Annotated in this window: 53 protein-coding genes (2 of these 53 cut by a window edge); 39 read left to right on the plus strand and 14 right to left on the minus strand. The window is 71.4% G+C overall.

What is annotated here, in order from left to right:
* A protein-coding gene (gene phoU / locus Van01_RS03820; protein ID WP_203999930.1) for a phosphate signaling complex protein PhoU crosses the window boundary here: on the minus strand, positions 1 to 88 show its beginning. It extends 563 nt beyond the left edge of the window; 88 of the gene's 651 nt are visible here — the first part of the coding sequence; its start codon is at positions 86 to 88; its stop codon lies beyond the left edge, outside the window.
* Positions 89 to 288: 200 nt separating this feature from the next.
* On the opposite strand from phoU, the gene Van01_RS03825 reads away from it, so the two are divergent.
* Together Van01_RS03825 and Van01_RS03830 are read left to right on the plus strand one after the other, a co-directional pair.
* Entirely contained in the window at positions 289 to 1518 is a 1230-nt protein-coding gene (locus Van01_RS03825; RefSeq protein ID WP_203999946.1) for an ATP-binding protein, read from the plus strand.
* A gap of 58 nt (positions 1519 to 1576) precedes the next feature.
* The gene (locus tag Van01_RS03830; RefSeq protein ID WP_099852850.1) at positions 1577 to 2260 is read left to right on the plus strand and encodes a response regulator; all 684 of its coding nucleotides are present in this window, start codon (positions 1577 to 1579) and stop codon (positions 2258 to 2260) included.
* 325 nt (positions 2261 to 2585) lie between these two features.
* Here the strand turns inward: Van01_RS03830 and Van01_RS03835 are convergent, their stop codons facing one another.
* A complete protein-coding gene (locus Van01_RS03835) occupies positions 2586 to 3395 on the minus strand; it encodes a DUF3109 family protein (RefSeq protein WP_203999950.1) in 810 nt (269 codons plus the stop codon).
* Between the two features lie 72 nt (positions 3396 to 3467).
* Here Van01_RS03835 and Van01_RS03840 point away from each other — a divergent pair, with 72 nt between their 5' ends.
* Both Van01_RS03840 and Van01_RS03845 read left to right on the plus strand, forming a co-directional pair.
* Entirely contained in the window at positions 3468 to 4412 is a 945-nt protein-coding gene (locus tag Van01_RS03840) for a Ppx/GppA phosphatase family protein (protein ID WP_203999953.1), read from the plus strand.
* A 75-nt stretch (positions 4413 to 4487) separates the two neighbouring features.
* Positions 4488 to 5294 carry a sugar phosphate isomerase/epimerase family protein gene (locus Van01_RS03845; RefSeq protein WP_203999956.1) on the plus strand — a complete coding sequence of 269 codons (807 nt, stop codon included), beginning with the start codon at positions 4488 to 4490 and terminating at the stop codon, positions 5292 to 5294.
* Positions 5295 to 5324: 30 nt separating this feature from the next.
* On the opposite strand, the gene Van01_RS03850 is transcribed toward Van01_RS03845, so the two are convergent.
* Genes Van01_RS03850 through Van01_RS03860 form a run of 3 tightly spaced genes read right to left on the minus strand, consistent with a single transcriptional unit; the run spans position 5325 to position 7378 of the window.
* Positions 5325 to 5882, minus strand: a complete 558-nt coding sequence (locus Van01_RS03850; RefSeq protein WP_099849377.1) for a CGNR zinc finger domain-containing protein — start codon at positions 5880 to 5882, stop codon at positions 5325 to 5327.
* Between the two features lie 18 nt (positions 5883 to 5900).
* Entirely contained in the window at positions 5901 to 7067 is a 1167-nt protein-coding gene (locus Van01_RS03855; protein ID WP_203999959.1) for a glutathionylspermidine synthase family protein, read from the minus strand.
* 2 nt (positions 7068 to 7069) lie between these two features.
* Positions 7070 to 7378, minus strand: coding sequence for a hypothetical protein (locus Van01_RS03860; protein ID WP_239098834.1), 309 nt, complete (start codon positions 7376 to 7378; stop codon positions 7070 to 7072).
* A gap of 68 nt (positions 7379 to 7446) precedes the next feature.
* On the opposite strand from Van01_RS03860, the gene Van01_RS03865 reads away from it, so the two are divergent.
* From Van01_RS03865 to Van01_RS03920, 12 genes are all read left to right on the plus strand, one after another.
* Positions 7447 to 8367: a proline dehydrogenase family protein gene (locus tag Van01_RS03865; RefSeq protein ID WP_203999962.1), complete on the plus strand. Its 921-nt coding sequence runs from the start codon at positions 7447 to 7449 to the stop codon at positions 8365 to 8367.
* Between the two features lie 86 nt (positions 8368 to 8453).
* On the plus strand, positions 8454 to 9254 hold the full coding sequence (locus Van01_RS03870) for an alpha/beta fold hydrolase (protein WP_203999965.1): 801 nt from the start codon (positions 8454 to 8456) through the stop codon (positions 9252 to 9254).
* Positions 9247 to 9834 carry a TetR/AcrR family transcriptional regulator gene (locus tag Van01_RS03875; RefSeq protein WP_203999968.1) on the plus strand — a complete coding sequence of 196 codons (588 nt, stop codon included), beginning with the start codon at positions 9247 to 9249 and terminating at the stop codon, positions 9832 to 9834. Before Van01_RS03870 ends, Van01_RS03875 begins: the two co-directional genes overlap by 8 nt.
* A 71-nt stretch (positions 9835 to 9905) precedes the next feature.
* Complete coding sequence (locus Van01_RS03880) at positions 9906 to 11315, plus strand: gluzincin family metallopeptidase (RefSeq protein ID WP_239098835.1); 1410 nt, start codon at positions 9906 to 9908, stop codon at positions 11313 to 11315.
* A gap of 5 nt (positions 11316 to 11320) precedes the next feature.
* Entirely contained in the window at positions 11321 to 12658 is a 1338-nt protein-coding gene (locus Van01_RS03885) for a hypothetical protein (RefSeq protein WP_203999971.1), read from the plus strand.
* Between the two features lie 42 nt (positions 12659 to 12700).
* Complete coding sequence (locus Van01_RS03890; protein ID WP_203999974.1) at positions 12701 to 14089, plus strand: efflux RND transporter periplasmic adaptor subunit; 1389 nt, start codon at positions 12701 to 12703, stop codon at positions 14087 to 14089.
* Complete coding sequence (locus Van01_RS03895) at positions 14086 to 14862, plus strand: ABC transporter ATP-binding protein (protein ID WP_308442354.1); 777 nt, start codon at positions 14086 to 14088, stop codon at positions 14860 to 14862. Before Van01_RS03890 ends, Van01_RS03895 begins: the two co-directional genes overlap by 4 nt.
* Positions 14859 to 16043, plus strand: coding sequence for an ABC transporter permease (locus Van01_RS03900; RefSeq protein WP_203999977.1), 1185 nt, complete (start codon positions 14859 to 14861; stop codon positions 16041 to 16043). Before Van01_RS03895 ends, Van01_RS03900 begins: the two co-directional genes overlap by 4 nt.
* A 226-nt stretch (positions 16044 to 16269) precedes the next feature.
* The gene (locus tag Van01_RS03905; RefSeq protein WP_007465625.1) at positions 16270 to 16479 is read left to right on the plus strand and encodes a helix-turn-helix domain-containing protein; all 210 of its coding nucleotides are present in this window, start codon (positions 16270 to 16272) and stop codon (positions 16477 to 16479) included.
* A 221-nt stretch (positions 16480 to 16700) separates the two neighbouring features.
* Positions 16701 to 16802 carry a 30S ribosomal protein bS22 gene (locus tag Van01_RS03910; RefSeq protein WP_007465623.1) on the plus strand — a complete coding sequence of 34 codons (102 nt, stop codon included), beginning with the start codon at positions 16701 to 16703 and terminating at the stop codon, positions 16800 to 16802.
* A gap of 117 nt (positions 16803 to 16919) precedes the next feature.
* On the plus strand, positions 16920 to 17993 hold the full coding sequence (locus Van01_RS03915) for an NAD-dependent epimerase/dehydratase family protein (protein WP_203999980.1): 1074 nt from the start codon (positions 16920 to 16922) through the stop codon (positions 17991 to 17993).
* A gap of 62 nt (positions 17994 to 18055) precedes the next feature.
* On the plus strand, positions 18056 to 18961 hold the full coding sequence (locus tag Van01_RS03920) for a lysophospholipid acyltransferase family protein (protein ID WP_204000589.1): 906 nt from the start codon (positions 18056 to 18058) through the stop codon (positions 18959 to 18961).
* Here Van01_RS03920 and Van01_RS03925 read toward each other — a convergent pair.
* A complete protein-coding gene (locus Van01_RS03925) occupies positions 18903 to 19628 on the minus strand; it encodes a flagellar basal body-associated FliL family protein (RefSeq protein ID WP_203999983.1) in 726 nt (241 codons plus the stop codon). The genes Van01_RS03920 and Van01_RS03925 overlap by 59 nt on opposite strands.
* Before the next feature lie 205 nt (positions 19629 to 19833).
* Between Van01_RS03925 and Van01_RS03930 the strand changes: the two genes are divergently transcribed.
* Both Van01_RS03930 and Van01_RS03935 read left to right on the plus strand, forming a co-directional pair.
* A complete protein-coding gene (locus Van01_RS03930) occupies positions 19834 to 20265 on the plus strand; it encodes a hypothetical protein (RefSeq protein ID WP_203999986.1) in 432 nt (143 codons plus the stop codon).
* Between the two features lie 52 nt (positions 20266 to 20317).
* Positions 20318 to 23266, plus strand: coding sequence for a hypothetical protein (locus Van01_RS03935; protein WP_239098836.1), 2949 nt, complete (start codon positions 20318 to 20320; stop codon positions 23264 to 23266).
* 143 nt (positions 23267 to 23409) lie between these two features.
* On the opposite strand, the gene Van01_RS03940 is transcribed toward Van01_RS03935, so the two are convergent.
* Positions 23410 to 24270 carry a DUF5667 domain-containing protein gene (locus Van01_RS03940; RefSeq protein ID WP_203999989.1) on the minus strand — a complete coding sequence of 287 codons (861 nt, stop codon included), beginning with the start codon at positions 24268 to 24270 and terminating at the stop codon, positions 23410 to 23412.
* Between the two features lie 279 nt (positions 24271 to 24549).
* Positions 24550 to 25494: an ECF subfamily RNA polymerase sigma factor, BldN family gene (locus Van01_RS03945; RefSeq protein WP_203999992.1), complete on the minus strand. Its 945-nt coding sequence runs from the start codon at positions 25492 to 25494 to the stop codon at positions 24550 to 24552.
* A gap of 554 nt (positions 25495 to 26048) precedes the next feature.
* Between Van01_RS03945 and Van01_RS03950 the strand changes: the two genes are divergently transcribed.
* From Van01_RS03950 to Van01_RS03990, 9 genes are all read left to right on the plus strand, one after another.
* Positions 26049 to 27674, plus strand: coding sequence for an AMP-binding protein (locus Van01_RS03950; RefSeq protein ID WP_203999996.1), 1626 nt, complete (start codon positions 26049 to 26051; stop codon positions 27672 to 27674).
* On the plus strand, positions 27667 to 27918 hold the full coding sequence (locus Van01_RS03955) for a glutaredoxin family protein (protein ID WP_203999998.1): 252 nt from the start codon (positions 27667 to 27669) through the stop codon (positions 27916 to 27918). The genes Van01_RS03950 and Van01_RS03955 overlap by 8 nt, the downstream gene beginning before the upstream one ends.
* 38 nt (positions 27919 to 27956) lie before the next feature.
* Positions 27957 to 28625 carry an HAD family hydrolase gene (locus tag Van01_RS03960; RefSeq protein WP_204000001.1) on the plus strand — a complete coding sequence of 223 codons (669 nt, stop codon included), beginning with the start codon at positions 27957 to 27959 and terminating at the stop codon, positions 28623 to 28625.
* A gap of 336 nt (positions 28626 to 28961) precedes the next feature.
* Positions 28962 to 29732 carry a redox-sensing transcriptional repressor Rex gene (locus tag Van01_RS03965; RefSeq protein ID WP_204000003.1) on the plus strand — a complete coding sequence of 257 codons (771 nt, stop codon included), beginning with the start codon at positions 28962 to 28964 and terminating at the stop codon, positions 29730 to 29732.
* Positions 29729 to 31057 (plus strand): glutamyl-tRNA reductase, encoded by a 1329-nt coding sequence (locus Van01_RS03970; RefSeq protein WP_204000006.1) that lies wholly within the window; start codon positions 29729 to 29731, stop codon positions 31055 to 31057. Before Van01_RS03965 ends, Van01_RS03970 begins: the two co-directional genes overlap by 4 nt.
* Positions 31054 to 32025: a hydroxymethylbilane synthase gene (gene hemC, locus Van01_RS03975; RefSeq protein ID WP_204000021.1), complete on the plus strand. Its 972-nt coding sequence runs from the start codon at positions 31054 to 31056 to the stop codon at positions 32023 to 32025. The genes Van01_RS03970 and hemC overlap by 4 nt, the downstream gene beginning before the upstream one ends.
* Entirely contained in the window at positions 32022 to 33602 is a 1581-nt protein-coding gene (locus Van01_RS03980; protein ID WP_204000038.1) for a bifunctional uroporphyrinogen-III C-methyltransferase/uroporphyrinogen-III synthase, read from the plus strand. Before hemC ends, Van01_RS03980 begins: the two co-directional genes overlap by 4 nt.
* 35 nt (positions 33603 to 33637) lie before the next feature.
* A complete protein-coding gene (gene hemB / locus Van01_RS03985; RefSeq protein ID WP_204000042.1) occupies positions 33638 to 34621 on the plus strand; it encodes a porphobilinogen synthase in 984 nt (327 codons plus the stop codon).
* Between the two features lie 584 nt (positions 34622 to 35205).
* Positions 35206 to 35703 carry a helix-turn-helix domain-containing protein gene (locus Van01_RS03990; RefSeq protein ID WP_204000045.1) on the plus strand — a complete coding sequence of 166 codons (498 nt, stop codon included), beginning with the start codon at positions 35206 to 35208 and terminating at the stop codon, positions 35701 to 35703.
* Positions 35704 to 35757: 54 nt separating this feature from the next.
* On the opposite strand, the gene Van01_RS03995 is transcribed toward Van01_RS03990, so the two are convergent.
* Positions 35758 to 36774, minus strand: a complete 1017-nt coding sequence (locus Van01_RS03995; protein WP_204000595.1) for a GNAT family N-acetyltransferase — start codon at positions 36772 to 36774, stop codon at positions 35758 to 35760.
* Positions 36775 to 36846: 72 nt separating this feature from the next.
* Positions 36847 to 38112: a lytic transglycosylase domain-containing protein gene (locus tag Van01_RS04000; RefSeq protein ID WP_204000048.1), complete on the minus strand. Its 1266-nt coding sequence runs from the start codon at positions 38110 to 38112 to the stop codon at positions 36847 to 36849.
* A 56-nt stretch (positions 38113 to 38168) separates the two neighbouring features.
* Between Van01_RS04000 and Van01_RS04005 the strand changes: the two genes are divergently transcribed.
* Both Van01_RS04005 and Van01_RS04010 read left to right on the plus strand, forming a co-directional pair.
* Complete coding sequence (locus Van01_RS04005; RefSeq protein ID WP_204000051.1) at positions 38169 to 38387, plus strand: FmdB family zinc ribbon protein; 219 nt, start codon at positions 38169 to 38171, stop codon at positions 38385 to 38387.
* A gap of 164 nt (positions 38388 to 38551) precedes the next feature.
* Positions 38552 to 41374 (plus strand): ATP-binding protein, encoded by a 2823-nt coding sequence (locus tag Van01_RS04010; RefSeq protein WP_204000054.1) that lies wholly within the window; start codon positions 38552 to 38554, stop codon positions 41372 to 41374.
* A 62-nt stretch (positions 41375 to 41436) separates the two neighbouring features.
* On the opposite strand, the gene Van01_RS04015 is transcribed toward Van01_RS04010, so the two are convergent.
* From Van01_RS04015 to Van01_RS04025, 3 genes are all read right to left on the minus strand, one after another.
* Positions 41437 to 41973 carry a phospholipase gene (locus Van01_RS04015; protein WP_204000057.1) on the minus strand — a complete coding sequence of 179 codons (537 nt, stop codon included), beginning with the start codon at positions 41971 to 41973 and terminating at the stop codon, positions 41437 to 41439.
* Positions 41974 to 42152: 179 nt separating this feature from the next.
* Positions 42153 to 42878, minus strand: a complete 726-nt coding sequence (locus Van01_RS04020; protein WP_204000060.1) for a methyltransferase domain-containing protein — start codon at positions 42876 to 42878, stop codon at positions 42153 to 42155.
* Positions 42879 to 42975: 97 nt separating this feature from the next.
* Positions 42976 to 44613, minus strand: a complete 1638-nt coding sequence (locus Van01_RS04025) for an ABC-F family ATP-binding cassette domain-containing protein (protein ID WP_204000063.1) — start codon at positions 44611 to 44613, stop codon at positions 42976 to 42978.
* Between the two features lie 60 nt (positions 44614 to 44673).
* Here Van01_RS04025 and Van01_RS04030 point away from each other — a divergent pair, with 60 nt between their 5' ends.
* The 3 genes from Van01_RS04030 (at position 44674) to Van01_RS04040 (ending at position 46264) form a co-directional block, all read left to right on the plus strand.
* Complete coding sequence (locus tag Van01_RS04030; protein ID WP_204000068.1) at positions 44674 to 45426, plus strand: ROK family protein; 753 nt, start codon at positions 44674 to 44676, stop codon at positions 45424 to 45426.
* Positions 45427 to 45525: 99 nt separating this feature from the next.
* Positions 45526 to 45894, plus strand: coding sequence for a tetratricopeptide repeat protein (locus Van01_RS04035; RefSeq protein ID WP_099849435.1), 369 nt, complete (start codon positions 45526 to 45528; stop codon positions 45892 to 45894).
* A gap of 115 nt (positions 45895 to 46009) precedes the next feature.
* Positions 46010 to 46264, plus strand: a complete 255-nt coding sequence (locus Van01_RS04040; protein WP_013736060.1) for a Smr/MutS family protein — start codon at positions 46010 to 46012, stop codon at positions 46262 to 46264.
* A gap of 5 nt (positions 46265 to 46269) precedes the next feature.
* Here the strand turns inward: Van01_RS04040 and Van01_RS04045 are convergent, their stop codons facing one another.
* Entirely contained in the window at positions 46270 to 48648 is a 2379-nt protein-coding gene (locus tag Van01_RS04045) for a M28 family peptidase (protein WP_204000069.1), read from the minus strand.
* Between the two features lie 158 nt (positions 48649 to 48806).
* Between Van01_RS04045 and Van01_RS04050 the strand changes: the two genes are divergently transcribed.
* From Van01_RS04050 to Van01_RS04080, 7 genes are all read left to right on the plus strand, one after another.
* On the plus strand, positions 48807 to 50057 hold the full coding sequence (locus tag Van01_RS04050) for a PP2C family protein-serine/threonine phosphatase (RefSeq protein ID WP_204000070.1): 1251 nt from the start codon (positions 48807 to 48809) through the stop codon (positions 50055 to 50057).
* The gene (locus tag Van01_RS04055) at positions 50054 to 51817 is read left to right on the plus strand and encodes a sensor histidine kinase (protein WP_204000071.1); all 1764 of its coding nucleotides are present in this window, start codon (positions 50054 to 50056) and stop codon (positions 51815 to 51817) included. The genes Van01_RS04050 and Van01_RS04055 overlap by 4 nt, the downstream gene beginning before the upstream one ends.
* On the plus strand, positions 51814 to 52266 hold the full coding sequence (locus Van01_RS04060) for a response regulator (protein WP_204000075.1): 453 nt from the start codon (positions 51814 to 51816) through the stop codon (positions 52264 to 52266). Before Van01_RS04055 ends, Van01_RS04060 begins: the two co-directional genes overlap by 4 nt.
* The gene (locus tag Van01_RS04065; RefSeq protein WP_204000078.1) at positions 52259 to 53068 is read left to right on the plus strand and encodes an inositol monophosphatase family protein; all 810 of its coding nucleotides are present in this window, start codon (positions 52259 to 52261) and stop codon (positions 53066 to 53068) included. The genes Van01_RS04060 and Van01_RS04065 overlap by 8 nt, the downstream gene beginning before the upstream one ends.
* 298 nt (positions 53069 to 53366) lie before the next feature.
* The gene (locus Van01_RS04070) at positions 53367 to 54371 is read left to right on the plus strand and encodes a coiled-coil domain-containing protein (protein ID WP_204000598.1); all 1005 of its coding nucleotides are present in this window, start codon (positions 53367 to 53369) and stop codon (positions 54369 to 54371) included.
* Between the two features lie 36 nt (positions 54372 to 54407).
* Positions 54408 to 55961: a fused MFS/spermidine synthase gene (locus Van01_RS04075; RefSeq protein ID WP_204000083.1), complete on the plus strand. Its 1554-nt coding sequence runs from the start codon at positions 54408 to 54410 to the stop codon at positions 55959 to 55961.
* Between the two features lie 71 nt (positions 55962 to 56032).
* A protein-coding gene (locus Van01_RS04080) for a serine/threonine-protein kinase (RefSeq protein ID WP_204000091.1) crosses the window boundary here: on the plus strand, positions 56033 to 57048 show its 5' portion. 646 nt of this gene lie beyond the right edge of the window; only the first 1016 of its 1662 coding nucleotides appear in the window; the start codon lies at positions 56033 to 56035; its stop codon lies beyond the right edge, outside the window.

The raw sequence follows: 57048 nt of genomic DNA on the forward strand, positions 1-57048 counted from the left end.
CCTGCCGCAACGCCGCCCGAACTCCCTCGGCCATCTCGACAAGCAGTTGGCTGACGGCCTGAAGTTCAGCTCGGAACTCGTCGCGCATTCTCACGTCCTGTCCGTCGGTGCCGGCGATCTCGCCGGCAGGGCTTTGCGCAGGTACGCCGCCAAACTAGGGCTCCCGGGCGGACCGGAGGTGAACGCTGATGAACTACGCCGGACGCGCGGGTGAACTTTCCCGGAAGCGAGAGTGCTTCGTCCTGTTCTGGGCGATAGCCGGGTTAACAATGACCCTACGATCGCCGAGTGACGTGGGCGGTGACGGTGGGTGTGGCTGCGGCCCTGGTGGTCGGGGTGGCCGCCGGCCTGTGGTTGTCCCGGTTCGGTAAGGGGAGGCTCGCGATCGTCGACGAAGTGCAGGTCGGGCTCGGCCGCCGCGCGATCGACTCGCTGCGCGCGGGGGTCGTGGTGCTCGACGCAGAAGATGTGCCGGTACTTGTCAATCCGGCGGCGCGGGCGATGGGGCTGTTGCGGACCGGTGGTCGGCCCGGTTCGATCATGGCGCATCCGTTGATCCGTACCCTGGCGGGTCAGGTGCGGCGTACCGGCGTGCGGCGCGAGATCGAGCTGGACCTGCCCCGAGGCCGCGACAACGCCGGAGAGAACCCGCTCGGTGTGCACCTACGGGCGATGGGCCTGGGCAACGGCTACATCGCTGTGGAAGCGGCCGACGTGACCGAGTCGCACCGGCTGGCCCGGGTCCGGCGTGACTTCGTGGCGAACGTCAGCCATGAGCTGAAGACCCCGATAGGCGCGTTGCAGTTGCTCGCCGAGGCACTGGTGGACGCCACCGAGCCGGCCGACGAGGGGCGCCCGGATCTCTCCGAGGACCTGGTCGCCGCCCGGCGGTTCGCCGAGCGCATCCAGCACGAGTCGACCCGGTTGGGGCGGCTGGTGCAGGAGTTGCTGGAGCTGACCCGGCTCCAGGGCGCTGAACCGCAGCCGGCACCCGAACCGGTCGCGGTGGACTGGGTGATCTCCGAGGTGATCGATCGCACGCGGACCGCCGCCGCCGCCCGTCGGATCGAGGTGGCGGTCGAGGCCGAGCGGGGACTGACCGTGTACGGCAGCGACAACCAGATCGCGACCGCGGTGGCGAATCTGGTGGAGAACGCACTCAACTACTCCGGCGAGGACACGACGGTACGCATCGCCGCCCGGGCCACCGAGGAGCAGGTGGAGATCGCTGTCACCGACCAGGGCATCGGCATCGCGCCCACCGACGTCGACCGCATCTTCGAACGGTTCTACCGGGCCGACCAGGCGCGCTCCCGCGCGACCGGCGGCACCGGCCTGGGGCTGGCGATCGTCAAGCACATCGCGAGCAACCATGGCGGCCGGGTGGATGTTGCGAGCACTCTTGGTGGTGGGTCGACGTTCACCCTCCGGCTGCCCGCCCGCCCGCCGGACGACCTGCTGGCGACACTGCCGCCTGCTGGGATCGAGGCCGGCGCGGCTGAGCTCCGGCAGGTCTGACCGCACGTGGATCAGGCCGGGCTCCGACCCGGTCCGACCGATGGAAAGGAAACGCCCGTTGAGTCGAGTTCTGGTGGTCGAGGACGAGGAGTCGTTCTCAGACGCCCTGTCGTACATGCTCCGTAAGGAGGGGTTCGAGGTTTCCGTGGCCGCCACGGGGACGTCGGCTCTCACCGAGTTCGACCGGACCGGCGCCGACATCGTCCTGCTCGACCTGATGCTGCCGGAGATGTCCGGTACCGAGGTCTGCCGGCAGCTGCGCCAGCGCTCGCCCGTGCCGATCATCATGGTCACCGCACGGGACAGTGAGATCGACAAGGTGGTCGGCCTGGAGATCGGCGCCGACGACTACGTGACCAAGCCGTACTCTCCCCGCGAACTGGTCGCCCGGATTCGCGCGGTGCTGCGCCGGCAGAGCCCGGAGGCACCCGAGTCGGGCGTGCCGACCCTTGCCGCCGGGCCGGTCCGGATGGACATCGAGCGGCATGTGGTGACAGTTGACGGGGGCACCGTGCAGTTGCCGCTCAAGGAGTTCGAGCTGCTTGAGCTGCTGCTGCGCAACGCGGGTCGGGTGCTCACCCGGGGCCAGTTGATCGACCGGGTCTGGGGCGCCGACTACGTGGGCGACACGAAGACGCTTGACGTGCACGTCAAGCGGCTGCGTTCCAAGATCGAGCCGGAGCCCTCCACTCCGCGCCACATCGTCACGGTGCGCGGTCTCGGCTACAAGTTCGAGCCCTGAGCCGACCCGGACCACACCGTCGCCTGACCGGTCGCCGGTCACGTTCTGTTGCTGCTCGACGTGGTTGCGTTGGGTAACGCCGCACTCGGCCGGCAATTGTTCTACTCGGCTCCTTTGCTCTGCTTACACATACGCACAACTCGCCCACCAGGAGATACGCAGCCGCTCTCGCGCCTGAAGGCCGTTTCGCCGACCACAGAGAGCTACCTGTGCGTATAGGTAAGCAGAGCAAAGGCACGCGAGGGGTGAGTTGGTCGGGCGGCGGATGGTCACCCGGTGTCAGGGCTTGCGCGGCGCTGCCGGGTTGACCGGGGAGGGCTGGGCGTCAGACGCCGTCGGCGGGGTGGGGGGCGACGAGGCCCTGCCGGGTCCGCGCCGCGCACAGCTCGGCCAGTTTGGCGTACGCGGCCTCGCCGATCAGCGCGGTCAGCTCCGGGGCGTACGACAGGTACATCGGGTCCGCCCCGACGTGCGCGTCGGTCGAGGAGGTGCACCACCAGTCGAGGTCGTGTCCACCGGCACCCCAGCCGCGTCTGTCGAACTCGGCGAGCGTGGACACCAGCACCTTCGTGTTGTCCGGCCGCTTCACCCACTCCTGGTCTCGGCGGACCGGCAGTTGCCAGCACACGTCCGGCTTGTACTCAAGCGGATGCGCCCCGTCGCGCAACGCCTGGGCGTGCAGCGCGCAGCCGCCGCCGCCCGGGAAGTCCGCGTCGTTGAGAAAGACACAGGGGCCGTCAGCGCCCTGGGTGGCGGTGCGCCGGGCCGGTGTCTTGCCGTCGACTGTGTCGTTCTCGGTCCAGTTCTTGAACCCGCGCCGGTAGTGCTGCCAGGTCTGCGGCGTCAGCCGCTTCACCGCGGCACGGACCCGCGACTCGTCGTCCGAGTCGGTGAAGAACGCGCCGTGCGAGCAGCAGCCGTCGGCCGACCGGCCGGCGATGATGCCGTGGCAGCCCCGGCCGAAGATGCAGGTCCAGCGGGACAGCAACCAGGTGAGGTCGGCCCGGATCTGGTGCCGTTCGTCCGCCGGGTCGACAAACTCGATCCACTCCCGGGGGAAGTCCAGCGGCACCTCCCGGCTGCGCGGGTCGGCCGGGTCGTCCACCAGCACACGGAGTTCGATAGACCCTGTCACCCGGCCAGCGTACGCGTGGTGCGACGGGCAGGTCGCCGAGTGGCGAGAACCGGGTGGGCCTAGGGTTCTCCCATGCGACTGGGTGTCCTCGACGTCGGTTCGAACACTGTGCACCTACTGGTGGTCGACGCCCACCGTGGCGCACACCCGTGGCCGGCCCACTCGGAGAAGGCGGTGCTGCGCCTCGCCGAGCAGATCGGCCCGGACGGTGCGCTCCGCGAGGTCGGCGCGGACGCCCTGGTCACGGCGGTGGACGCGGCGCGTGTGGCGGCCACCGAACTGGAGGTGGACGAGCTGATTGCGTTCGCCACCTCCGCGGTGCGCGACGCCACGAACGCGGCCGACGTGCTCGCCCGGGTGCGGGACTCCACAGGCGTACGGCTGGAGGTGCTCTCCGGCGCCGACGAGGCGCGGATGACGTTCCTGGCCGTCCGACGGTGGTTCGGATGGTCCGCCGGGCGGCTGTTGGTGCTGGACATCGGGGGCGGCTCGCTGGAGATCGCGGCGGGTATCGACGAGGATCCGGACATCGCGGTGTCGCTGCCGCTGGGAGCCGGCCGGCTGACCCGGGACCGGCTCGGCGTCGATCCGGAGAGCACCGCACCGCCCACCCCGGAGACGGTGGAGGAGCTGCGGCAGTACGTCGACGCCCACCTTGATCCGGTGGTGGAGCGGATGACCGAGGTGGGTTGGGAACGGCCGGTGGCGACCTCGAAGACCTTCCGTACGCTGGCCCGGCTCGCCGGCGCGGCACCCAGCGGGGCCGGGCTCTGGGCCCGACGCCGACTCACCCGTTCCGGGCTGCGGCAGGTGCTCGGCTTCATCCGGCACATCCCGCCCGCACAGCTTGTCGAGTTGGAGGGGGTAAGTGCGGGACGCGCCCATCAACTGCTGGCCGGTGCCGTGGTCGCCGAGTCGGTGATGCGTCGACTCGGGGTCGACTCCCTCGATGTCTGTCCGTGGGCCCTGCGGGAGGGCGTGATCCTCAGCCGGCTGGATCGACTGGCACCTGTGTGATCCCCGTCGTCCTCGCTGTCCGGTTTACCTGCTCTCGTCATGGTGTCGCGACGCACGGCGGCTACCCTCGGTGGTGTGACTTCCCGCGTGCCGGTGCTCCTGTCCAGTTCCTCGGTCTTCCCTGAGCGGACCGCGGCGGCGTTTCAGCTGGCCGCGACGCACGGCTACGACGGCCTTGAGGTGATGGTGTGGACCGATGCGGTCAGCCAGGACGGGGGCGCGCTGCGGGGCCTGTCCGACCATTACGGAGTGCCGGTACTCTCCGTGCACGCTCCCTGTCTGCTGGTGACGCAGCGGGTGTGGAGCCCTGATCCGTGGGAGCGGCTGCGCCGGGCGGCGGCGCTGGCCGAGACCCTGGAAGCGCCGACGGTCGTGGTGCACCCGCCGTTCACCTGGCAGCGGGAGTACGCGCGAGGCTTCGCCGAAGGGCTCGACCGGGTGGCCGGTGAGTTCGGGGGCCTGCGGTTCGCGGTGGAGAACATGTATCCGGTGCGGATGGCCGGCCGTCAGTTCGTTCCGTACGTCCCCGGCTGGGATCCCACCGAGGCCGGTTACGCCTCGTACACGCTCGACCTGTCGCACTGCGCGGCCTCGCACACCGACGCCCTGGCGATGGCCGACCGGATGGGCGAGGGCCTGGCGCACGTGCATCTCGGCGACGGCACCGGTGAGGGACGCGACGAGCACCTGGTGCCCGGCCGCGGCAACCAGCCCTGCGCCGAGTTGCTGCGCTCGCTGGCCGGGCGGGGTTTCACCGGCTCGGTAGCGGTCGAGGTGACCACCCGGGGCGCGACGAGCCGACAGGTTCGCGAGGCGGATCTACGCGAGGCGCTGGCCTTCGCCCGTCAGCACCTGAACACGCCGTCCCCGGTCGACGCCTGACCGTCGCCGCTCCACCCCGATCGGAGCGGGTCAGGAAACCGGTGTCAGCGGGTCCGGCTGGCTGGGCACGGCGGCCCGCTTGCGGGCCCGATGGGCGGCCACGTGCGAGCGGGTGGCGCAGCGCTCCGAGCAGAACCGCCGGCAGCAGTTGGACGAGGTGTCCAGGTACACGTTGCCGCAGCGGTCGTCGGCGCAGACACCGAACCGGGCGCTGCCGTACTCGCACAGCCAGACCGACAGGCCCCACACCGCGCCGGCGAGGTACTCCGAGCTGACCGAGGCGCCCCGGCTCGTCACGTGCATGTGCCAGTCGCTGGAGTCGTGCCCCGAGATGCGCGGCTGCACCGGGAACGTCTCCAGCAGCGAGTTCAGCTCGCTCACGGCCTGGGCGTCCCGCCCCGAGGTGCCGTACGCGAAGACGTCACGCAGCCGCTTCTGGGCGCGCCGGAAGGTTGGCAGATCCCGCTCCGCGACCTCCTCGCGCATCCACTCCTGGTCGTCGCAGAAGAGGGCGCGCAGATCGTCGAGGTCGTCCAGTCGCGCGTTGACGAGGTCAACCCCGGTCCGGGCGTACGCGTCGAAGTCCACGCCCCAACCGTAGACGACTCATCCCGGGCGTGGCGCGTCGATGTAGTGCGGCAGGAACCGGGCGTAGCCGTCGGTGATCAGACTGGCGCTCTCCCGCAGCCCGGCACCCGCCGACTCGCCGTCGACGATCCAGCTGCCGAGCACCATGCGGTTACCGGCGAACTCGGGCAACGCCCGGAACTCCTGGTAGCAGAAGCCCTCGTCACCGTAGTCGCCCGGATTGCTGACCTCCCCGCCCGGGGTGACGATCCGCACCGCGGCACCCTCCCGACCGAGCAGCGGCTTGGCGACATACTCGGACATCCCGCGCGGTGTGTCCAGGTACGCCGGTAGCAGCAGCTCGTGCCCCGGGTACAGCTCCCACAGGACGGCCAGCAGCGCCTTGTTGGACAGCAGCAGCTTCCAGGCCGGCTCGATCCAGGTGGTCGGGGTGCCCGGGCGCACCGCCAACGGACCGTACGGCTCGGCGAGCATCCACTCCCACGGGTAGAGCTTGAAGCAGGTGGTGACCGGGCGGTCGGCGGCGTCGACGAAGCGCCGGCCGTCCCAGCCGAGCTCCTGGATCGGCAGCAGGTCGACATCCAGCCCCGCCTGGCGGGCGGTTTCGGCCAGGTAGCCGGCGGTCATGTGGTCCTCGCCGGTCTCCTCCTCGTTCGACCAGACCACGTGCACCCGCCGGTGGTGCAGCCCGGCGCCGATCTTCGCCCAGGCGCCGACGAGTCGCTCGTGCAGGCTGTTCCACTGGTCCAGCTCCGGCCGGGTGTGCTCCAACCAGTACCACTGGATGATGCTCGCCTCGACGAGTGCGGTAGGTGTGTCGGCGTTGTACTCCAGCATCTTCGGTGGCCAGCTGCCGTCGTACCAGAGATCGAAGCGGCCGTAGAGGGTTGGTGGCGCCTCCCGCAACGAACGGGCGACCGCCTCGGCGGCCCAGTCCGGGATGCCGAACTCGGCGTACCTGTTGCGCTTCACCACGTGCTCGGCCGCGGCCAGCGACATCCGGTGCAGTTCCTCGGTCGCCTCCTCCAGGCGCAGCACCTCGTCCAGCTCGAAGGCGTACGTCGCGGTCTCGTCCCAGTACGACATCACCCCACCGTCGGGCAGGTCCGTGTCGACGTAGACCAGGCCCTGTTCGCGGATGGTGGCGTCCCAGTCGGGGCGCGGTGTGGTCGACTCGCGGCGCACGATCAGCCGCCGCAGGAGGCGAGGTGGGTGCCGAAGCCGCCGCGTTCGGGCACGGCCGCGCCGGCCGGGTCAGGCGCGACCCGGCCGCCGCTGCTCTCGGCCGCGGGTGCCGGCACCCGCATGGCCATGGCCACCGTCTCACCGCCACCGGTGGGGCCGAGGGCGCAGTCGTCATCGTCGTCGTCGGAGGTCATGTTGCAGCCGGAGAGGGCGAGCGCCAGCGCGGTGAGCGCGCCTAGCTGCACGGAGGCCGACCGGAGTCGGCGGCGGGGGCGTTGTTCCACGACATGGTTGTAACCGATGAACGCCATCCCGTCCGCCCCGGGCCCGGGACGACGGGGAACGTACCTGGCGGTCGGGTGGGCGTTACGCTCGGCTCATGCTCCGTTCCGTCATCCTCGCCGCCTCCCGGTCAACCCGGGTCGAGCGGCTCGTCGCGACGGCCCCGTTCTCCCGGGACGTCGTCCGCCGGTTCGTCGCCGGCGCCAAGACCGACGACGCGTTGCGCGCGACCCGCGAACTCGTCGACGACGGTCTCGCGGTCACCCTCGACAATCTCGGTGAGGACACCGTCACCGGTGAACAGGCCAACGCCACCCGGGACGAGTACCTCACCCTGCTGCGGATGCTCGCCGACGCGAAGCTGACCCCCGCCGCCGAGGTGAGTGTGAAGCTCTCCGCGCTCGGCCAGGCGTTCGACGAACAACTCGCCTACGACAACGCCAGGGCGATCTGCGCCGCCGCCGAGGCGGCGGGCACCACAGTCACCCTGGACATGGAGGACCACACCACCACCGACTCGACCCTGGACATCCTGGCCAAGCTCCGCAAGGACCACCCGTCGACAGGCGCGGTGCTCCAGGCGTACCTGCGGCGTACCGAGTCCGACTGCCGCGAGCTGGCGTCGGCCGGGTCCCGGGTTCGGCTGTGCAAGGGCGCGTACCGGGAGCCGGAGTCGGTGGCCTACCAGTCGCCCCGCGAGGTCGACAAGTCGTACGTCCGGTGCCTCAACATCCTGATGTCCGGCGACGGCTATCCGATGCTCGCCACCCACGACCCGCGCCTGATCGCGATCGGCGAGGACCGGGCGCGCTGGTTCGACCGTGACCCCGACCGCTTCGAGTTCCAGATGCTCTACGGCATCCGGCCGGAGGAGCAGGCCCGACTGGTCGGCGAGGGCTACACGGTGCGCACCTACGTGCCCTACGGCGACGACTGGTACGGCTATCTGATGCGCCGTCTCGCCGAGCGTCCCGCCAACCTGGCCTTCTTCGCCCGCGCGCTCGCCTCCAGGAAGTAGCTCAGTCCGTACCCGTACCGCCGACCCGGTCGGCGGTACGCGGCATCCCCTTGACCGAGCTGGCTAATGTCATTAGCCTATTGGCTATGACAACTAGCTTCGTGGAGCGCGCCGGTGGCCGGATCGCGTACGAGGTGCACGGGCAGGGGCCGCTCGTGGTGCTCTCGCACGGCATGGGGGAGAACCGCCACTCGTACCGGCACCTGATTCCGCTCCTGGTGACGGCGGGCTACCGGGTGGCTTCGATCGACGTACGCGGGCACGGCGATTCCAGCACCGGCTGGCCGTCGTACGCCCCGGTGGAGGTGGGTGCCGACCTGCTCGCGGTGGTTCGCGACCTCGGCGGCGGTCCGGCGGTCCTGGTGGGTAACTCGTCAAGTGGCGCGGCAGTGGTCTTCGCCGCCACCGACGCGCCGGACCTGGTCAACGGCATCGTGCTGGTCGGCGCGTTCGTAGGTCAGCCGAAGCTCAACCCCTTCATGCGGCTGGCCCAGCACCTGGTGCTGCGCAGTCCACGGCTGTTCGGCCTGTTCCACCGCACGCTCTTCCCCGTGCACCGGCCGGCCGACGACGCGGAGTTCCGCAGGCAACTGGTGGCGGCGCTGCGCCGCCCGGGCCGGATGGCGCCCCTGCGCGGCGTGATCCACCAGGTGCAGCCGCACTGGAGCGCCCGCGCCCCGCAGGTGCGCCAGCCGGTGCTGGTGCTGATGGGCACGAAGGACCCCGACTTCCCCGACCCGGGCGCTGAGGCCCGGGCTGCCCGGCGGCTCTTTCCGGTCGCCGAGGCGAGGATGATCACCGAGGCCGGTCACTACCCGCACGCCGACCGTCCCGAGGCGACGGCGAGCGAGCTGGTCAACTTCCTGGCGGCGGCCAAGAGTGCCTAGAGCCGGGCTCAACGCGCAGATCGTGGTACGCGAGGCGGCCCGGCTCGTCGACGAGGTCGGGTATGACCGGCTCACCCTCGCCGCACTGGCGAACCGGCTCGGCGTGGCCCTGCCCAGCCTCTACAAGCACGTCAAGGGTGCCGACGCGCTCGCGCAGCAGTTGTCCGCCCTGGCCACCGCCGAGATCGCCGACGAGATGACCACGGCCGCCGCCGGCCGCAGCGGCGAGGAGGCGCTCCGGGCCGTCGCCAACGCCTACCGCTCGTACGCCCGTCGGCATCCCGGCCGCTACCCGGCCACCCAGCGGGTGCCGGATCCGGCGGACCCGGCCCACCTCGCCGCCGGGGAACGCGCGGTAGGCGTCGTCTACGCCATCCTGCGGGGGTACGGCATCGACGGCGACGCCGCGGTGGACGGCGTCCGGATGTTCCGGGCGGCGGTGCACGGCTTCGTCTCGCTGGAGGCGACAGGTGACTTCGGGCTGCCCCGCGAGGTCGACAGTTCCTTCGACCGCATGATCGCGGCGCTGGGCGTGGCGTTCTCGTCCTGGCCCGCATCGAGGAAGCCCGGCCCGGCCTGAACGTACGGACCGGGACAGCGGCCGGTTGATCACCCTTTCGTCGGCACCACCGCAGGCCGTACCCTTCGCCGATGAATCACGGGGGCCCTGCGGGCGACGACCAGCCGGCGCCGACCGGTGCGGCACCGAACGAGCCGACGGCGGAGACGGCACGTTCTCCGGAGGTGGAGACGCCAGCCGCCGGTACGGTTCCTCAGCGCCGGCGTCGTAGGTGGCCACTGTGGGCCGCGGTGGTCGCGGTGGTGCTGACGCTGAGCGCCGGCGTTCCGGTGGCGCTGCTCACCGGCCGAGTGTCCGATGTCGAGGTCGGCGAGCCGGCGACCGCCGCCTCGCCGACGGAGAACCCGACCACCGTCGCCGCCCGGCAGGTCGCCGAGCGGATCACCGCGCAGCTCGACAAGCAGGCCGCCGCGCTGCTCGGCGGCGACCGGTCAGGATTCGCCGCGATCGCGTCCCCGACCGTACGTCCTGATCTGCGTCGCCGGTTCGACGCGCTCAAGGCCCTGCGGGTCACGCACTGGCAGGGGCGCCCGAGTGGCCTGCCCACCTCGGCCGGGCGGGCGGGGGAATGGCGGGTGCCTATCGAGTTCCAGTACTGCTTCGTCGTACCGGCCTGCCAACCGAGCCCGATGGTGGTCGAGACCCGGTGGCGCGACGGCGCGGAACCCCGACTGCTCACCTTGCCGAAGTCGAAGTCGTCGGCGTATGTGAACGGCCGCTTCAACGGCCAGCCCGGCGTCCTGCCCTGGGAGGTCAGCAAGCTGGCGGTCCTGGTCGGCAAGCGGGTCATGGTGGCCAGCACCCCGGCGCACCGCAACCGGTTGCCGGGGCTGTTGAAGCGGGCCGAGGCGGCGGCGAAGGTGGCTGACACCTACGCCGTGACAGGTACGCCACCCGACCTGTACCGCGTTTTCTACGCCGGACCGAAAGAGTGGGACCGGTGGTACGGCGGTGACCAACCGGAATGGGGTGCCGGGTACGCGGTGAACGTCGGTGGCGGTCACCACGAGGTGGTGCTGGCACCCGAGACGCTGGGCTACGGTCCCGTGCTTGACGAGTTGCTCCGCCACGAACTGGCCCACGCCGCCTCGTTGCCCGACAAGAACTACTGGGACGACTCGGCCTGGTGGCTTATCGAAGGGCTTGCCGAGTACGCGGGGGCCGACGGTCAGCCGGTCGCCCGGTACGAGGGACTGGTGCCCACCCGACGGCTGGTGAAGGGCGACTGGGACGGCAAGCTGGACAAGCTGCTGCCCGCCGGCGACGCACCGGACGAGCAGGTGGCAGGCCACTACGGGATCGCGTACCTCGCCTTCCGGCATCTGGTCGACCGCTTCGGTGAGGAGCGGGCGTTCGCCTTCTTCAAAGCGGTGGTGTACGACCTGCGGCTACCGGCGCAGACCACCGAGGAGATCTTCGGGGAGTCCTGGGCGAGCCTGCGCAAGGAGTGCGTCGCGTACATCCGCAAGGCCGTGCGGTGACCGGCATGACAGGTTCAGATGTGCCTGCTGAGCCGCCGGTTCCGGCACCCGGGCGACCTCGGCGGCGTTGGGGACTGTGGGCCGCGCTGCTTGTGGTCGTGCTGCTTGTGGCGTGCAGCCTGCCGGCGGTGACGGTACTGGTGATCGGGTCCGGTCGCGAGGGCGCCGACGGAGCGTCGAGCGAGTCGGCCAACCCGACCGAGAACCCGACCACTGCGGCAGCCCGGCAGCTCGCCGAGCGGATCGGCGCGCAGCTGAACCGTCAGGCGGCCGCCCTGCTCGACGGGGACCGGGCCGGGTTTTTGGCGATCGCCGAAACCGCAGCCGCGCGCACCGAGCTGCGCCGCCGGTACGACTCGCTCAGAGCGCTGCGGGTGGCCCGTTGGGTGGCCAGCCCGAGCGGCCTGCCCACAAGCGCGGGCGAGGCGGGCGAGTGGCGAATGCGCGTCTCGATCAACTACTGCTTCGTGACCGCCTCGTGTCAGCTGAGCCCGATGGTCGTCGACACCAGGTGGAGCGACGGTCCGGAGCCGCGGCTGCTGGAGATCGAGAGGTCGAAGCCCTTCCCGGACGTGCTCGGCCAGGCCAGCGGTCAGCCCGGCAACGTGCCCTGGGAGATCAGCGAGTTGACAGTGGTGGTGGGCAAACGAACACTCGTGGCGACCGTACGGGAGCATCGCGAGCTGCTGCCGATCCTGCTGCTGCAGGCCGAGGCGGCAGCCAGGGTGGCCGATCGGTACGCGGTGGACGACACGCCGCCGGACAGGTACCGGGTCTTCTATGCCGGCAAGAAGGAATGGCAGAGCTGGTACGGCGGCGAACAGCCCGAATGGGGGATCGGTACGGCGATAAGCATCGGCGGCGGTCACCACGAGGTGGTACTCGGGCCGGACAGCCTGTACTACGGCCCCTACCTCGACCAGGTGCTCCGGCACGAGTTCACCCACGCGGCGACGATGCACGACGGCTACTGGGAGGATTCGGCCTGGTGGCTGGTTGACGGGTTGGCCGAGTACGCGGCGGCGAACGGGCAACCTATCGCCCAGTACCCGGCGCTCGCCGAAACCCGGCGGCTGGTGCGTGGCGACTGGGACGGCAGGTTCGACGACCTCTACCCCACCGAGGAGTTCTCGGACGAGGAGGTGAACGGAACCTACGGCATCGCGTATCTCGCGGTGGGGTACTTCATGGAGCGGTTCGGTACTGAGCGGCTGCTCCCCTTCTTCAAAGCCGTGGTGCACCAAGGCCGTCGACCAGCGCAGACCTCCGAGGAACTCCTGGGCGTGCCCTGGTCCGAGCTGCACGAGGAGTGCGTCGCGCACATCCGCGCGGCCGTGGGTTGACCTGGTGCCCTGGTCGGGGCGACATCGACAAGGGCTCGTAGCATGTGTCCCGTGCGCCGCTCCGACTCGCCGCGGCTGCCAGCCACGCGGCTCCGCCTGCTCACCGTCCTGCTCGCCGTCACCGTACTGACCCTCACCACCGCCGCCTCCTGCGGTGGCGACGAACCGTCGATCACGCTCGCCGCAGCGGCCCGAGCCGCCGTGGCCGAGGAGATCGATGCCCCCGCCACAGTCGTCGCCCGGGCGGCGGCGACCCTCACCGCACCGGCCGACGGCACGCTGGCCCGCCTCCGGGTGGAGCCGGGTCAGCGGGTCAAGCGCGGCCAGGTGCTCGCGGTGATCAGCTCGCCGTCGGCCCGGGAACGGCTCCGCCAGGCGCGTACCGCGCTGAACGCCGCGAAGCGCGCCGGTGGTGGCGGTGGCGGCGGCGACCTCGCCGGTTCGCTGCGCGGCACCGACCGCGCGGCCGAGCAGACGCACGCCGCCGCCCGCGCCGCAGCCGCGAAGATCAGTGACCCGGAGTTGCGGAAGGCGCTGCTCACCCAGGTCGAGGCGGCACAGCGACGGTACGACTCGGCGGCCCGGGCCGCCGACCGGGCGGTACGGGAGGTGCAACGCGGTGTCCGGAACCTGAACTCCGCCGTCAGCGCGCTCGCCACCGCCCAGCGACTTCAGGCCCAGCAGGCGTACGACCTGGCCAAGGCGAATGTCGACGCGTTGACTCTGCGTGCCCCGATCGCCGGGGTGGTGCAACCGGGTGGCGTCAGCACCGGCGCTGGTTCGGCGGGGGCGCTCGCCGGGCTGCTCGAATCGGGCGGTATGCCGTCGGGGATCGGTGCGGAGAGCCTCGGCGCGCCCGCTGGCCCGCCGCCGGGCGTGGACAGTGCGGTCCCGGTGGGTGGCCGGGTCACCGCTGGCACACCGGTGCTGACCGTGGTGGACAACCGCGAGCTGGGTCTGCTCGCCGAGGTCGACGAGACGGACGTGCTGCTGGTCCGGCCCGGGCTGACCGGCACCGTCGAACTGGACGCCGTCACCGGTGCCAGCTACGTGGCCACGGTCCGTTCGATCGACGTGCTGCCCAGCACGTCGGCCCGGGGTGGGGTGAGTTACCGGGTACGACTCTCCCTCGGCGCCGGCAGCTTCGGTGAGGCCGAGCCCGCGCCCACCCCGCGCCCCGGGATGAACGCGGTGCTGCGACTGCGGGTCCGGGAGGAGGCGGACGCGGTGACCGTGCCGGCGTCGGCGCTCATCTCGGTCGACGGGCGGGACACCGTGTGGCTGGTCCGTGACGGTCGGGCCGACCGGGCGGTGGTCACCGTCGGCGTGCAGGGCCAGGACCTGGTGCAGATCGTCGACGGGGTACAGGCCGGCGACCGGATCGTCATCCGGGGCACCGACCAGGTCCGCGAGGGCCAGGAGATCGGGTGAGCCGGGGTCCGGCCATCGAGGCGTTCGACGTGTCCCGGACGTACGAGTTGGACGGCGTCTCCGTGCCCGCCCTGCGGGGCGTGTCGCTGACCGTCGGAGCAGGGGACTACGTGGCGCTGATCGGGCCCTCCGGGTCCGGCAAATCCACGCTGATGCACCTGCTCGGCGGCCTGGACCGGCCCAGTGGTGGCCGTCTGGTGATCGGTGGCCGGGAGGTGGGCACCCTCTCCGCCCCGGAGCTGGCCCGGCTGCGCAACGAGACCATCGGCTTCGTGTTCCAGGCGTTTCACCTGCTGCCGCGTACCTCGGCGGTGGACAACGTGGCGTTGCCGCTTGTGTACCGGGGCGTCGGCGCCCGCCAGCGGCGGGAGCGCGCCGCCGCGATGCTCGGCCGGGTCGGCCTGGGGCATCGGCTGCACCACCGGCCCAACCAGCTCTCCGGCGGCGAGCAGCAGCGGGTGGCGATCGCCCGGGCCCTGGTCACCGACCCGACAGTGCTGCTGGCCGACGAGCCGACCGGCAACCTGGACAGCACCACCGGTGCGGCCGTGCTGGAACTGCTGGAACGACTGAACGTCGAGTCCGGGGTGGCGCTGGTGATGGTCACCCACGACGCGGAGGTGGCGGCCCGGGCCCGCCGACGCATCGCGATGCGGGACGGCGTGGTCGTCGCCGACACTGCGGCCAGCCCCGCTGGCGGTACGGCGGTGTCGGGGCGCGGCGGCGACGCCGCGGACGGGACACGCCCGGCGGACGGCGGGGCCGACGCGTGAGGGTGGCCGAGGCGTGGCGGGTGGCGTGGGACGCCCTGCGCGCGAACCGGATGCGCAGCGCGCTGACCATGCTCGGGGTGGTCATCGGGGTGGCCTCGGTGGTGTTGCTGGTGGCCATCGGTACCGGCACCAAGCAGCGGGTGGAACAGCAGGTGGAGGGTCTGGGCTCCAACCTGCTGCTGGTCGTGCCGGGGCGACTTGACGTGGGCAGTGCGCCGGCGCTCTCCCCGCTCACCCTCCAGGACGTGGACGCCGTAGGCCGGGTGGTGGGTGATCCGAACCGGGTGGCCGTGACTGTCGCCTCGGGTGCGACCGTGCGGGCCGGCAACCGGGAGGACTTCACCACCGTCCAGGGGGTGCTGGAGACGACCCCGACGGTCTTCGCCCGGGAGTTGGGGCGGGGCCGGTACCTGACCGGTTCCGACGTGGACACCGGCCGGCGCGTCGCGGTGCTCGGTGACTCGGTAGCCCGTTCCCTGTTTCCTGACCGCGAAGCGGTCGGCCAGCAGATCAACGTGGCAGGCGTCCGCTTCCGGGTGATCGGCGTCTTCGTGCCGCTCGGGCAGAGCCTCGGCGTGGACCGGGACGACGAGGTGCACATACCGGTGACGGCGGCGCAGCGGCTCTACGGCACCCAGCGGGTCGACGCCATCGCGGTGAAGGCCCCGGACCGGGAACGGATCGACGAGCTGGGTGACCGGATCGTGGCCGAACTCAACGGCCGGCATCCGGGCACCGAGTTCAGCGCCGTCACCCAGGAGCAGATCCTCGGTGTGCTCGGCGACATCCTCGGCATCCTGACCGGCGTCCTGGCCGCCATCGCCGGCATCTCGCTGCTGGTCGGTGGGGTCGGCGTCTCCAACATCATGCTGGTCTCGGTCCGGGAGCGGACCCGGGAGATCGGGCTGCGCAAGGCGGTGGGTGCCCGTCCCCGGGACATCGGCGTGCAGTTTCTGCTGGAGGCGGTGCTGCTGACCTCCGTCGGTGGGCTGACCGGGATGGCCCTCGGCGTGGGTGGCGCACTGCTGGTGGCTGCCTTGTCGCCCATCCCGGCGGCGGTGACCTGGTGGTCGCTGGCACTGGCGTTCGGCGTCTCGGCGGCCGTCGGCATCATCTTCGGGGTGGTACCCGCCCAACGGGCCGGTCGACTCGATCCGGTGGTGGCCCTGCGCGCCGAGTGATCTCCCCGATACCCGCGGCCGAGGTTGATCGTTGCCGAAATTCCGGGTACGGCACCCGACCAGGGGTTTTTCATCGTCTGCCCGGGGTCGAGCCATGATCAGTTGCAGGAAGGGATCGCGCCGGTCACAGCCGCCCCGCTACCGTACTGGTAACACGCGCGTCGCCGGCCGCGCGGGAGGACCCGTGTGGCGGCACGCGCCGGGCATGGGATGGGTCGGGTGAGCCATGGCCGGGTCGCAGTCCGACGGTCGGCTGTCGGAGGTCAAGTTCCTGACCGTCGCCGAGGTGGCGACGGTCATGCGGGTGTCGAAGATGACTGTCTACCGCCTGGTGCACAGCGGTGAGCTGACCGCCGTACGGGTGGGCAGGTCGTTCCGGGTTCCCGAGCACGCGGTGCACGAGTACCTGCGCGGCGCCTTCCAGGAGACCGCCTGACCTGGTGCGGGCCGGGTCACGCGGGCCCGGTGGAACGGGCATCGAGCGGGGGCGCGTTGGTCCTGCTGACGCGGTCCCGCTACGCTGGACTCTGATCGTGACCGCTGGTGCGCTCCGCCGCCCACCCCGCCGGTCCGGTCCCTGTCCGCAAGCGGTCGTCGACGCCACGGGTTCGTGGTGTCCTCCCGGTCGCGCCGCACGTTGCATCGAAAGGCTGTCGTATGGGCTCGGTGGTCAAGAAGCGCCGCAAGCGCATGGCTAAGAAGAAGCACCGCAAGCTGCTGCGCAAGACCCGCGTCCAGCGTCGCCGTCTCGGCAAGTGACCGACGCCGGGCCTGGTCCCGGCGTCCGTCCCTCGCCAACTGTCGACCCTCGGAGGCTCAGGTGATCAGGCCGCGGCTACCCCGGCTCGATCCCAGCTGCCGGGGTAGGTGCGAGACATGACCCCCGGTGGCTCCCAGAGCCCTCCGGGGGTCGTCGTCGTGACCGGAGTCAGTCGTTATCTCGGCGCGCACGTCGCCGCCCGGCTCGCCGCCGACCCGCGGATCGACAGGGTCATCGGCATCGACCTGCCGGAGGCGGGACCCGAGGTCGACGCGCTGCTCGACCGGGTCGAACGGATCCGGGTCGACGCCGGCTCGGTGGGGGGTCTCCTCGCCGACCTCGACGTGGACACCGTGGTACATCTGGCCCTGGTCAGCTCCCCGGATCCGCAACAGGGTGGCCGGGCGGCGATGAAGGAACAGAACGTCATCGGCACCATGCAGCTGCTCGCCGCGTGTCAGCGGGCACCACGGCTGCGCAAGATCGTGGTCCGTTCCTCCACCGCTGCGTACGGTGCGTCGTTCCGCGATCCGGCTGTCTTCACCGAGGAGACCGAGCCGCGCGAGGTGCCGCGCGGCGGCTTCGGCCGCGACATCCTCGACATCGAGGGGTACGTCCGCGGTTTCCGTCGTCGGCGCGGTGACGTCACCGCCACCGTGCTGCGCTTCGCACCGTTCATCGGCTCGACCGCGGACACCACTCTCACCCGCTACTTCGCGCAGCCGGTGGTGCCCACCATCCTCGGTCGGGACGCCCGCCTGCAGTTCCTGCACTTCGAGGACGCGCTGGAGGTGCTGCACCGGTCGGTGGTAGAGGACCATCCCGGCACCTTCAACGTCGCCGGGCCCGGAGTGCTCGCGCTGTCGCAGGCGATCCGCCGCGCCGGACGGGTCGCCGTACCGGTGCTGGAGCCGGGTCTGTCCGGTGCCGTCGCGCTCGCCCGGGTGATGGGCTTCGGTCGTTACGGCCTGGACCAGGTCGACCTCTTCGTGCACGGCCGGGTGGTGGACATCTCGCGGCTGGAGCGGGAGTACGCCTTTTCGCCCCGCTCCACCGCCGCCGCCTTCGACGACTTCATCCGGGCGCACCACGGGCGTGCCGTGGTGACCCGGGAACAGTTGGCCGCCGCCGAGCAGGTGGTGCTGGAGCACATCAGGCAGGTCCGCGCCGCCGTCCGGGAGCGGTCGTGACCGGGCCCGAGGAACAGCGTGACGAGGCGCGTCTCGACGACAGGTACGCACTGCCGACGCCGGTGACGCCCGACGCGGACCCGGCCCGGCGCAACGGGCACCGCCCGGCCGCACCGGAGCAGGTGGGCGACGTCTGGGACCGCCGGGTCGCCACCGGCCTGGCCTTCCTACGGCGACGGCTGGCCGGCGACTACGAGGTGGACGAGTTCGGCTTCGACCCGGAACTGACCGAGGCGGTCTTCCATCCGCTGCTGCGCCGGCTCTACCGCGACTGGTTCCGCACCGAGGTCACCGGGTTGGCGCACGTACCCGCTGACGGGCCGGGACTCGTGGTCGGCAACCACTCCGGCACCGTCGCCCTCGACGCGCTGATCCTCTCCACCGCGCTGCACCACGAGCACCCCGACCATCGCTACCTGCGGCTGCTCGGCGCGGACCTGGTGTTCCGGATGCCTGTGGTCTCCGAGATCGCCCGCAAGACCGGCGGCACGATGGCCTGCAACCCGGACGCCGAGCGGCTGATGCGCAACGGCGAGCTGGTGGGTGTCTTCCCGGAGGGCTTCAAGGGCATCGGCAAGTTGTACGCGGACCGCTACAAGCTGCAACGGTTCGGGCGGGGCGGTTTCGTCTCGGCGGCGCTACGCACCGGTACCCCGATCATTCCGGTGGCGATCGTCGGCGGCGAGGAGATCTATCCGATGCTCGCCGACATCAAGCCACTGGCCCGGCTGCTCAAGCTGCCGTATTTCCCGGTGACACCGACGTTCCCCTGGCTCGGGCCGCTGGGCATGGTGCCGTTGCCGAGCAAGTGGCTCATCGAGTTCTGCCCGCCGATCCCGACCGAGCACCTGATGGATTCGGCGGACGACCCGCTTGTCGTGTTCAACCTCGCCGACCAGGTACGGGAGACTATCCAGCAGACCCTGCACCAGTTGCTGGAGCGTCGGCCTGACCCGTTCGGCCCTTAGATCTCAGGTGCACCGAGAAGCTGCCCCGCACGGCCGTCACCGTCGCGTCGAACCGGGCGAGTGGTAGTTGGTCATAGACGTCAGCGGAGTAGTCCTGCTCGGCAAGCCAGGTAAGCAGCGCGGCCGGCTCGTCCGCCCGTAGGGCGGGGGCGAGACACGCGTCGATCACGGCCTCGAGGAACCGCTTGTCGATGTCGACCTTCTTCTCAAGGACCATGCAGAACAGGGTGGCGACCGACTCGCCCTCGCCGATGGGGCTCTTGAGCACGCCGAACCGGGTGCGAAGGCCGGTTCCCGGCATTGCCGCGGTGGTGTCGTAGCCGCGGGCGAATGCCTTCGGCGGGGTGTCCCAGCGCTTGCGCCAGTTGGCTGCCACGGATTCCACAGTGGTGCCCGGGATGGGCGGCAGCGGGGCGGCGGACGGTGCGTCGCTCGCCTCGCCACTGGGTGCCGGCTCCGGCTCCGACTCCGGTCCTGGCGGCGTGTCGCCCTGTGGGGTGCCGGATGTGGGCCCCGCCGGCCCGGCGGTGCCGGCCGGTTCGCGCTCGCCGTGCCACCATGCTCCGCCGAGGCCGACTGCCACCACGATCAGCCCCGCCAGCAGGATCTTTCCGCGCCGTCCAAACCTCGGTGACGGGCGTGCGTCAGCTCCGACCTGGTCCGTCATGCGTGTCCCCCGTCGTCGTGCACCGTGGCCACAGAGGACCCCTTCGGCCGGGCCAAGCTAGCACCGGGTCGGAGCACGGTCAACGTTGTGTAACAAAACGAAAGCTGTAAGACTTTCGATGTCTTGTAGGCGGTCACCGCACGGGGGAAACATGAGAGACGTCCGCGCGCAATTATCCTATTTGTCGATCTTTGTCCTAGGGTTGATGTTCCTGCTACCGGCCGCTCCAGCGGCGGCCGCGCCCGGCTGTGTCGGAGCCGGCTGCCGCGGCAAGATGGCGGCGGCGCAGGGCTGCCGGGATGGCGCCTTCGCCATCAACGGCTTCACTCTCGTCGATCCGGACGTGACCCAGCCGCCACGTGGCGACCTGTGGTACAGCCCGGCCTGCAAGGCCATGTGGGGTGAGCTGAACGCTCCCGAACTCTTCGGGTTCCTCTACGCGCAGCTCTGGACCCAGAGCGAGTACGGCGGCGTCAACGACCTGGCGGACTACTTCCAGATGGGCAGCGCCGGAAACTACACCACGCCGATGGTCGACTGGCAGCAGTCGGTCAAGTTCTGCGGCAGCCACAAGGGAACCGATCCGGACATGGACCTTCCCTCCGGCGGCTTCAACGCGTGCACGCTGTGGCGCTGAGCCGCGTCGGCAGCAAGCAAGTGATCATCCACAGTGCAATGACGGGGGAGTCATGCGTTCACTGAAGAGGCCACTGCGGCGCCTGATCGCCGCCACGACCGCAATAGTCGTGATACCTGCCGCAGGTCTGCAGGTGTCGAGTCCGGTCGGTGCGGCCGAGCCGGAGCGCCAAGCCGGGCAGGCTGCCTTCACCGCACCTGACGAGGCACTGGGCAAGGCGTGGCGGAAGTCCGCAGACGTGCTGGTGACCGGGGCCGGTGACACCGACGGATACCACCTCTACGTGGCCCGGGAGTCCGAAGCCTTCGGGTGGTCCACCCTGGCCACCCTGACATCCAGCTCGCTCGCCGTGGGTCCGTGGACCGGTGCCGTCTGCGTCACCGGGTCCGGTAGGTACGCCGTCGCGGTCTTCGCGCCCAAGAAGGCCGCCAACAAGCCGGAACTGTCCCGCGCCGGCGCCCTTGCGGCGGTGGTGGAGATCGCCACCGGAAAGGCCACCCACGTGGCCACCGGCGTCGAGTTGGCCTACTTCAACCCGGCCTGCGGCCCGGGCGACCGGGCCCTGCTCACTCGATCAGTGGGTGACGACTTCGCGCTCACCACCGAACTGCTCACCGTCGACGCCGCCGAGGCCCGGGTGACCAGGACCCGTCGCGTCGACGGTCAGCTCACCACGCCCGCACCGGCGCCGGACGGCGACTACGGCATCCTCGGCGGTCAACTGGTACGCGTCGACGCCACCGGTAAGACCACCCCACTGGCCCGGCCGCAGGGCCAACCGTTCGCCGTGCAGGCCACCGCCGGCAGCGGCATCGACCTGGTGAGCGTGGACGGTGAGCAGGCGGTCGCCCAGCGGTTCCGGGACGGCAGGCTGACCGTCACGGCGACCGGCCCCCGCGACCGGCTCCAGCTCTTCGGGCAGCGGGGCGGCCGAAACGCCCTGGTCGGGCAGGTGAGCATGCAGGGCAGCAGGCCGGAGCTGAGCGTCCTCCCGGCGGTCAGCCAGGTGCGCGCGCTCTCCGCCGAGGGTCACCTCGTCGCCGAGGAGGTGGTCACCCAGCAGAGCATGCGCGCGGTAGGCCAGCCGCTGCGGCCCGCGGACCCGGCCGACGCCGGCGACGTACGGGTGGCGGTGCGGGCCACGGTCAGCGGCAAGGGTGCCGTCCACACGCTGGACACCACCCTGGCGCCGACGCTCGACGTCGAACTGGGCGCCGACACCAACCAGCAGCGTGCGGCCGTGGCCGACATCGGCAGCCCGACGTGCGCGATCCCGCGCAACGACCCTCGGGTGCAGCCCCTGCAACCCAGCCCGGACATGGTCGAGTGGGCTGTCAACCAGGCGGTACACGGACGGCTCAACGTCACCCGACCGGCGAACTACCTGAAGGCGGGCCTGCCCGCGTACCAACCCCAGGGTCTGTTCCCGTTGCGCCAGCTCGTCGGCGGCGGTCGGGTGCCGGCTCAGATCATGCTCGCCGTCCTGGCCCAGGAGACGAACCTGTCCCAGGCGTCGTGGCGGGTCGTACCCGGCGACACCGGCAACCCGTTGATCGCCAGCTACTACGGCAACCATGACAATCTCGACGTCATCGACTACAGCAAGACCGACTGCGGGTACGGCATCGGTCAGGTCACCGACGGGATGCGGGTGGACAGCAACGTGTTCACCGATACGCAGCGCCGGGCGATCGCCGTTGACTACGCGGCGAACCTCGCCGCCGGGCTCAACATCCTGATCGAAAAGTGGAACCAGATGAACACCGAGCTCAACGCGCACAAGAGCTACATGAACAACAACGATCCCACCTGGGTGGAGAACTGGTTCCTCGCCGTCTGGGCGTACAACAGCGGCTACTACCCGTACGACCGTCGCAACACGGATCTGCAGAATGGCCGGTTCGGGATCGGGTGGTTCAACAACCCGGCAAACCCGAGGTACCCGGCCAACCGGGCGCCGTTCCTCCGCGCGACCATGGCCGACGCCGAGCGGCCCAACGAATGGGCGTACCCAGAGCGGATCATGGGCTGGGTGGAGACGCCGCAGATGAAGGGCTTCCCGATCATGACTGAGGCGTACTCCCACCCGGAGTACGGCGCCAACTCGCCCATCTACCCGGACCGATTCACCAAGGTGCTGTCCATCCCGGACCGGTACGCGTTCTGTTCCGAGGTCAACAGCTGCTCGCCGGCCACCAACGGTTGCCCGGCGGACTCCGAAGCCTGTTGGTGGCACGGCCATGCGACTTCGGGCAACTGCCTGATGGAGGAGTGCGCCCGGGAGAAGCTCAGCTACGGGTCCGGCGCCGCCGAACCAGGTGTGAAGCGCATCTACCCACGCAACTGCGAGACGTTCACCGGTGACAAGAACGGCAACCGCAACACCAACAAGCGGATGTCATTGGTCTACTCGCTCAACGACACCGGGCAGTACAACCTCGGGTGCGACATCGGCGCCACCGACGGCAAGTTCACCATCCGCCGTGGTTCACCGGCCGGCGGTGGCACCGCACCGTACGCCGAAGTCGACCTGCACCAGATCGGCGCGGGCTACAAGGGCCACATCTGGTTCACGTACGTCAACAGCAGCAACCCGAAGCGCCGCATCGTCGGTTCGTGGACGCCGAACCTGGATCTGGTACCCGGTGAACGCGCCCGCTATGACATCGTCGCCCACGTGCCCAGCCACGGCGCGGACTACCACAACGCCGAGTACCTGATCACCACGGGCACGATCGGCCAACAGCGAACCTGTGCGCTCAACCTCGCCGAGGAAGCCGGCTGGGCGCTACCCGGCGGCATCCCCAACCCGAACCCCGCGAACCTCGGCGAAGACAAGTGGGTCTACCTGGGCTCGTACGAGTTGGGTCGGGGAGCGCAGGTGCAACTGAACAATGTCGGGACGATGCACACCCAGAACTTCGACGCGGTAGCGTTCGACACCATCGCGTTCGTGCCGATCGGCAGCAACCCCGGTCACTCCTGCGGCGACGACTACTGACGACAGCCGGAGGTACCACTCCGCCGTCCTCCCGCCTCGGGCGCCAGCCTGGTGTCCGAGGCGGGACCGGTCGGTGGGGGTGAAGTCGCGCGGCGATCAGCCGTATCGACCCGATGCCCGGCGGGGCCGGAGCACCTGACCGGTCAGGCGCAGGCAGCGGGGATAGGACCGAGCGTGTCGCTTGTGGCGGTGAGTTCCTGGCCGCAGGCGATGGCAGCGCGCATGGCGTTGGCCCGCTCGGCGACTGTCTCCAGCAGTGCCAGGGACTCAGTGGTGCGTACCCGGTCGGCCCGGGAGCCCCGGCCCTCCAACGCGTTCAGGGACCGCCGCTGGTCGGTGAGGAACGCGTCGACAGCAGCCAGCGCCGCGGCATCCGAGCGCTGCGCGGCAGCACCGGAGAGCAGGCGTACGCCCTGTCGGGTGTCCGCGTCCATGTCGTCGAGCACGGCGCTGTATCCGCTCTGGCTGCCCCGCAACGTGGATGCCTCGGCCAGCCGGGTGCGGGCGAAGTCGAGGAAGAGTTGCCCCCGACTGATGTCGGAGCTGGTGAGCGCGAGCTGGGCCCGTTCGGTGCCGCGCTTCATCCCGTACAACGCGTCACCGGGCACCGCGTCCTCGCTGGCCGCCGAGATGCCGGAGACGGCGACGGCACCGGCGGCGATACCGATCAGGATCGCGCCGCGGGCGCGGGCCCGGCGGGCGGTGACCGCAGGTAGCAACGACCCACGACTGGCCGATGCCTTCTCCGCCGGCCGGGCGGGAGCCGGCGCGCCGACGCCCTCGCGGGCCGCGGTGGCCAGCAACATCGCCCGCAGGCCGGTGCGGAACTCCGGATCGACCTCGGCGGCCGGCGGGTTTGCCCCGAGTCGTCGGCCGAGCGTGACGAGAGGCACGAGCCCCTCGTCGTCCCTGGAACGCACGTGATGCCGTCGGCCGCCGTTGGCTTCGTCGAGAAGCTGCGCGAAGCGCTCGGCGCGCCGACGGGAGAAGAGGGCGTTGTCCACCGTGGCACCTCCTCTCGCTGGTCACGGCCGGTCGGCCGCGTTCACCGCCAGCGATCGATGACCTCGTGACACCACGGCAGCTGGCCGTCGGCGGCACCGTCGCAGGTCACCCGGTGGACCCCGAGGGTGCCCGGCCTGTCATCGGTCGCACCCGGAGAAACGCGCCGTGCCCGGGGCGGGTTACGGCCCGGCCGGTGTCGAAATCACGCAAAGTGATCGCTTCCGGATCGAAGGAGCCCAGGTACGGGCAGGATCCGCAGCCTCCGGCGGTGCCGACGATCACGGCTGGAAGCCGTCCGGAAGCAGCCGGGCGAGGGCCCGCACCGCCCGATACTGGAGTGCCTTGATCGCGCCCTCGTTCTTGCCCATCGCCCGGGCGGTCTCGGCCACCGAGAAGCCTTGGAGAAAGCGGAGCACGATGCACTCCTGCTGCTCGGGGTTGAGTCGCTTCACCGCGCTCAACAGGGCGACGTTCGTGATGTGCTCCACCACCGCCGCCTCCGGGCTGCCCTCCGGGCCCCGATCCTCCCGATCGGCGTCGAGAACATCGCCGGTGGTCACCTCCAGTCGGTACCGCCCGGACTTGAAGTGGTCGGCGACCAGGTTGCGCGCGATCGTCACAAGCCAGGCACCGAGGTCCCGGCCCTGCCAGGTGAAGCTACCGATCCGCTTGAGGGCGCGCAGGAAGGTGTCCGAGGTGAGGTCCTCGGCGAGCTGTCGATTGCCGACCCGGAAGTAGACGAAGCGGAACACGGTGTCCACATAGCGGTCGTAGATCAGCCCGAAGGCCTCGGCCTCGCCGGCCTGGGCACGTTCGACGAGAGCCCAGACCTCGGTCGCCGGATCGGACGGATCCGGGCGGCTCGGGAACCCGGTCGAGGTGCCGGCCGGCTCGGTGACCGCCGGAAGTACCGCGGTCTCGGTGGCGGACACCTCGACGGGTGCGTCCCCGCTGCGCCGCGCCTGGGCCGGCATCGTCGGGCGGTTCGGGGAGGCGACCCGCCCACCTGCGGGTTTGGCATTCCCCCCGGGCGCGGGTGGTCGATGTGGCGGCTCGTTCTGGTGAGGTCGGCTGCCGACCCGCCGCGCGGCACCGTCACCCCGGACAGCGAGGTTGGCCGAGGCGTCCGACGCGCCGTGGCCGCCGCCGCGTTCGTTCATCGGGGTACGGGCGGTCGGGCCGGTCAGGCCGACCGGACGCTCGGCGAAACCGAAGGCGGTCATCGCGCCGCCTCCGTTTCGCAGGTGGCCGCCGGGCCGGCAACGACCGGGTGACCGGTCGTTGCCCCGTCGGGCAGGGTGGCTCCGGGGTGTGCCGGCGGGCGGCAGTTCCCCTTGAGGTGCTGGTCCAATGCGCTCAACGGCACGGGGGCCTCCTCGGGCTGAGGGGTGTCGACTCACGGCAAATGGGGTGAGCCGACCCGAGTGATGATAGGGCCAACGTCACCCGCGCGTGGCAAGTCCGTTACACAGGGCCGAAGTATTTCCCGACGTGTCGCCGACCTGGCGGACCGTTTGTCCGTCGGGTGTGGTTGACAACCGGCCGTTGGGGTGATCCCCAGTGGATTCGCTGTTCTTGCTGGTGAGGGGTGGTATCGGTAACGGTCATCAGGTCCGGTGAAGGCTGGCGTCGACCCCGCACCGGGCGTCCGGAAATGCGGTGCCGTCGCACCTGTACCGCACCGTCGGTGACGTCGCCGGGTTCCGTCGACGGGACTGGCCGTACCTTTCTGGACGGCTCGGGCGGTCACCCACGGCTGGGCGGCCGATGGTGACAGATGGTTCGCGGGCGTGGCCGTGCGGATCGGGCTGTGCCAGACTCAGCCACCGTGCAGGATCCTGACTCAGTCGCCGGTCCCAACCTCGCCGACCGCCTCCGCCGGGCTGCGGAGCTGCACCCCGGCAAGCCCGCGCTGCACTGGCAGGACCGGACGATCACCTGGTCCGAACTGGACGAGGCGGTGAGCGGGGCGGCCCGGGCGCTTGCCGACGCGGTGCCGGGGTCCGGCGCGGCCCAGCCCGGTGCGCGGGTCGCCGTGGCGCTGCCAAACGTGCCGGAGTTCGTGATCAGCCTGCTCGGCGTGCTGCGGGCCGGCTTGACGGCGGTACCTGTGAATCCCGGCCTGACCGCCCGCGAACTGCGGCACATCCTGGCAGACTCGGGCACGTCGGTGCTTATCGCCACCGAGCGGGTCCGGGATCTGGTGGCGGAGCTGGACCTTCCCGCGCTCGTCGAGGTGCACACGAGCGTGCCGACGGTCGGCGGCGACCAGACGTTCGCGACCCGGGGGGCCGACGATCTGGCGATACTGCTCTACACCTCGGGTACCTCGGGCTGGCCGAAGGGAGCGATGCTCTCGCACGGTGCGTTGGCGGCCAACCACGAACAGGTGGGCCGGATCGAACCGCCGGTGGTCGGCCCGGACGACACAGTGCTGCTGGCTCTGCCGTTGTTCCACGCCTACGGCCTGAACGCCGGGCTGGGCGCGGTGATCCACAATGCCGCGGCCGGGGTGCTCGTCGACGATTCGGGCTCCGACGCGGCGCTCGCCGAGATCGCCCGGCACCGGGTGAGCGTGCTGGTGGGCGTACCGTCGATGGTGCAGACCTGGTCCCGGGCGGACCCGGACAGTCTCGCGGCCGCGATGGCCGCCGTGCGGCTCGTGGTCTGTGGCGCGGCGCCGCTGGAGCCGGTCGACGCGGCGCGCTTCACCGAGGCGACAGGTCACCCGGTGCATGTCGGGTACGGCCTGACCGAGACCGCCCCGGTGCTCACCTCGACCCTGGTCAGTGGTGAACCCAGGCCCGGTTCGATCGGTCGCCCCCTGCCGGGGATCCAGGCCCGGCTGGTCGGTGCGGACGGTACGGAGCTGTGGCGCGACGGGGTCGCCGCGCCCGACGACGATCCGGACGAGATGGACCTCACCGACCCCGCCACGGGCACCGATCCGGGACAGCTCGTGGTCCGGGGCGCGAACCTCTTCGCTGGGTACTGGCCGGACGGCGCGGGTGGACCGGACGCCGACGGCTGGTGGGCCACCGGCGACGTCGCGTACGCCGATGCCGACGGCGATCTCTTCCTGGTCGACCGGATCGGCGAGCTGATCCTGGTCAACGGCTTCAACGTGTACCCGCGCGAGGTGGAGCTGGTGTTGTCGGCGCACCCGGCGGTGGCGGAGTCGGCGGTAGTGGGTGTGCCACACCCGAGGTCCGGGGAGACTGTCCGGGCGTACGTGGTGCCGCAGGCCGAGGTGGCCGGTACCGAGCTGATCGCCCATTGCACGCGTAATCTGGCCAGATTCAAGTGCCCGACCGCTGTCGAGTTCGTCGACGTGCTGCCGCGCTCGGTGATCGGGAAGGTACGCAAGACCGTGCTCGGCACGACGGAGGAGACCGATGCGTGAGCCCCGCCTGACCCTGATCACCCGTCCCGGCTGCCACCTCTGCGAGGACGCCAAGGCGGCGCTCGACCGGGTGGTCGCGGTCACCGGCGACAGGTGGACCGAGCGGGACGTCAGCGGTGACGTGGAGCTGGAACGTGAATACGGCGACCGGTTGCCGGTGCTGCTGCTCGACGGAAGGGAACACGGTTACTGGCGGGTGGAGGAGGAGCGGCTGTTGCGGGACCTGACCACCCCGCAGCTCTGAGGCCGTCGCAGCGCGGCGCTGCCGGATAGGGTGCGCCGATGACCCCTGCGAGCCCTCATCTGGTCTGGGACTGGAACGGCACCCTGCTCAATGATCTCCGCCTCGTGGTGGCCTGCACCAACGCGGCCTTCGCCAGCGAGGGTGGGCCGAGCGTCACTCCCGAGGAACACCGGGTCCGGTTCCGCCGGCCGATCGCCGACTACTACGCGGAGGTGCTCGGCCGAGCGGTGGACGACGACGCCTTCGGTCGACTCGACAAGATCTTCCACGACGCGTACCGGGTCGGTCTGACCACGTGTGAGCTGGCGCACGACGCCGTGGACGCGATGGCGGCCTGGCCGGGCAGTCAGTCCCTGTTGTCGATGTGGTTTCACGACGAGCTGGTCCCGGCCGTCGAGACCTATGGTCTGAACGGCCGGTTCGCCAGGGTCGACGGGCTGCGGGCGCAGGTCGGCGGCGACCGGAAGGCGGAGTCACTGGCCCGGCACCTCGATGCCCTGGGCGTCGACGGTCGGTCGGTGGTGCTGATCGGCGACTCGCTCGACGACGCCGAGGCGGCCCTTTCGGTAGGTGCCCGCGCCGTCCTCTACACCGGCGGTTTCACCGACCGCGCCCGCCTGCTCGCCTCCGGCCACCCGGTCGCCGACACCCTCACCGAGGCCGTGACCCTCGCCACCACTGTCGCCGATTCACCCCGTCGATCATGAACTTGTCGCCCTCAGAATCGGCGTGTCGGGGCGATAACTTCATGATCGACCGATTGGAATGGGGTCGGGAGCGGTGTGGGATTGGTCGGAGAAGTCGGTATTGAGGGATAATCGCGCGGGTGTTCACGGCGAGGTGGTGATCGATCTTGTGGGATGGAGGGGCCGGTGGGGGCGCGGGCCGTGCCAGCAAGATCGCGATTTGTGCACGTCTTCACAAGCGCCTACTCTGTAATTCCGACGCGCCCTGCTAGCACAGCCGGCAACATCGGTCGCCAGTGGGAGTCCCGAAACGGCCGACCAGTGGAGTTGGTCGAGGATCGCACCGCACGGAGTCTCATGAGTCAGCACCGTCACCCTGGCGCGCCCCGTCGCGCAGGTGCCGTACCGGCGCTCCCGGACCTGCCCGAGGCGACGGTGGCCCGGCTCCCCGAGTATCTACGTGCCCTGCACAATCTCGCTGAAACCGGTCACGAGACGGTTTCCAGCGAAGGGCTGGCCAACGCCGCCGGGGTGAACTCGGCCAAACTCCGCAAGGACCTGTCCCAACTCGGCTCGTACGGCACCCGGGGCGTCGGCTACGACGTCGGGCTGCTGATCGATCAGATCGAGTACGTGCTCGGGCTCACCCAGCGCCGGGCCGTCGCCCTGGTGGGGGTGGGTAACCTCGGTCACGCCCTGGCCGGCTACGACGGCTTCGCCAGCCGTGGATTCCGGATCGCCGCGCTCTTCGACGCCGACCAGGAGCGGGTCGGCGAGGAGATCAACGACCTGGTCGTACTGCACATCGACGAGCTGCCCCGGGTGGCCGCCGAGGAATCCATCGCGATCGGTGTCATAGCCACCCCGGCCGCCGCCGCGCAGCGCGTGGCGGACCAGTTGGTCGCCGTCGGCGTGACAAGCATCCTGAACTTCGCGCCGTGCGTACTCTCGGTTCCGGACGGGGTCGACGTGCGCAAGGTCGACCTCGCCATCGAGTTGCAGATCCTGTCGTTCCACGAGCACCGCAAGGCATCCCTGACCGCGCTCCCCGCCGCCGGTGGGTCTGCCCTCACCGCCCTGCCGGGTGGTCTCGCGGTCACCGAGAGCCAGGAGGCGATCGGCACGTGAAACTCCTCGTCGTGGGCGCGTCGTACCGCACCGCACCGGTCGCCACGCTGGAACGGCTCGCGGTGTCACCCAGCGGGCTCGACCACACCCTGGGGCGCCTGGTCGCGCAGCCGTACGTGAGCGAGGCCGTCCTCGTCTCCACCTGCAACCGGGTGGAGGTCTACGCGACGGTGTCGGGCTTCCACGGCGGCCTCGGCGACATCTGCGCCATCCTCGCCGAGCAGGCGGGCTGCCAGCCGGCCGCGCTGGCCAACCACCTCTACGTGCACTTCGATTCGGCAGCTGTGGACCACGTCTTCCGGGTGGCCGCCGGCCTGGACTCGATGGTGATCGGCGAGGCGCAGATCCTCGGCCAGCTGCGTGACGCCTACCACTGGGCCAGTGCCGCGGACACCGCCGGTCGCCTGCTGCACGAGCTGATGCAGCAGGCGCTGCGGGTCGGTAAGCGGGCCCACTCGGAGACGGGCATCGACCGTGCCGGTCAGAGCGTGGTCACCGCCGCGCTGGGGCTCGCCGCCGGTCACCTCGACGACGACCTCACCGGTCGTCCCGCGTTGATCGTCGGTGCCGGGGCGATGGGCTCGCTGGGCGTGGCGACGCTCTCGCGGCTCGGCGCCGGGCCGTTGACCGTGACGAACCGGAGCACGGACCGGGCCGTCCGGCTGGCCGAGTCTTACGGTGCTGGCGCGCGTCCGATGACCGAGTTGGCCGACACCCTCTCCACCGTGGACATCGTGGTGGCCGCCACCGCGTCCGCCGAGCCGGTCCTCACCCGCGAGGTGGTCGCCTCGGCGCTCGCCGGCCGTGCCCCGGGACGTGGCCCGCTGGTCCTGCTCGACCTGGCGGTACCGCGGGACGTCGGCCCGGGCGTCGCCGAGCTGCCCGGCGTCGAGGTGATCGACATCGACCGGATGGCGGCGCTGCTCGCCGACGGCCCGGTCGCCGCGGACGCCGCCGCCGTCGAGCGGATCGTGGCCGGCGAGGTCGAGTCGTTCCTCAGCTGGCTGCGCGGCGCCGACGTGGCCCCGACCGTCGCCGCCCTGCGCGGCCGAGCCGACGACGTGGTCACCGTCGAGCTGCGTCGGCTCGCGCAGCGCCGTCCCGACCTCAGTGACGACCAGCGGGCCGAGGTGGCCCGTACCGTGCACCGGGTGGTCCAGCGGCTGCTGCACCAGCCGACCGTCCGGGTCCGCCAGCTCGCCGCCGAACCCGGCGGTGACCAGTACGCCGCCCTGCTGCGTGAGCTGTTCGATCTTCAGGTCCCGCAGACGTCGCCGGTGGACACCGTGCCGGACCTCACCCCACCCGCCGGAGGCGAGCGATGAACGAGGCCCCACTGCGCCTCGGTACCCGGGGCAGCAAACTGGCGATGGCCCAGTCCGGTCAGGTCGCCGAGGCGCTCACCGCGCGAACCGGACGCCCTGTCGAACTGGTCGAGGTGGTCACCGCAGGCGACCGGTCCAACGCGCCGGTGCACCGGCTCGGGGTCGGCGTCTTCGTCTCCGCGCTGCGTGACGCCCTGGTCGCCGGGACTATCGACTTCGCCGTTCACTCGTACAAGGACCTGCCCACCGCGACCGCGGCGGGGCTGCACATCGCCGCGGTGCCGCCGCGACAGGATCCGCGTGACGCGCTCGTCGCCCGCGACGGCAGGACGCTCGCCGAACTCGATCCCGGCGCGGTTGTCGGCACCGGCGCGCTGCGCCGGATCGCCCAGCTGCACGCGTTGGGCATGCCACTGTCGGTAACCCCGATCCGGGGCAACATCGACACCCGGCTGGCCCGGGTGCTCGGCCCGGAGGCCGACCTGGACGCCGTCGTCCTGGCCCGGGCGGGCCTGACCCGCATCGACCGCGCCGACGTCGTCACCGAAACGCTCGATCCGATGCTGATGCTGCCGGCTCCCGCTCAGGGGGCGCTGGCGGTGGAGTGCCGGATCGACGACACCGACCTGGTCGAGTTGCTCGCCACGCTCGACCACGCACCGTCACGCGCCACGGTCACCGCGGAGCGGGCGATGCTTGCCACCCTGGAGGCCGGATGCTCCGCTCCGGTCGCCGCCCACGCCGAACTCGCCGAGGGCGAGACCGGTGAGGAGATCTACCTGCGCGGGGCGGTGATCAGCCCGGACGGCACCCGCGAGATCCGGCTGTCCCGCACCGGAACGCCCGCCGATGCGGCGGAGATCGGTAAGGCACTCGCCGCCGAACTCCTCGACCTCGGCGCCGACTCGATCCTCGGCCCGCAAGGACACGACGGCCCGGGGACCCAGCAATTTGGGAGCACAGAATGACCCGCACCCGTAAGCCCGTAGGCCGCATCGCGTTCGTCGGGGCAGGACCCGGCGACCCGGGCCTGCTGACCCGCCGGGCGCACGACGCCCTGGTCGACGCCGATCAGGTGGTGTACGACCGGGGAGTCCCCGAGTCGCTGCTCGACGCCGTCCGGGCCGAGGCCAGGTCCGATGCCCAGTTCACCCCGGCCGAGGGCGCGCCGGGCGACGTCGCGAAGATCCTGATCTCGGCGGCCCGTTCCGGGCAGAACGCGGTGCATCTGGTGGCCGGCGACCCGTTCGGCCACGACTCGGTGGTCAAGGAGGTGCAGGCGGTGGCGCGAACCGCCGCGCACTTCGAGGTGGTTCCGGGGGTCGGCCAGGCCGAGGGGGTGGCCACCTACGCGGGCGTGCCGCTGCCGGGCGTACGCACCGCTGCCGACGTCGAGGACGTCAGCAATCTGGACTTCGAGGCGCTGGCGGCAGCCGTGCAGCGCGGCTCGCTGGCGCTGGCTGTCGATGCCGGTGACCTGGCCGCGATCCGGGACGGGCTGCTCGCCGCCGGCGTTGACGGTGCCACTGACGTCGGGGTGACCGGCGACGGCACCGGAGAGACGCAGTACACCACCACGTCGACCGTGGACTCTTTCGTCGCGGCGGCGCTCGGCTTCACCGGCCGGGTCGTGCTGACCGTTGGCGACGGTGTGGGTCAGCGGGACAAGCTCAGCTGGTGGGAGAACCGCCCGCTGTACGGCTGGAAGGTGCTGGTGCCCCGCACCAAGGAGCAGGCCGGCGCGATGAGTGCCCGGCTGCGGGCGTACGGGGCGATCCCCTGCGAGGTGCCGACCATCGCGGTGGAGCCGCCGCGCACCCCGGCCCAGATGGAGCGGGCGGTCAAGGGCCTGGTCGACGGCAGGTACGCCTGGGTGATCTTCACGTCGGTCAACGCGGTGCGGGCGGTCTGGGAGAAGTTCGCCGAGCACGGGCTGGACGCCCGGCACTTCGGCGGCGTCAAGATCGCCTGTATCGGCGACGCGACAGCCGACGCGGTCCGCGCCTTCGGCATCCAGCCGGAGCTGATTCCTTCAGGTGAGCAGTCCTCCGAAGGGCTGTTGGCCGAGTTCTCGCCGCACGACGAGGTGCTCGACCCGGTCGGCCGGGTGCTGCTGCCGCGTGCCGACATCGCCACCGAGACGCTCGCCGCCGGGCTCACCGAGCGCGGCTGGGAGGTCGACGACGTGACCGCGTACCGGACGGTCCGGGCCGCTCCGCCGCCCGCCGAGATCCGGGACGCGATCAAGTCGGGCGGGTTCGACGCGGTGCTGTTCACCTCGTCCTCCACGGTCCGGAACCTGGTCGGCATCGCCGGCAAGCCGCACACGCGTACCGTTGTCGCTGTCATCGGGCCCAAGACGGCGGAGACCGCTACGGAGTTCGGCCTTCGGGTCGATGTCCAGCCGCCGCACGCGTCGGTGCCCGATCTGGTGGAGGCGCTCGCCGGCTACGCCGTCGAGCTACGGGAGAAGCTCGCCGCGATGCCGGCGAAGCAGCGCCGTGGTTCGAAGGTCCAGGGGCCGACCGCGCTGAGGTTCCGGTAGCCGTCCCGGCTCCGGCTGGTCGTCAGGGAGGGTTCATGCCGTACCCAGAGATTCGGCCCCGTCGGCTGCGCCGCACCGCGGCGATGCGTCGGCTGGTCTCCGAAACCCGCGTCGACCCGGCCGAGCTGGTCGTGCCGATGTTCGTCAAGGAGGGGCTCACCGAGCCACGCGCCATCTCCTCGCTGCCGGGCGTGCTCCAGCACTCGCGTGATTCGCTGCGCAAGGCGGCGGTGGAGGCGGTGCAGGCCGGCGTCGGCGGGATCATGCTGTTTGGGGTGCCGGCGTCGCGCGACGAGTACGGCTCCGGCGGCATCGACCCGAACGGCATCCTGAACGTCGCGATCCGTGACGTGGTCGCCGAGGTGGGCGACGCCACGGTGGTGATGAGTGACCTCTGCCTGGACGAGTTCACCTCGCACGGGCACTGCGGGCTGCTCACCCCGACCGGTGAGGTCGACAACGACGCCACCCTCGCCGCCTACGCCGAGATGGCCGTGGCCCAGGCCGCCGCCGGGGTCGGGGTGGTCGGTCCGTCGGGGATGATGGACGGCCAGGTCGGGGTGGTACGCCAGGCACTCGACGCGGCGGGTCACACCGACGTGGCCGTGCTGGCGTACGCCGTGAAGTACGCCTCGGCCTTCTTCGGCCCCTTCCGGGACGCGGTGGAGTCGGCGCTTGACGGCGACCGGCGGGCCTACCAGCAGGATCCGGCGAACCTCCGTGAGTCGCTGCGCGAGGTCGCGCTGGACGTCGCCGAGGGCGCCGACATGGTGATGGTCAAGCCGGCGCTACCGTACCTCGACGTGGTGGCGTCGGTCCGCGCCGCCGTGGACGTGCCCGTGGCCGCCTACCAGGTCTCCGGCGAGTACGCGGCTGTCGAGGCGGCTGCCGCGAACGGCTGGATCGACCGGGAGCGGGTGATGCTGGAGACGCTCACCTCCATCCGCCGCGCCGGCGCCCAGATCATCCTCACCTACTGGGCCGTCGAGGCTGCCCAGCTGCTCCGCCAGCGCTACTGACCGGCCACCCGCAGCGCACGCCATAATGCTGCGGCTGCGGCTGCGGCTGCGGCTGCGGCTGTCGGCTGACGGTGGCGTTGTTGGCGTGGCCGATGCGAGCGGCAACCTCACGGCGATGGCTGGCCACAGCCGGTCCGAGCGCGCATGCCGCCAGCCGGTCCGAGCGCGTCCGAACAGCCGTCACCCTGAGTACTTTCTGTCCCTCCCGCCAACTTCCCCCACACGTCCTTTGCTCTGCTTCAACCCACGCACAACTCGCGGAGAGTAGTTGCCGGGTGCGGAGATGCCGTAGCCGCGCCTTGAGTCATCGCTGGTCACGGCACCTGTGCGTGGGTTGAAGCAGAGCAAAGGGCGCGTAGGTGTTATTGGTTGGGGACCAGGAAGTGGGCGCCACCGTCACTCCAAGTGAGTGTTGCTGATGGTAGTGGGCCGATCGGTGCCTCCGGCAGCCATCGGCTCGGGAGCGGCCCGTTCGGCGGCCCGGGGGCACGCGGGGTACCGGGCGCGGTGCGGGGAGGGCGGGTTATCCACAGGTTTTTCCACAGGGGTTGCCGCGCTGGTTTCGGCAGCGGCAAGGTCTGGGCATGTCCACCATCTTCGAGCCGCCGGACCTTGGCCCCACGGTGGGGCCGTTTCCAATCGCCGGTCTGGTGCGACGCGCCCGACGGATCGTCGGGCTCAGTCAGTTGCGGATGGCCCGGTTCGCCAAGGTCGCTCCGTCGACAGTCGCGCGCGTCGAGGCGGGCAGCCTGACCCCTAGCCTGGCTGTGCTGGAGCGGCTGCTGGGTGCGGCCGGGCTCTACCTCGTGGCCGTCGACCAGGACGGTCGGGTCGTGCTACCGATGGAGGTCTGGGACGACACCCGCGACGGCGCGGAGCGCCGCTACCCGGCGCACCTGAACACCATTCTTGACCCGGAACCGGGCGAGTGGTGGGCGGACATCTACGGTCTGGCCCGACCGCCGGAGACCTACCACCGATCCCGGGCCGACCGGGAGGCGCGGCGGCGCCGCAGTCAGTGGGAGGTACGGGTGGCCAAGTACCGGAACGTGCCGCCGCCACCGGATCCGCGCACCTGGTAGGAGACCGACGGCCCGAGGAGCCGCCGGTCAGTGCCGGCCGGGGAGCCTGACAGCTCAGCGCGTCGCGTCGAGGCGGTGGACCAGCTCGGCGACGTCGACGCTGTACTCGCACCAGTCCCGGTCGGTGCGGTAGCCCAACTCGGCGTTGACCTTGAGCATGGCCTCGTTGGCCTGTGCGTTCCAGGTCTGCACCTCGGTCAGCTGCGGCTCGGCCGAGCGCAGCTCCAGCAGCATCCGGGCCTTGATCGCCCGGTCGATGCCGTAGCCGCGGTGATCCTGCACCACAATCGTGTCGTACTGGTCGGCGCGGGTCGGGTGCTGAGCCGGCACGACCACCTCCGTCAGGCCGGCCACCTCACCCGTCTGCTCGTGCAGGGCGAGCACGATGTACGGCTTCATGCCCCGCCGGTGCAGACAGTCGAGGCTGTCCCGGAGCCGCTGCGGATCATACGAACTGGGTCGCAGTTCGCCGTCCTCGATGTCCCGGACCTCGGCCTTGGCCCGCGCGTACGCCTCGATCAGCTCGTCCGGCGGACCGCCGGGGTGGAACTGGACGCGGTAGCCGGCACCGACACCTGTGGACATCTCCGCCAACTCGGCCCAGTCGACGCCGGAGAGGTCGAGGACGCTGCGGGTCTCGACGTACTCCTGGGTGAAGCCGAGTGACTCGTAGAAGGCGACGGCAGGAGTGTCGCCGACCACCTCGACTCCGATGGACTCGAAGCCCTCCTGGTAAACGCGGCGGGCCGCGCGCAGGACGAGATCACGGCCGAGGCCACCGCGTCGCACGGTCGGGTGGACCAGAACCTCAAGCACGCCGATGTTGCCGAGCAGCAGAACGTGCACCTGCCCGAGGATGGCTCCCGGGTTGCCGTCGGCATCCGGATCTTCCTGGGCGATCCAGGAGATCCGCCGTTCGCCCGGCATCACCTCGGCGAGGTACTCCCGCAGGGAACTCTCCCGCCACGGCGGATCCTGCGGGAGATCGGCCGCCAGGACCGCGTTCAGCGTGTCCAGCAGCGACGCGATCTCGGCGGACGACGCGGTCCTGGGGTCCCACTCGCGCACCATCACCCGTCTAGCTTGCCGCTAACCGCTGCCGGGGGGAAGTGTCCAGTTCTCCAATGTATGCGGACGATCACTTCACGTGCGACTGGCCTGTCCGTACCGGTTGGCGGCGTCGAAGACGTCCTGGGCGTACCTTCGGACATCGTTGTACGACAGAATCGCGTTCCACCAGTCACCCGGAATGGTGAGGTTCCGGCCGCCCTTGCACAGGTACATGCCGGCGGCGAGCGCGGCGTCGTGGATGTTGTGCGGGTCCTTGCGGCCGTCGTTGTCCGCGTCGGCGCCGATCTCCTGCCAGGTGGTCGGGATGAACTGCATCGGCCCGATCGCCCGGTCATAGGTGGTGTCGCGGTCCAGCTCGCCCCGGTCGGTGTCAGCGATCCGCATCCGGTTGCCCTGGCCGTCCAGCGGCAGACCGATGATCTCCGGGACCGCCCGGCCATCCGCGCCGAGCTGGGCGTTGTTGGCCTGACCGTGGCGGGACTCGACCAGACCGATCGCGGCCAACGTGGTCCAGCTCAGGCCGCAGGCGCGATCGGTTTCGGCGAGCACCAGCTCGGCGTAGCCGTACGCCTGCATGGCGATCGGGTCGATGCCGACCTTGGCGCCCGTGTCGCGGGCCCAGCCGGCCAGGGCGTCGGACGGGCGGCCACCTGCCGGTCCGGCGGCGCCCGGCGGGGCCACGCCCGGCGGCAGGGTCGCGGTGGGCGGCGGGAACTGCCCGGGTGGCGGGGCCGCGCCGGACGGCGGCAGGTCGCCGGGCAGCGCGTCAGGCACGTCGGCTGTGGCATCCGCCGCCACCTGGCGCGGTGCGTCGAGGGTCGCGGGCACCAGCAGCGCGCCGGCTGCTGCGGTCGCCGCGACCAGGGCGAGCAGGAACACGCCGGGCAGGGTCAGCCGGCCACTGGGCCGCCGGGACCAGTCGCGGGTCGCCCGGGCCGCGGCCCGGGGCCCCGGCAGACGTACGGCGTGCGCGAAGCGAGCCCGGCGGCGCCGGGCTGACGGTGCACCGGATTCCGTAGTGGACTGCTCGACAGTGGTCTTGGGCCCGGACTCGGTGCCGGAAGCGGTGCTCGGTCCGGTCGTGGCGCTGCGCTTCGTGCCTGCGGCTGCGGTGCGGTCCGCTGCGGTGTCGGCTGCTGCCGTGCTGTCCGCTGCGGAAACCGGCTCGGTGGTCGGTGCCTCCGGGGCCGCTTCGTCGACCGGTCTGCCGGGCCCCAGCCAGGGCCGGCGGGGCCGGGGCAACCCGGTCGCCGGCCTGTCCGGGCCGGCGTCGGAGCCCGCGCGCGGCGTGGCCGGTCGGAGGGGCCGAAGGGTCGTGCGCTCTGCGCCGTCTGCCACAAGTCGAGTATCACCCATGTCACCGCTGACGTCAGGTCCGGTCGTAGGCTGATGCCATGCCCCGGTACGAGTTCCGTTGCCGCGCCTGCGGCGACACCTTCGAGGTCAACCGTCCGATGGCGCGGGCCGGTGAGCCGGCGCCCTGCCCACAGGGGCACGCCGACACGGTGAAACTGCTCTCCACGGTCGCGGTCACCGGCCGAGGTGGCGGCGGGTCAGGCGCCGCACCCGCGCCGGCCGGTGGCGGCTGCTGCGGTGGCGGCTGCGGCTGCTGACCACTCCGGCACGGTCGTGGATGGGTGGTACGGGTGATGCCGGCCTTGCCCGGACGCCGGGTCCGATGGCACCTTGGGTCGGAGCCTCGGCCGGCCGTTCTCACGATGCGTGATGATCTGGTTTCGGGAAGTATGGTGCCGAGACCAGGGGGGAGGTTCCACGCATGCCGCCACGGATGCACCTCCCGACCGGCTGGGTGACCTTCGTTTTCACCGACATCGAGGGCTCCACCCGGCTGGCCCAGCTGCTCGGGTCCGGCTATCGGCCAGTGCTGGCCGAGCACCGGCGACTGCTGCGTCGGACGATCGCGGCGACCGAGGGCGCGGAGCTGCTGACCGAGGGCGACTCGTTCTTTCTGGCCTTCGACGATGCCGGGGCGGCGTTGACCGCGTGTCTGACCGCGCAGCGGGCGCTCGGTGAGCACGACTGGCCGACTCCCGAGTCGGCCCCCCGGGTCCGGATGGGACTGCACACCGGCTGGGCGGAGCCACGTGACGGCGAGTACGCCAGCCCTGAGGTGCACCGGGCGGCCCGGGTCGCCGCCGCCGCGCACGGTGGGCAGATCCTCTGCTCGGCTGCCACGGCGCGGCGGGCAGATCCACTGCCGGCCGGTGCCTCCCTGCTCGACCTCGGGCTGCACCGGCTGCGTGGCTTCGACGACCGGGAGCGGCTCTTCCAACTCGTCGCGCCCGGCCTGGAGCGGCAGTTCCCGCGCCCGCGTACCGCCGACGCGGTGGCGCACAACCTGCCGATCCAGGTGACCACGTTCGTCGGTCGACAAACCGAGCGCGCCGAGCTGAGACGACTGGTGGCCCGGCACCGGCTGGTCACCGTGCTCGGCGCGGGTGGCAGCGGCAAGACCCGGCTGGCCGTCGAGTTCGCCACCGACCTGGTGGACGAGTACCCGGACGGGGTCTGGTTCGTCGACATCGCCGCGGTCACCGACCCCGGGCTTGTCGCCTTCGCGGTCGCCGCCGTGCTCGGGCTGCGCCCGGAGCCGGGTCGCCCGATGGTCGACACGCTTGTGGAGTACGCCGCCCCCCGCCGGATGCTGATCGTGCTCGACACCTGCGACGCCCAGCCGGCGTCCTGCGCCGAGGCGGTGTCCCGGCTGCTCGCCGGTGGCGGTGGGGTGCGGGTGCTGGCGACGACCCGGGAACCGTTGGCGCTGCCGGGCGAGGTGGTCTGGCGGATCCCGCCGCTCTCCGTCGACCCGGCCCCGGACGGCACCGAGAGCGATGCGGTGGCCCTGCTGCTGGACCGCACGGCGGCGGCCCGGGGCGGCCGGCAGCCCGACCCGTCCGAGTCGGCCGACGTACGCCGGGTGGTGCGGCGGCTGGACGGGTTGCCGCTGGCCATCGAGTTGGCCGCGGCTCGGCTGCGGGTGCTCTCGGTGGGTCAGCTCGCCGAGCGTCTCGACGATGTGCTCGGCACGCTCGACGCCGGCCGTGCGGACCCACTGCCCCCGCCGGCCGATCGGGGTAACGCCGGCAACCAGCGGGACACCGTCGACCTGGCCGCGGCGGCCACCGGTCTCAGCCCCTCGACCCCGGCCATCCGGGCGGTGGCCCGCTCCGCGGTCGAACGGCACCTCACCATGCAGGCCACGGTCACCTGGTCCTACCGGACGCTCGGGCCCCGTGCGGCCCGACTGTTGCGCTGGCTGGCGGTCTTCGCCGGCCCGGTCGACCTGCCGACTGTGGAGTGGTTGCTCGACGACGACCCGCTCGACCCGCTGTCGGTGCTTGTCGACAAGTCCATGGTGCTGGCGGAGCCGCACGCGACCGGTTGCACGTACCGGATGCTCGACCCGATCCGGGCCTACGCGGCGCGGCGGCTCGCCGAAGCCGGCGAGGAGCAGGCCGCCCGCGACCGGCACGTGGCCTGGTCGGCGCATGCCCTGGAGCGGGCGCACCTCGGCCCGGACGGGCAACCGGTGACGCTCTCGCTGTACGCGCTGGATCCACTTGCCGGGGAGCTGCGGGCCGCGCTGCGCTGGTGTGCCACGGGTGGCAGCGCCCGGGCCGGTCTCCGGCTGGCCGGCGGGCTGGACCAGTGGTGGCGCGAGCGCGGACTGGCCCGGGAGGGACGGCTCTGGCTGTTCCGGTTGTACGGCCGGCTGGCCGAGACCGGCGAGGCGATCCCGGAGGACGAGCTGGCGGCGGCTTACCACATGCACTCCCTGCACGCCGGGGGCGACGGCGAGTTCGGCGAGGAGTTGCGCTTCTCGCAGCGGGCGGAGGCAGCCGCCCGCCAGGCGGCGGACGCCGGTCTGCTGGCCCGGGTACTGGCCGGCCGGGCAGCTCCGCTCGTCGACATGGGGCAGTTCGCCGAGGCGGAGCGGGTCTGCCGGGAGGTCATCGACTGGGCGCAGGAACAGGGGGTCGAGTCGGAGGCGTTGTTCGCCGTGTTCCGGCTGGCCGAGTTGCTGTGGCGGCGGGGCGCGCTCGACGAGGCGGCGGAACTGCTCGGTGCGGCCCGTCCGGTGGAGGCGTCCCGGCCGGTCGACCGGGGCCGACGCTCGGTGGACATGCTGCTCGGCATGGTCGCGTTGGCCCGGGGCGACCTGGTGGCCGCGCACGAGCATCTGCTGGTCGCGCTCCGGTCCCGGATGAATCACGGCTTCCACGGGCGGGCCTGCGACACGTTGAACGCCATCGCGGTGCGCTGCGCCGTCGGTGACCAGCCGCTGACCGGGGCCCGCCTCTTCGGTGCGGCCCAGGCGACCCGGGCGGGTCTGCGGTCGACGCCGGGCATCTACGAGGCGTACTGGACGGAGCGGCAGGCGGCGCTGCGCCGGGTGCTCGGCGACGCCGCCTTCGACGAGGCGTACGGGGAGGGTGCCGACCTGGGGCTGGACGAGGCGGTCGCGCTGGCACTCGGTGTCGAGCACCCCGATCTGGCGGCCGATTCCGGGCGGTTCGCCAGGGGTCGCTCCGCTCCGCGCCAACCCAGCACCGTCGACCGCCACACCGAGCACGCCTGAACCGGGACGGCTGACCCGGAGACGCCCGGCCGTGGTGCCGGCCGGGCGTCCCGCTGTGCTCGTCAGGCGCGAGCGCGGCGCTCGGCGTCTGCCTTCATCCGAGCCGCCCGGTCGATGTCGGACTGCTGGACGGCGGCTACCGATCCGAAGATGGCGACCGCCTGGTAGTAGGTCCATGCCAGGCTCAGGCAGGCCGGCCGGACGACTGAGTTGTAGGTGGCGCAGGAGCGCTTCAGGTCCTCGTAGAAGGCGCTGTCGAGGCGCGGTTTGTTGGCGCCGAACTGGCCGACCGCCTTGTAGTTGCGGTAGCCGAAGTCGTGGCGGGCACAGGAGAGGCTGAACTTGAACCCGAGCGGGTTGTCCGGGCTGGACGAGCAGTAGTCGGTGGACCAGTCGAAGTTGTACTCGGCCCAGGGTGCCCGGTTCTGTCGGGCGGAGTACCAGGCGTTGTAGCTACTGGCGCTGGTCTGGGTCCAACTGGACAGGACGGACAGCTTCTGCTGTGGAGTGACGGCCGCCGTGGCGGGGGAGGCCACGGCGAGGGCGGTGAGCAGCGCGAGGAGGCCAGAAGCGAGGATGCTGGCGAGACGTCTGGGCATGGTCGTACCTCCGCGGGGGTGTGCGGTGCAGCCACTTGTTACCGGCGAGTCACCGGGGTTCGATCAGTTTCGATCAATGGCACGGCCTGCCGGTGTTACCCACGAGAAATATTGGTGACCTGTGCCGAAACAGACGAATGCCCTGGACACCGAAGGTGCCCAGGGCATTCGTCTGTCGGTCAGTCGAAGAAGCGGGCCAGGTGGGTGGCGGAGGGGCCGTCGTCGTCCGGTCCCAACGGTGTGAGGTCGGCGAAGACGGACGCACCGTCGCTGCCGGCGTGCAGTGGGTACCAGCGCGGGGTGCCCGGCGGTCGCATCACGCAGACACCCTTGACCGTCTGCACGTCCAGCAGTCGCACGTGGGTCGGGTCGGCCACCGCGTTCACATGGCCCCACCAGGGGCTCATCACGTGCAGCACACCCCCGGGTCGGAGCACCCGATGGCACTCGTCCAGCAGCGGCAGGAAGTCGATGAGGTGCTCCAGGATGTGCACCGCGAACAGCACGTCGACCGAGTCGTCGGCCAGCGGCAGGGAGCCGGACAGGTCGGCGACCGCGTCCACCCCCGGCGCGGGGAAGATGTCGAGCCCGAGATTGCCCGGCCACTGCTTGGTGCCGCCGCACCCCAGGTCGACAACCACCGGGTCGCGTCCACCCACCCGCACCCGGCACCAGACGCCGAAGACGCCGGCCAGCCGGCCGACCTGCTCGCGCACCAGCCGCAACTGTGCCGACTCGTCGACCTCGCCGGTCAGGTGAGCGACGCCCCGGTCGAAGCGCACCTCGACCGCGAGCGGGCGAAGTCTCTCGTCGTGACGGACCTGGTCCGTCCACGCCTCGGTGAGGAAACCGTCCACCGCCCGCAGCCGCTCGGCGGAGGGCGGGGTGTGTGCCAACGCGACCATACCGGCCACCTCCGGCCCGCCCGTTACCCGGATAGTTGACCGGTATGCGTTGGTTGTCCCTGAAATTCGCGCTGGACGTTCCAGGCCGCCGTCCAGATCAGAACTCGGTGATCCGCCCGGCGTCCACCCGCAGCCGCCGGTCGAGGCGTACCGCCTCCAGCATCCGTCGGTCGTGGGTGACCAGCAGCAGCGTGCCCTGGTAGCTGGCCAGCGCGGACTCCAGTTGTTCGATGGCCGGCAGGTCGAGGTGGTTCGTCGGCTCGTCCAGCACCAGCAGGTTGACGCCGCGCCCCTGCAACAGGGCCAACGCGGCCCGGGTCCGCTCGCCGGGGGAGAGCGTCGCGGCGGTTCGCAGCACGTGCTGTGCGCGGAGGCCGAACTTGGCCAGCAGCGTCCGCGCGTCCGCCGGGGAGACGTCCGGCACCGCGGCCCGGAAGGCGTCCAGCAGGGGCACGTCACCGAGGAACAGGCCCCGCGCTTGGTCCACCTCGCCGACCACCACGCCAGGCCCGAGAGCGGCCTGGCCGACGTCCAGCGGTAACCGGCCCAGCAGAGCCGCCAGCAGGGTCGACTTGCCGGAACCGTTCGCCCCGGTCACCGCCACCCGGTCCGCCCAGTCGATCTGAAGGTTCACCGGGCCGAGGGTGAAATCGCCCCGGCGTACCACGGCGTCGCGGAGAGTGGCCACGACGGCGCCGGCGCGGGGCGCCGCGGCGATCTCCATCCGCAGCTCCCACTCCTTGCGTGGCTCCTCGACCACCTCCAGGCGTTCGATCAGCCGCTCGGTCTGCCGGGCCTTCGCCGCCTGCTTCTCGGACGCCTCGGACCGGAACTTTCGGCCGATCTTGTCGTTGTCGGTGGCCTTGCGCCGGGCGTTGCGGACCCCCTTCTCCATCCAGGCCCGCTGGGTACGCGCCCGTGCCTGGAGTCCGGCCCGGGTGTCGGCGTACTCCTCGTAGTCGGCGCGCGCCTGGCGGCGGGCCACCTCCCGCTCCTCCAGGTACGCCGTGTATCCGCCACCGAAATGGTTCACCTGCTGCTGGTGCAGGTCCAGTTCCAGCACCGAGGTCACCGTGCGGGCCAGGAACTCCCGGTCATGGCTGACCAGCACCGTGCCGGCGCGCAACCCGGTGACGAACTCCTCCAGCCGGTCCAGCCCGGCCAGGTCGAGATCGTTCGTCGGCTCGTCGAGCAGGAAGACGTCGTACCGGCTGAGCAGCAGCGACGCCAACCCGGCCCGGGCGGCCTGCCCACCGGAGAGGCTCGCCATCTCCTGATCGAGATCAACGGCGAGTCCCAGTTCGGCGGCCACCTCCTCGGCCCGCTCGTCCAGATCGGCCCCGCCGAGCCCGAGCCAGCTCTCCAGCGCTGCGGCGTACGCGTCGTCCGCGCCCGGCCGGCCGGCGGTAAGTGCCTCCGTCGCCGCGTCGAGGGCGGACTGCGCCCCGGTCACGCCGGTGCGGCGGGCCAGGAACGCCCGGATCGTCTCCCCGGGGCGGCGCTCCGGCTCCTGGGGAAGGTGCCCGACGCTCGCGCCGGGCGGGCTCACCGCGACGCTGCCGGCCTCGACCGGCAACAGACCGGCGAGCGTACGCAGCAGCGTCGACTTGCCGGCTCCGTTGGCCCCGACCAGGCCGACCACGTCACCGGGGGCGACCACGAGATCCAGGCCGGTGAAGAGGGTTCGTTCCCCGTGTCCGGCGGCGAGGTCCTTGGCGATCAGCGTGGCGCTCACAAGCAGCCGAGCCTACCCGTCGCCGCGCGGCGACCCGCGCGACGAGGCAGACTCACGTGCGTGTTGACCACTCTGGCGATCGACTGCGGGGGCGGCGGGATCAAGGCGTCCGTCCTCGACGGCGCGGGCACCATGCGGGCCCAGCCGATGCGGGTGCCGACGCCGTACCCGCTGCCGCCGGGCCTGTTCGTGCAGACCCTCGTGGAACTCGGTGGTCGACTGCCGGCGGCGGGTCGGGTGACGGTGGGGATGCCCGGCATGATCCGGCACGGCGTGGTGGTGGCCACCCCGCACTACGTGACCCGCTCCGGGCCGCGCAGCCGGGTCGACCCGGCGCTGCTCGCCGAGTGGTCCGGGTTCGACGCCCGCAGCGCGCTGTCGGCCGCGTTCGGCCTGCCGGCGCTCGTGCTCAACGACGCCGAGGTACACGGCGCCGGGGTGGTCGCCGGCACCGGTTGCGAACTGGTACTGACCCTCGGCACCGGGCTGGGCAGCGCCCTGTTCGACGGTGGGGTGCTCGCCCCGCACCTCGAACTGTCACACGCCCCGGTGCGCTGGGGCACCACCTACGACACGTACGTGGGTGAACCGGAGCGCCGCCGGCTGGGCGACGCGTTCTGGTCCCGGCGGATCCGACAGGTGGTCGAGGGCCTGCGCCCGGTGTTCCGCTGGGACCGGCTGTACCTGGGCGGGGGGAACTCGAGGCGGATCCGCCCCGAGCAGCTCACCCGGATGGGTGACGACGTCGTGGTGGTCCCCAACAGCGCCGGCATTGTCGGTGGCGTGCGCGCCTGGGACCTCGCCACCGTCTGAAGACCGCCGCTCGGGCAGGGAAAGCGACCGGGAACAGTCGCGGTACCGCAGGTGTTGTGCCAGCGTCGGAGCAGTGGTGCGAACGGAGGGGGTGGCGGCATGGATCTTCTGGCCGAGTACCGGCGGGCGACCCTGTTCTTCGAGGCGGGCGACCCGAGCAGCGCGGCCCGGCTGCTCGAACCGATCATCGAGGCGGAGCCGGACAACGCCGCGGTGCGGCAGTTGCTGGCCCGGGCCTACTTCCAGTCGGCGCAGCTCAGCCGCGCCGAGGAGCAGCTGCGAGAACTGGTCGACCGCAACCCCAGCGACCACTACGCCCACCACGTGCTGGGCCGGACGCTGGAGCGGCTCAACAGGTACACCGACGCGCTGCGTCACCTGCGGATCGCGGCGGCCATGCACTCGTCCCACGACGACTACACGGCGGCACTGCGCCGCGTCGAGACCCGGGTAGGCGGCGGTCGCTGATCCCGGACATGTGTCGCGAGGGCAGCCCGAACGGGCTGCCCTCGCGTCGTCCTGAGCCGGCTGACGACCTGCCTACCATGGGCCGCATGACAGCCGACCGGACGGTGGACGTGGCATGAAGCTGAAGCTGGACCTGCACGACATCTTCAACAAGGGCCACGACATCGACCGGGCGCTGCGCGGGATCATGGACGAGGCGGTGGCCAAGAAGGCCACCCTCGTCGAGATCATCCCGGGCAAGGGCTCCGGCCAGCTCAAGAAGCGGGTGCTGCGCTTCCTCGACCAGAAGGACGTCAAGCAGCTCTACCACCGGGTCGAGAAGGACTCCAAGAACTTCGGCCGCCTCTTCGTCCATTTCCGCTGGAAGTAGCCGCCTCAGAGCGGGTAGGTGCGGGCTACGGCGAGCATCTCGGAGGAGTGGGAGCCGGTGACGCCGACGCCGGGTGGGCGGGGGCGGAAGCCGGGGAGGGCGTCGAGGCCGTCGCTGGCGTCCATGGCGCGCAGCGCAATGCGGTCCGCCTTCGGGGTGACGGTGAGCGTGACCTCGATGCCCTCGGGCGGCGGGGCGTGGAAGACCACACCGAACCCCCAGCGGCCGTCGCGTTCCTCCACCGGCACCGCGCGGCCCGCCACCCGGGCGTCGCGCACCGTCGCGGTGGAGGTGTCGACGTGCAGGGTGGCCAGGCGTACCTGGCGTTGCGGGGTGAGCCGGAGGGTAAGCGTGCGCGCACCAGCGGCGCTGGTGTCGGCAAGTACGTCCAGCCGGGGCGCGGGCAGGTCGGCGGGCTGTGCCGGGCCGCCGAGCAGCTCGTCGTCGCCGATTCCGGGGAACTCGTCGGCGACCTGGACCGGTCCGTCCACGTACTCGTCGGTCCAGGGCTGTGGCTCGGTCTCGTGACTGAGCCAGCGGGCCTGGGCAGTGCCGGCGTCCAGCGCGTACATCAGGTGGGTGGGCACGGGGTGCGCGGCGTCGAACCTGTCGACGGCGATGGCGGTCCCGGCGAGGACCACAGCGGCCAGCGCGGTGGCCCCGGCGGGCAGGGCGCCGAGTCGGCGGGCCCGCAGCGCCACCATGCCCCGCTGGCCGCCGGCCTGCGGGTGCAGCAGGTCGATCACGGGCAGCGCGGCCAGCCCGAGCAGTACCGCGAAGAGCGCCGCGACGCCGCCCATCGCCATGCCCAGCGCCGGGAAGAGCAGTACCACAGTGGGGAGCAGCAGGATCACCGCGACCGCGGCGGCGACGGTCACCGCGATCACCGGTACCGGGCCGTCGAGGCGGGTGGCCAGCGCCACCAGCCCGCCGAGCGCCCCGGCCAGCGCGGGCAGGGTCGCCAGGTAGGCCCCACCGGGTGCCAGGACGGCGAGCAGCACGCCGAGCAGCGCCAGCCAGCCGAGCCCGCCGATGGCCAGGGCGGCCGGGCCGATCCGGCGTCGGCTCAACGCGTACCAGGCGAACACGACGGCGGCGGCGAGCGCCAGCACGGCCAGCCGGTACCAGGTCGGCCGGTACGGGTCGAGCAGTTCGGCGTTGCCCGGCCGGAGGGCCACGATCGCCGCCCAGAGGAACTGGGCGCCCAGCGGGGCCACCACGATCGGCACCAGGGCCAGGCCGAAGCCGGCGGCCAGCCGGCCAGCGGTGACCCGGTCCCGGCGGCGGGCCAGCCAGCCGAGCGCGACCACGCCGGTCAGCGCCAGCAGCGCCAACGGCAGCACCAGCCAGCCGGGGTAGCGGGCGAGGCCGCCGGGGACGGGGAAGTAGGTGGCGTCGTGGCCGGCGCGTAGGTCACCGAGGTCGATCCGACCGAACTCCCGGGCGAGACCGAGGGAGTTGTCACCGTGATGCTGGAGGCTGGCCCGGTCCATCGAGGCCGGGGTGTCCAGCGGCGTGTGGTAGATCGCACCGCCGTCCAGATACGCCGAGTTCAGCCCGAGGAACCCTTCGTCGAGGAAGGCGGTGAAGTCGGTGTCGTTGGGTAGGGCGCGGTACACCTCCACCGCGAACGAAGTGCCCACCGGGTGCGGTGCGGCCCGACCGAAGACCTCGACCAGACGCGCGTTCTCCGGTGACGTCTCGAACATGATCACGGGACCGGTACGGCCCCGTGCCTCCAGGTTGAGCACCACTCCCTTGCCGGCGGCCAGCGGGTGCTCCGAGGCGAACGCCGAGGCCCCGCAGAGGCACGCCTCCTCCGCGTCGGTGAGCACGAAGACGACGTCGTTACGGGGTGCCGGGCCGTCGGTCAGCGCGCGGGCCACTTCCAGGATGGTGGCGACCCCGGCGGCGTCGTCGTTGCCGCCCGGACCGGTCTGCACCGCGTCGTAGTGTGCGACAAGGAACACCGTGCCGGTGGGATCGGTGCCGGGCAGCCGCGCCACCACGTTGCGCACCCGGGCCAGGGTGGCGCCGCCCGCCGCGCCGCTGAGCTGCCCGGCCTCCTCGGCGACGGTGTCCTGCACCTGCGTCTCCAACCCGAGGCCACGCAGTACCCCTTCCAGGTAGGCACGGACCTCGTCGTTGGCCGGGCTGCCCGCGACGTGCGGCCGGCCGGCGACCTGCGTCACGTGCGGGTACGCGCGTCCCGCGCTGAACTCGCCGGTCGGCGTGTCGGCCGGCCGGGGTGCCGGCGGGCGAAGATCGAGCAGGGCACCCGCGCCGACGGCAACGAGCGCTACGAGTGCCGCAAGCGCGGCGAGCGGGCGTCGACGCGGCCGGGTGAGGGCGCGGTCGGCGGCGGGGCTGGGGGGTGCGCCCACGGGTGACTCCTCGCGAGGGGTGGTTCTGGGGTGCACATCATCCTCCATGCCACCTGAGGGTGCCCCGTCATGTTGTGTGCGAACGTTGTCTAATACAGGATCAGCGGGGCACTCGGAAGGAGCCCGACATCACCAGCGATCTTCCGCCAGTCGCGGCGGTGACCCGGCCGGCCCGGGGGACCGGGATGACCGGTCCCTCCGTCGTGTCGTGGCCGTATCCGCAGGGCGGGCTGGGTGGCAATCCGAACCTGCCCCCCGGGGAGCGGCTGCGCGTACTGCTGGTCGAGGACGACGAGGGCGACGCCTTCCTGGTCGGCGAGCTGCTGGCCGAGACGAATTCCGGGATCGACCTGCTGGTGGCGACCAGCCTGAGCGAGGCTCGTCGGAGGATCGCCGGCGTCGACTGCGTACTGCTCGACCTGGGTCTGCCCGACGCGCAGGGGCTGGACGGGCTGCGGCAGGTGCTGGAGATGTCGGGCAGCGCGGCCGTCTGTGTGCTCACCGGCCGCACCGACGAGCACCTGGGCATCGTGGCGGTCGCCGAGGGGGCCCAGGACTACCTGGTCAAGGGCCAGGTGGACGGGGTGCTGCTGACCCGGGCGCTGCGCTACGCGGTGGAGCGTAAACGGGCCGACGAGAACGCGCGCCGGCTGCGGGAGGTGGAGCTGCGCCAGGCCGAGTCGGCCCGGTTGGAGCGCGGCCTGCTGCCCCAGCCGCTGATGTCGACCGACCAGATCGCGGTGCACACCTTCTACCGGCCCGGCCGGCACGCCGCCCTGATCGGCGGCGACTTCTACGACGTGGTGCAGACCCGTCCCGACCGGGTAGATCTGATCATCGGCGACGTCTGCGGGCACGGTGTGGACGAGGCGGCCCTCGGCGTCGAGCTGCGGGTGGCCTGGCGGGCGCTGATCCTCGCCGGGGTGCCGGACGACGAGGTGCTGCCCGCACTGGAACAGGTGCTGATGAGCGAGCGCCGGCTTCAGGAGATCTTCGCGACCGTGGCGACGGCCCGGTTGGACCTCAACGCCGACCGGGCGACGGTGCGACTGGCCGGTCATCCGCCACCGGTGCTGCTCGCCGGTGGCCGGGTGACCCAGGTGCCGGCGCCGGGCGGTCTGCTGCTCGGCGTACGGCCCCGCCGGCCGGTCGCCTTCGACCTGAAGTTCGACACCGAGGACTGGTCTCTGCTGATGTACACCGATGGTCTGATCGAGGGCCGGGTGGGCGCGGGCGACGAACGGCTCGACGTGCCCGGCCTGACCCGCCTGCTGAGCGAGCCGGCCAGCCGGGCGGTTCCGTTGTCGGATCTGCCGGCCTGGCTGGTCGGCCGGGCCGAGCAGCTGAACAACGGCCCGTTCGCCGACGATGTGGCGATGCTGCTTGTCACGCGGGGCGGTGGCCGGTGACGAGTACGGGTGCCGGCTGGAGTCTGCGCGGTCGGCTGGCGTTGCTCGTCGCGATCGTCGGACTGCTGCTGATCGGGGTGGCGGTCGCGGAGACCGTGGTCGCGACCCGCAACCGGGCGCACATCGACGCGGTGCTCAACGTGACAGGTCCGCTGCGCGCCCAGTCCCAGGAACTGCTCGCGGTCCTTGTCGATCAGGAGACCGCGATCCGGGGATACGCGTTGACAGGTGAGCGGGAGGACCTCGTCCCGTTCGACACCGGTCGGCAGCGTGAGCAGCAACTGGCCACCTCGATGGACAGGCTGTTGGCCACCTACCCGGAGCTGCGTGACGAGTTCCAGATGGTGCAGCAGCAGGCTGAGCAGTGGCGACAGACTGTCGCCCTGCCGGTCATCGCCGCCATCGACGCCGGTGGCACCGTCGCTGGCCAGCAGTTGCTCACCGATCAGTCGCGGCAGCAGTTCGACCAGATCCGGGTCGTGGTCGACGCGCTGCAGAACGGCATCCTCGAGGTGCGCGAGGAGGCCGCCACGGACGTGCGAAGCACCAGCAACCTGCTGGTGCTGCTGCTGATCATCGCGGCGCTCGTGGTGCTGGTCGCCGGGGTGGTGCTGCTCACCTCGCTGGAACGGATGGTGATCCGTCCGCTGACCAGCCTGGCCGGGCAGGTCCGGGAGGTCGCCGTCGGTGACTACGGCCACGGCATCGCCGGCACCGGTCCACCGGAGTTCCGGCGTCTCGGCGAGGACGTGGACGCCATGCGGCAGAAGATCGCGGCGGACCTGGCCGAGGTGCGGGAGGCGCGGGAGCGGATCGAGTGGGTGAACACCCAGTTGCAGAAGCAGGCCGAGGAGCTGACCCGGTCCAACCGTGACCTGGAACAGTTCGCCTACGTCGCCTCGCACGACCTGCAGGAGCCGCTGCGCAAGGTGGCGAGCTTCTGCCAGCTGCTCCAGCGTCGCTACGCCGGGCGGCTCGACGAGCGGGCCGACCAGTACATCGCCTTCGCGGTGGACGGCGCGCAGCGGATGCAGCGGCTGATCAACGACCTGTTGGCGTTCTCCCGGATCGGTCGGCTCACCGCCGGCTTCACCGAGGTCGACCTGAACCGCCTCATGGAGGAGGTGGCGGGGCAGACCGAGCCGGCCCGGCAGTACGCCGACGCCGAGCTGACCTGGGGCGAGCTGCCGGTGATCCGCGGTGAGGAGCCGCTGCTGACAAACCTGCTTGTCAACCTGGTCAGCAACTCGGTGAAGTTCCGTCGGGCGGATGTTCCGCCGAAGGTGCACGTCTCGGCCCGGCTGATCGGCGAGGATTGGGAGATCACCTGCCAGGACAACGGCATCGGGATCGAGCCGGAGTTCGCCGACAAGATCTTCGTCATCTTCCAGCGGTTGCACGCCAAGGACGCGTACCCGGGTACCGGAATCGGGCTGGCGATCGTCAAGAAGATCGTCGAGTACCACGGTGGTCGGGTCTGGGTGGACACGGACGTGCCCGAAGGTACGGCGATCCGTTTCACCCTGCCCGCGCTGCCCGCCGACGTCGAGGCCGCGAAGAGCGGCACCGGTGTGGACGGGGTGGATGCGGACGGGTCCGCGCCGGCGGACGTGGCGACGGACCGGGCCGATGACGAGGTCCGGGCGGGTGACGGTACCGTCGGCGCCGAGGCCGACGGCGAATCGGAGCGCCCCTCGGCTGTCGTTGGCCAGTCCCCGGCCGGCGGTGGGACAGGCGGCATGAAGGAGACGGTGGGATGACCGCGCCGGCGGACGGCAACAGCCCGATCGAGGTGCTTCTGGTCGAGGACGACCCGGGTGACGTGCTGATGACCCAGGAAGCGTTCGAGGAGCACAAGCTGCGTAACCGCCTCAACGTCGTCTCCGACGGTGCCGAGGCGTTGGCCTACCTGCGTCGTGAGGGCCCGTACACGGACGCGGTGCTGCCGGACCTGATCCTGCTCGACCTGAACCTGCCCCGCCGCGACGGCCGGGAGGTGCTGGAAGAGATCAAGAGGGACGAGCAGCTCTGCCGGATCCCGGTGGTGGTGCTGACCACCTCCCAGGCCGACGAGGACATCCTGCGCAGCTACCAGTTGCACGCGAACGCGTACGTGACGAAGCCTGTGGACTTCGAGCAGTTCATCTCGGTGGTACGGCAGATCGACGAGTTCTTCGTCAGCGTGGTGAAGCTGCCGCCGCGTGGTTGACACCCTGCTCGACGACGTCGCCGGGCTGTTGCGGGAGGCCGCCGACCGCGTCGTACTGCCGTTGTTCCGCCATCTCGACGCCGCCGACGTGACCGAGAAGGCCCCCGGTGAGCTGGTCACCGTCGCCGACCGCCGGGCCGAGGAGATGATCAGCGCCGGGTTGCTCCGGTTGCGCCCCGGTTCGGTGGTGGTCGGCGAGGAGGCGGTGGCCGACGATCCTGACCTGCTGCGTCACCTGCGCGCCTCGGGCGACGTGTGGCTCGTCGACCCGGTGGACGGCACCGCCAACTTCGCGGCCGGCCGCCGCCCGTTCGCGTTGATGGTCTCCCTGCTCACAGATGGTGAGCCGGTGGCCGCGTGGGTGTTCGATCCGCTTGCCGACGCGCTGGCGACCGCCCGCACCGGCGAGGGCACGTACCTGGACGGTCAGCCGTTGCACCTGCCCGACGGGGCACCGCCGATGGGTGAGTTGCGGGGCGCCGCGATGACGAAGTTCCTGCCGGGGCCCTCCCGGCGCACGGTGGAGGCAGGCGGCGCACGGCTCGGCGAGCTGCTGCCGGGGCAGCACTGCGCCGGTCGCGAGTATCTCGACGTGCTCACCGGCCACCAGCAGTTCGTGTTGTTCTGGCGGACCCTGCCCTGGGACCACGGCCCGGGCACGCTGCTCGTGCGTGCGGCGGGTGGCGTGGCCCGCCGACTCGACGGCACGGACTACCACCCCGCCGACACCGAACACGGCCTCCTGGTAGCCGTCAACGAACAGGTCTGGACCGACGTCCACACCACCCTCCTCCCCACCTGACCCTTCGCCCGCGTCGATCCGCGTCGATCATGAGGTTGGCGGCAGTTTCAGAGATCAAGATTGCCGCTAACCTCATGATCAACGAAGGCTCCGATGCGGAGGGTGAGGGGGTGGTTGCGGGGGGTGGAGGGTTGGGGGGAGGTGAGGGTCGGGGGGCTGGTCGGGAGGGCTGGTTCCGGTATCCTGACCGGCGGCCTTCCGCCAGCAGGCCGCCGACCGGCGCCGGCGGGGGTCGCCGCCGCGCAGTGAGCCATCGGGGGCCGGCGGCTGACGAAAGGATGCTTTCGTGCGCAGGTCCATGCCCGTCCGGCGGTACGCCCACCGGCCGCTGATCGCCCTGCTCGCCGCTGTGGCGCTGCTGCTCGGCGTGGGTGCCGTGCCGGCGTACGCCGAGCCCAACGAGGGCGGCAGCAAGAAGCTGCGCGACGCCCTGGAGGCCACCGCCAAGGCGCACATCGACGCGAAACGCAAGCTGGACGGCTCCAAGAAGCGGCAGAAGCAGCTGGCCAAGGAGTTGTCCGCGATGGAGGGCCGGCTGGACGAGCTGACCGCCATGGTCGGTGAGGTGGCCGCGCAGTCCTACCGGGTCGGGCGGCTCAGCCCGGCGGCCGTGTTGCTGGACAGCGCGACCCCGGAGGCGTTCGTGCAACGGGCCGCCAACCTCGACATGATGGCCCAGCGGGACAGCCGCCGGATCCGGGAGCTGACCGAGGCGCGCGAGCAGGCCCGCCAGGCCAAGCTCGCGATCAACGCCGAGGTCCGCGAGCAGACCAAGCAGTTGGCCGTGATGGCGAAGAAGAAGCGGGAGGCCGAGGCGGCCCTGGCGGCGGTCAGCTCGGGCAGCAGCGGCGGGTTCAGCGGCGGCAGCTCGACCTCGGCGAAGCCGGCGCCCCGGAACTCCGACGGCTCCTGGCCCGGCGAGTCGTGCTCGGTGAACGATCCGACCACCTCAGGATGCATCACCCCACGCACCCTGCACGCGCTGAAGCAGACTCAGGCCGCCGGCTACAAGCGGCACGTCTCCTGCTACCGCAGCGGTGGTTCCGGTGAGCACCCCAAGGGGCGGGCCTGCGACTTCTCCGCCGCCACGAACGGCTTCGAGGACCGTACGGCCACCGGCGGCGACAAGTCGTACGGGGACAGCCTGGCCGCCTGGCACGTCCGTAACGCGGACCGGCTCGGCGTGCTGTACGTGATCTGGTACCGCCAGATCTGGCACCCGGGCACCGGCTGGCGGGCGTACGGTGGGAGCGGCAGTCCGGCCGCCGATCACACGAACCACGTTCATCTTTCGATGCATTGACGTACACGCGGCGGATCGCTGCGTACCATCGCCACGATGAACTCTCCATCGCCTGACGTGGTGGCCACGTCCGCGCCGTCCCTGCCGCAGGTGCCCCGGGCCCTGCCCAACGGGCTCGCCGCGTTCCTGGTCTTCTACTCCAGCGGTGCCGTCCTGGTCCTGGAGACCGCCGCGTTGCGCCTGGTCGGGCCGTACGTCGGGGTCACCCTCCAGGTGACCAGCTCGGTTATCGGCATCGCGCTGGCGGCGATCGCGTACGGGGCGTGGGCGGGCGGCTGGCTGGCCGACCGGCGCAATCCGCGTACGCTGCTGGCCCCGGCGCTTGTGCTCTCCGGCATCGCCACCGCGATCACCCTGCCCGCCGTGCGGTACGCCGGTGAGGTGCTGCGCGGTGGGGCGGAGAGCGCGGTGCTGCTGCTGGTCGCGGTCGCCGTGTTCGCACCCGCGATGCTGCTCTCCTCGGTCAGCCCTCTGGTGATCAAGCTTCAGCTCGCCGACCTGCGCCGCACCGGTCAGGTGGTCGGCCGGCTCTCCGGCATCGGCACGCTCGGCGCGGTCACCGCCACCCTGGTCACCGGCTTCGTGCTGGTAGCCGCGCTGCCCAGCACCGTGATCCTGTTCGGGTTGGCCGCCTCCCTCGGCATCACAGGTATCGCGCTCGGGGTGTACCTGCACCGGCAGGACCGGGCTGCCCTTCCCGGGCCGGCCCGGGTCAAGGCCGCCCTGGCGGTGCTCGGTCTGGCCGGGGCCGGGCTGACAATGGTCGCCCCGGACCCCTGCGACGTGGAGACCGCGTACCACTGCGCCCGGATCCAGGCCGATCCCGGCCGGGCCAGCGGGCGGACCCTGCTGCTCAACTCGGCCCAGCACTCGTACGTCGACCTGAACGACCCGACCCACCTTGAGTACGCGTACACCCGGTGGATCGGCGCGGTGGCCGACGTGATCGCGCCGGAGGGGCAGCGGCTCGACGCGCTGCACCTGGGCGGGGGCGGCTTCACCGTGCCGCGCTACCTGACCGCCACCCGACCTGGCACCGACAACCTGGTGTTCGAGATCGACGGCGGGTTGATCGAGCTGGGCGAGCGTCGGCTCGGCGTACGCCAGGGACCGGACCTGCGGGCGGTGGTGGGTGACGCCCGGATGCTGGTGGCCGCCGAGGCGACCGACAGCCGCGACTACGTGGTGGGCGACGCCTTCGGGCACCTGGTGGTGCCCTGGCACCTGGCCACCCGGGAGATGGCCGCCGAGATCCGTCGGGTGACCCGGCCGGGCGGGGTCTACGTGCAGAACGTCATCGACTACCCGCCGCTGCGGTTCATCCGCAGCGAGGTGGCCACCGTCGCCGCCGAGTTCGGGCATGTCGCGCTTGTCGCGCCACCCGAGGCGCTGGCCGGCGAGCGGGGTGCCAACTTTCTCATCGTGGCCTCTGACGCGCCACTGCCGCTGGCTGCGGTACGGGCCCGCCTCGATGACGCCAACGAACCGGTCAGCCTGCTCAGTGGCGGTGACCTGACGGACTTCGTCGGTGACGCGCTGGTGCTCACCGACGACTACGCACCTGTGGACCAACTGCTCGCCACCGCCTGATCGGGTGACATCCGTGACCGAATCAGACCAGAAAGGTGTAGGCGGCCTTACGTCGGGCAACAACGCCGACCATGGGTGGTGGGGCAAGCAGGGGAGCGCAACTGCTCGGTGAGCGGTACCGGCTCATCGAGCAGCTCGGCGCGGGCGGCATGTCGGTGGTCTGGCGGGGCTACGACGAGGTGCTCGGCAGGCAGGTCGCGGTGAAGGTGCTCGCGTCCCGGCTGGCCAGCGACCGGGCGTTCCGGCACCGGATCAGGATCGAGGCCCAGGCCGCCGCCCGGCTGTGTCACCCCAACATCACGAGCGTGTACGACTACGGCGAGTCCGTGCAGGTCGGGTTGACCGTGCCGTACGTGGTGATGGAGTTGATCGACGGCGGTCCGCTGACCGCGCGGCTGGCCCGCGACGGACGCCTGCCGTGGCGGGAGGCGGTGACGGTGGCGGCCGAGGTCGCCTCCGCGCTGGCCACCGCGCACGCCCGAGGCGTGGTGCACCGCGACGTCACGCCCGGCAACGTGATGCTCACCGCGACCGGCGTGAAGGTTGTCGACTTCGGCATCTCCGCCCTGGTCGGCGAGAGCGAGAAGGGCCCCGACGGCACCCTGCTCGGCACCCCGGCGTACCTCGCTCCGGAACGGCTCGACAACGGTCAGGTCAGCCCGGCCACCGACGTGTACGCGGTCGGGCTGCTGCTGTACCGGATGCTCACCGGCCGGCTGCCCTGGCAGGCCGACACCACCACGCAGATGCTGCGGGCGCACATGTACCGCGAGCCGGAGCCGATGCCGGACGTACCGGGCCTGCCCGGCGGCATCGCCGACCTCGTCCAGCGCTGCCTGGCGAAGCGGCCGGCGGACCGGCCGGACACCGCTGATCTGGCCCGGGTCCTCGCCGAGGCGGCCGGCAAGGTGCCGGCGGTGCCGGTCGGTGCCGGCGCCGGCGAGACCGGCCCGTTGTCCCTGGCGGACGCCGGTACCACGATCCTGCCCTGGTCTGCGGCGACCGACGCGTTGCCCCTGGCGGGCCTGCGCACCCGGCGCGGGCTGCACCGCCGACGTCGGGTCGAGGCGGTGGCGGCCGCCACCGG

This window comes from Micromonospora andamanensis, assembly GCF_016863495.1.
Lineage (GTDB): Bacteria > Actinomycetota > Actinomycetes > Mycobacteriales > Micromonosporaceae > Micromonospora > Micromonospora andamanensis.

What these genes read in the sequence shown, in the direction of transcription:
- Van01_RS03915 (WP_203999980.1), top strand. Translation starts at nt 16,920, where the DNA reads ATGACCCCCGGTGGCTCCCAGAGCCCTCCGGGGGTCGTCGTCGTGACC.
- Van01_RS04035 (WP_099849435.1), top strand. Translation starts at nt 45,526, where the DNA reads ATGGATCTTCTGGCCGAGTACCGGCGGGCGACCCTGTTCTTCGAGGCG.
- Van01_RS03840 (WP_203999953.1), top strand. Translation starts at nt 3,468, where the DNA reads ATGCGACTGGGTGTCCTCGACGTCGGTTCGAACACTGTGCACCTACTG.
- Van01_RS04015 (WP_204000057.1), bottom strand. Translation starts at nt 41,973, where the DNA reads ATGCCCAGACGTCTCGCCAGCATCCTCGCTTCTGGCCTCCTCGCGCTG.
- Van01_RS03980 (WP_204000038.1), top strand. Translation starts at nt 32,022, where the DNA reads ATGACCCGCACCCGTAAGCCCGTAGGCCGCATCGCGTTCGTCGGGGCA.
- Van01_RS03930 (WP_203999986.1), top strand. Translation starts at nt 19,834, where the DNA reads ATGTTCCTGCTACCGGCCGCTCCAGCGGCGGCCGCGCCCGGCTGTGTC.
- Van01_RS03880 (WP_239098835.1), top strand. Translation starts at nt 9,906, where the DNA reads ATGAATCACGGGGGCCCTGCGGGCGACGACCAGCCGGCGCCGACCGGT.
- Van01_RS03890 (WP_203999974.1), top strand. Translation starts at nt 12,701, where the DNA reads ATGTGTCCCGTGCGCCGCTCCGACTCGCCGCGGCTGCCAGCCACGCGG.
- Van01_RS04075 (WP_204000083.1), top strand. Translation starts at nt 54,408, where the DNA reads ATGAACTCTCCATCGCCTGACGTGGTGGCCACGTCCGCGCCGTCCCTG.
- Van01_RS03910 (WP_007465623.1), top strand. Translation starts at nt 16,701, where the DNA reads ATGGGCTCGGTGGTCAAGAAGCGCCGCAAGCGCATGGCTAAGAAGAAG.
- Van01_RS03950 (WP_203999996.1), top strand. Translation starts at nt 26,049, where the DNA reads ATGGTTCGCGGGCGTGGCCGTGCGGATCGGGCTGTGCCAGACTCAGCC.
- Van01_RS03925 (WP_203999983.1), bottom strand. Translation starts at nt 19,628, where the DNA reads ATGACGGACCAGGTCGGAGCTGACGCACGCCCGTCACCGAGGTTTGGA.
- Van01_RS04005 (WP_204000051.1), top strand. Translation starts at nt 38,169, where the DNA reads ATGCCCCGGTACGAGTTCCGTTGCCGCGCCTGCGGCGACACCTTCGAG.
- Van01_RS03945 (WP_203999992.1), bottom strand. Translation starts at nt 25,494, where the DNA reads ATGACCGCCTTCGGTTTCGCCGAGCGTCCGGTCGGCCTGACCGGCCCG.
- hemB (WP_204000042.1), top strand. Translation starts at nt 33,638, where the DNA reads ATGCCGTACCCAGAGATTCGGCCCCGTCGGCTGCGCCGCACCGCGGCG.
- Van01_RS03870 (WP_203999965.1), top strand. Translation starts at nt 8,454, where the DNA reads ATGACAACTAGCTTCGTGGAGCGCGCCGGTGGCCGGATCGCGTACGAG.
- Van01_RS04060 (WP_204000075.1), top strand. Translation starts at nt 51,814, where the DNA reads ATGACCGCGCCGGCGGACGGCAACAGCCCGATCGAGGTGCTTCTGGTC.
- Van01_RS03955 (WP_203999998.1), top strand. Translation starts at nt 27,667, where the DNA reads ATGCGTGAGCCCCGCCTGACCCTGATCACCCGTCCCGGCTGCCACCTC.
- Van01_RS03860 (WP_239098834.1), bottom strand. Translation starts at nt 7,378, where the DNA reads ATGGCGTTCATCGGTTACAACCATGTCGTGGAACAACGCCCCCGCCGC.
- Van01_RS03865 (WP_203999962.1), top strand. Translation starts at nt 7,447, where the DNA reads ATGCTCCGTTCCGTCATCCTCGCCGCCTCCCGGTCAACCCGGGTCGAG.
- Van01_RS03935 (WP_239098836.1), top strand. Translation starts at nt 20,318, where the DNA reads ATGCGTTCACTGAAGAGGCCACTGCGGCGCCTGATCGCCGCCACGACC.
- Van01_RS04010 (WP_204000054.1), top strand. Translation starts at nt 38,552, where the DNA reads ATGCCGCCACGGATGCACCTCCCGACCGGCTGGGTGACCTTCGTTTTC.
- Van01_RS04020 (WP_204000060.1), bottom strand. Translation starts at nt 42,878, where the DNA reads ATGGTCGCGTTGGCACACACCCCGCCCTCCGCCGAGCGGCTGCGGGCG.
- hemC (WP_204000021.1), top strand. Translation starts at nt 31,054, where the DNA reads ATGAACGAGGCCCCACTGCGCCTCGGTACCCGGGGCAGCAAACTGGCG.
- Van01_RS03990 (WP_204000045.1), top strand. Translation starts at nt 35,206, where the DNA reads ATGTCCACCATCTTCGAGCCGCCGGACCTTGGCCCCACGGTGGGGCCG.
- Van01_RS03885 (WP_203999971.1), top strand. Translation starts at nt 11,321, where the DNA reads ATGACAGGTTCAGATGTGCCTGCTGAGCCGCCGGTTCCGGCACCCGGG.
- Van01_RS04040 (WP_013736060.1), top strand. Translation starts at nt 46,010, where the DNA reads ATGAAGCTGAAGCTGGACCTGCACGACATCTTCAACAAGGGCCACGAC.
- Van01_RS03960 (WP_204000001.1), top strand. Translation starts at nt 27,957, where the DNA reads ATGACCCCTGCGAGCCCTCATCTGGTCTGGGACTGGAACGGCACCCTG.
- Van01_RS04070 (WP_204000598.1), top strand. Translation starts at nt 53,367, where the DNA reads ATGCCCGTCCGGCGGTACGCCCACCGGCCGCTGATCGCCCTGCTCGCC.
- Van01_RS03965 (WP_204000003.1), top strand. Translation starts at nt 28,962, where the DNA reads ATGAGTCAGCACCGTCACCCTGGCGCGCCCCGTCGCGCAGGTGCCGTA.
- Van01_RS03995 (WP_204000595.1), bottom strand. Translation starts at nt 36,774, where the DNA reads ATGGTGCGCGAGTGGGACCCCAGGACCGCGTCGTCCGCCGAGATCGCG.
- Van01_RS03905 (WP_007465625.1), top strand. Translation starts at nt 16,270, where the DNA reads ATGGCCGGGTCGCAGTCCGACGGTCGGCTGTCGGAGGTCAAGTTCCTG.